The following is a 54,938-nucleotide window of genomic DNA, read 5'->3' as shown; positions in this document are numbered from 1 at the left end:
GCAGTTGCTCATCGACAGCTCCGAGGCCCGCTCGTCGCCCTCGACGGCGACGACCCGGCCCGACTCCCCCACGGCGTCGAGGAGGAAGCGGGCGAAGAGACCGACGCCGGCGTACAGGTCCAGTGCGTGCTCCCCCGGCGCGGGGCGGAGCGCGTCGAGCACGGTCTCCACCAGCACTGCCGGGGCGCCCGGGTGGACCTGCCAGAACCCGTCGTCGGCCACCTCGAACGAGTGCGGTCCCACGACGTACGACGGGCGGGTCGGTGCCTCGATCAGGCACTCGTCGATCTCGACGACCTCGTGGGAGCGGTGCTTGCGCATGCCCCGGGCGCCGCCCGGCAGCGGGACGTAGCGCTGGCGGGTGCGCCAGTGCAGGCCGTCGTCGTCGCCGGGCACCGCCTCGACGGTCACCTCCACGTCAAGCTTGGCGAGACGGGCCAGCTGCTCGCGGACGACGTCGGCCTTGAGCGCGCGCTGGCGCTCGAGCGCGACATGCTGGAAGTCGCAGCCGCCGCAGAGACCGGGGCCGGCGAAGCGACAGGGTGGCACGACCCGGTCCGCCGAGGGCTCGAGCACCTCGACCGCGTCCCCACGCCAGAACCGATCCCCCTCCGTGCCCTCGGTGATCTCCAGGACGACCCGCTCGCCGGGCAGCGCGTGCCGCACGAACACCACGCGGGACTCGGGCTCGGGCAGGCGGACGATGCAGTGGCCACCGTGCGCGACCGGGCCGACCTCGGCCTCGAACCTCTCGCCGACCCGGGACCTGCCGCGAGGTGCCCGCTGGCGGGGATGACGCTTCATCGCGGGATCTGGCGGTCGTCGCGCTCCGCGACGCGGCCGCGCCGCAGGTCGCCGGGCCGCACCCGGGCGTCGTCGCGCTCCTCGCGCTCGCGGGCGATCTGGGAGGAGCGCAGCTGGTAGGGCACCGAGGTGACCATGACGCCGGGGGTGAAGAGCAGCCGGCCCTTGAGCCGCAGCGCGGTCTGGTTGTGCAGCAGCTGCTCCCACCAGCGCCCGACGACATACTCGGGGATGTAGACGGCCACGACGCCGCGCGGGTTGGCCTTCCGGATCTCGGAGGCGTACTGGACGATCGGACGCACCAGCTCGCGGTAGGGCGAGTGCAGCACCTTCAGCGGCACGTCCATCCGGCGCTCGTCCCACTCCTCGAGGAGCTTGTTGGTGGCGGCGTCGTCGGTGGCGACGTAGACGCCCTCGAGCACGTTGGGCCGAGACGCCTTGGCGAAGGCCAGCGCGCGCAGCGTCGGCTTGTGCAGCTTGGAGACCAGCACGATCGCGTGCACCCGCGTCGGGAGCACCTTGTCCTCCTCGTCGGCCGCGAGCTCGAGGTTGACCTCGTCGTAGTGGGACTTGATCGCGTTCATGATCACGTAGAAGAAGACCATCGCGAGGATCGTGATCCAGGCGCCCTCGAGGAACTTCGTGATCAGCACGACGACCAGGACCACCGCGGTGAAGACCAGACCGATCGCGTTGATGGCGCGAGAGCGCATCATCTTGCGGCGCTCCGCCGGGTCGCGCTCCGTGGCGAGGTGGCGGGTCCAGTGGCGGATCATCCCGAGCTGGCTGAGGTTGAACGACACGAAGACGCCGACGATGTAGAGCTGGATCAGCCGGGTGGTCTGGGCGTCGAAGGCCCAGATCAGCAAGATTGCCAGCGCGGCGAGGGACAGGATGCCGTTGCTGTAGGCGAGCCGGTCGCCGCGAGAGTCGAGCGCGCGGGGGGCGAAGCCGTCGCGGGCCAGGATCGAGCCCAGCACGGGGAAGCCGTTGAAGGCGGTGTTGGCGGCGAGCACCAGGATGATGCCGGTGACCGACACGACCAGGTAGAAGCCCGGCGAGAAGTCCTGGAAGACCGCGCGGGCGATCTGGGCGATGACCGCGTGCTGGTCGTAGCCGCTCGGCAGCGGCTCGCCGTCGCGGGTGAGCCGGTCCAGGTCGTGCGGGTCGACGTAGCGCAGGCCCATCTGCCGGGCCAGCACGATGACGCTGATCATCATGGTGATCGCGATCGCGCCGAGCAGGAGCAGGGTCGTGGCAGCGTTCTGGCTCTTGGGCCGCCGGAAGGCCGGCACGCCGTTGGAGATCGCCTCGACCCCGGTCAGCGCCGCGCAGCCCGACGAGAAGGCGCGCGCCAACAGGAAGAGGAGCCCCATCGTCGTCAGCGCGCCCTCGTACTCCGAGTCGGGCTTGATGACGAGGTCGGCCGACTCGACGTCGGGCAGGTTGCCGGTCGCCATCTGGAGGAAGCCGAAGGCGCACATGCCCAGGACCGCGACCATGAACGCGTAGGTCGGAACCGCGAAGAGCGTCCCGGACTCCCGGATGCCGCGCAGGTTGAGGGCCGTGAGCAGGGCCACCAGCACGACGCCCACCGTCGCCTCGTGGTGCTGCAGTGCGGGGATCGCGGCCGCGGCGTACTGCGATCCCGACGAGATCGACACCGCCACGGTGAGGACGTAGTCGACGATCAGGGCGCTCGCCACGGTCGCGCCCGCCCGACGCCCCAGGTTGACCGTGGCGACCTCGTAGTCGCCGCCGCCGCTGGGGTAGGCGTGCACCGTCTGGCGGTACGACGCGATGACGGCCGCCATGACCAGCGCGACGGCGATGGCGACCTTCCAGGACCACACGTACGCGCTGGCCCCGGCCAACGACAGCATGATGAACACCTCGTCCGGCGCGTAGGCCACCGAGGAGAGAGCGTCGCTGGCGAAGACGGGCAGCGCGACGCGTTTGGGGAGCAGTGTCTCCCCCAGCTGGGAGCTTCTCAGCTTGCGCCCCAGCAGGATTCGTTTGGAGACGTCGCCGACACCCACGACCGGCAAGGGTACGGCACCCCTGCCGGGGCAGTACGGTTGCCGCGTGCACGTAGTGATCATGGGCTGTGGCCGGGTCGGCTCGACCCTTGCGCGCAGCCTCGAGGACCGCAACCATACCGTCGCCGTCATCGACAGCGAGCCCGACGCCTTCCGGCGCCTCGGGCCCGGCTTCAACGGCGACAAGGTGACCGGCTACGGCTTCGACCAGGAGGTCCTCGAGAAGGCCGGCATCCGCCGTGCCGATGCGTTCGCCGCAGTCTCCAGCGGCGACAACTCCAACATCATCGCCGCGCGGGTCGCCCGCGAGACGTTCGGGATCCAGCAGGTCGTCGCCCGCATCTACGACCCCGGCCGCGCCGAGGTCTACCAGCGCCTCGGCATCACCACGGTCGCGACGGTGAAGTGGACCGCCGACCAGGTGCTGCGCCGGATCCTGCCGGCCGGCGCCGAGCCGGACTTCCGCGACCCGTCTGGCACCATCCGCCTCGACCAGGTGCCCATCGGCGAGCCCTGGATCGGTCACCGCACGGTGGCCTTCCAGGAGCAGTCGCGCAGCCGGATCGCCTGGATCGACCGGCTGGGCGAGGGCATGCTGCCCGCCCGTGACACCGTGATCCAGGAGGGCGACCTGCTCCACCTGGTCATGCGCGAGGAGAACGCGGCGCAGGCCTACCAGGTCATCGAGCGCGGACCCGAGGAGAGCTGATGCGAGTCGCCATTGCCGGAGCCGGCGCCGTCGGGCGCTCGATCGCCCGCGAGCTGATCCAGAACGGCCACGAGGTCCTGCTCATCGACAAGAACCCCGGCTCCATCCACCCCGAGCGGGTGCCGGACGCCGAGTGGCTGCTCGCCGACTCCTGCGAGCTCTCCTCCCTCGAGGAGGCACGCCTGGACAAGTGCGACGTCGTCATCGCCGCCACCGGCGACGACAAAGCCAACCTGGTCACCTCGCTGCTGGCCAAGACCGAGTTCGGGGTGCCCCGCACCGTCGGGCGGGTCAACCACCCCAACAACGAGTGGCTGTTCACCGAGGCGTGGGGCGTCGACGTCAACGTCTCCACCCCGCGCATCATGTCGGCCCTCGTCGAGGAGGCCGTCACCGTCGGCGACCTGGTGCGGCTGTTCACCTTCCGCAAGGGCAACGCCAACCTGGTCGAGATGGTGCTGCCCGCCGACTCGCCGTACGTCGGCAAGCCCTCCGGCCTGATCCCGCTTCCGGAGAACTGCGCCCTCGTCACCATCCTGCGCGACGGCCAGGTCTACGTCCCCGACGGCGAGCAGCCGGTCGAGGCCGGCGACGAGCTGCTCTTCGTCATCCCGGACACCGGCGAGGACGAGCTCGAGCACCTCCTCGCGCCCCGCGCCCACAGCTGAGCGACCCGAGCGGCCGCGCTCCGCGCCCCGTCCTCCGGTGGTCTCGGAGCGGCCTACGTTCGGTGGTCGAGGTGCGAGGAGCGCCAGCGACGAGCCTCGAGACCCAGCGACCCAACAAGCAGCCTGGGGTACGACGGTCAGGTCGCGGAGGTCTCGAGGCTCAGGCGCCAGGGCGCCTTCACACCTCGACCACCGAGGGGTCGGGAAGGTTCTCAGAGCCCTGTGGACAAAGGACATTCTCGGCCCTTCGAGTGTCGGTGCCGGGTGCTTGAGTAGTCCCATGACCAGCACTCCCGCCGACCTCCTCGAGGTCATGCGGACTGCCACCAAGACCGCGGCGGCGGCCGAGGTGGATCGCCTGCACGCGGCGCTGGACTGGTGCGAGATCCACACCACCAACGACCAGGACGACGCCGCGTTCGGCGACCACGGCATCCCCCTCGCGGGACCCGGCGCCCCCATGGTGAGCGAGTTCGCGGTGATGGAGCTCGGCGCCGCCTTGGGGATGTCCACCGACTCCGCCAAGCGCTACGTCGGCGCCGCCCTCGAGATCCGATACCGCCTCCCCAGGATCTGGGCCCGCGTCGAGGCCGGTCAGCTCGGGTTCTGGAAGGCACGCTGGATCGCCGAGCACACCATGTGCCTACCGATGGCGGGTGCGGCGTTCGTGGACCACCAGGTCGGCTACTGCGCGCACAAGGTCTCCTACGCCGAGGTCGAACGACAGATCACCACCGCGATGGCCAGGTTCGACCCCGAGCAGGCCGAGAAGCTACGCCGCCAGGCCGCCGACGGACGCAGGCTCGACGTGCACAAGGACGACATGTCCCTCGAGGGCACGATCGAGGTGTCCGGGACTTTGGACGCCCAAGACGCATTGGACTTCGATGCCGCGATCAGCCGCCTCGCCGCCGACCGGAAGGCGGCCGGGTCGACCGAGTCGTTGGACGTACGACGCGCCCAGGCCGCCGGTGACCTCGCCCGCGGGCAAGACACGCTGCCCTTCGAGCCGGACGCCCAGGACGCCCAGGAGCGTGAGGGTGGTTTCGAGACAGGACTTCGTCCTTCCTCAACCACCGAGGGCATCAAGATCACCCGAGTCATCGACCTGCACGTCCACCAGGCCGGCGTGTTCGGAGACCCGAACGCCACCGTCGGACGAGCCGGGCGCAAACCGGTGCTCCTCGAGACCATCCGCGAGTGGTGCGGCGCACCCGACACCGTCATCAACCTCAAGCCCGTCAGAGACCTCGCCGAGCACCTCCACGTCGCCGGCTACGAGCACCCCGACCGGCTCATCGAGCAGGACGACCTCATCGACCACCACTGCGTGTTCCCCTGGTGCACCAGAGCGGCCGAGAGGTGCGACCACGACCACGTCACCCCCTACCAACGCGGCGGACCGACCTGCTCGTGCAACTCCGCACCCCTGTGCCGAGGACACCACCGCCTGAAGACCCACGGCCGCTGGACCTACGACGTCCTCGACCGCGGCACCTACCTGTGGCACTCACCCCACGGCCACATCTACCGCCGCGACCACACCGGCACCGAACCCCTCCCACCACCAAGCAGCCAGAGACCCTGACCGCCCCCCACCCCGCCACCCGCGGGGGCCACCGGCACGTCCGGAGGGCTACGTGGTGCCGCGCGCTGTTGCCACACCGGCTGGTGGATGGTGGCGGGGTCTCGAGGCTCGTCGCTGGCGCTCCTCACACCTCGACCACCGAGGGGCGCAGGGTCAGGCGAGCTCGACGGGGTCGACGGGGTCGACGGGGGTGGCGTTGCGGGAGAGGACCCAGACCATGGAGCCGAGGGCGGCGAGCTGGAGGGGCCAGCCGAGGGCGATCTTGAGGACGCCGAGGACGGCGACGGCGGTGTCGGCGTCGAGGGCGCCGGAGTTGCCGGCGAACCAGACGGGGGCCTGGGCGACGACCCGGACGATGCAGGGGACGGCGAGCAGCCAGGTGAGCAGCGTGGACAGGCGCACGATCTGTCGGCTGGCGTGCCAGGCGGTGGGGTCGCCGGTGACGCTGCCGACCATGAAGCCGACGAGCGGCCAGCCGATCAGGCAGGAGGAGGCGAGCGCCACGGAGTAGCCGCTGTTGTAGATCAGGCCGGGCAGGAAGTACGCGAGCGCCTGCTCGTCCTCGCTGCCACCCCGGCTCGCGGCCAGGCGCACGAAGAGCCAGCCGATGCCGATCCCGAAGATCGCGTTGAGCGCGAACTGCGGGGACGTGCGCTGCGCCAGGCGGACCAGCAGGGTCAGCACAGCGGCACCGATGCTGACGCCGAGCGCGATCGGCAGCTCGCGGGTGGTGAGCCACAGGATCGTGAAGAGCACCGTGGGCACGGCGGCCTCGAGCATGCCGCGCCGGCCACCCAGCGCCTTCGACAACTGCGCGCGCACGACCTCCTCGACGGTGGCGACGCTCGGCGGGGGCGGGTGGTGGGAGGCGGGCTCGCTCACGGCATCAGCTCGTAACGCGGGTTGTAGATGATCCGGACGCCGTCGTGGGTGCCGATGCGGCCCTGCACCTCGATCGAGCGGCCCGGGGAGATGCCGGCGATCCGCCGGCGACCGAGCCACACGACGGTGAGCACCCCGGAGCCGTCGAACAGCTCGGCCTCGAGGGCGGGGACGCCGCCACGCGGGCGGAGGGTGACGGTGCGCAGCGTCCCCCGCAGGCGGACCAGCTCGCGGTCGGGGGCCTCGGCGATCATGGCGACGCCGGAGTCGGCGTAGGTGCGCCGCAGGTCGCGGGCGTGCTGGTCGGAGCTGTTGGCCCACCGGCTGATCGTGCGTCGCAGCTTGCTCATGGCCGGCTCATCATGGGGTTGGCGGGTCGACGCGGCGGGCGTTCTCCGGCATGACGAGCGGGAGCGCCTCCCCGACGGGCAGCGCGTGCGCGCCGCGGCGTACGGCGACCCGACGAAGGGCCTCGATCCAGGCCCCGGCCGCCTCGGGCTCCAGGGCCGGGCGCCCGAGCAGGGTGGCGCGCAGCAGCCAGCGCGGTCCGTTGACGCCGATGATCCGCGAGGGCTGGGTCCCGGTGGTGCCGTCGGGACGCTTCACCGTGATCTGGCAGACCAGCTCGGGACCGAACTCACCCTCGCGCTCGGTGGCCGTGCCGCCGCGGCGCGACATGTCGGCCGCGATCTGGGGCCGCACCTCGCCCCACAGGTCTCCACCCCGCGGCGCGGCGAACGCCCGCAGCTCGAGGGCCCCGTCGGGGCCGGCCAGCACCACGGCCTGAACGTTGCCGGACTTCTCGTCGACCTGCAGCCGAAGCTCGCGGTCGGCCTCGGGCGCGATCACCAGCGAGCCCAGGTCGACCCGCTCGACGCCGTCGTCGGGCAGGTCGTCCACGTCGTAGGGGCCGGTGGGTCCGCTCTCGGTGTCCGGCGAGCCGCTCTCGTCCACCGCCTCGGGGGCGGCGTCGACGTCGGACTTGCGGCGGAACTTCACGTACTACTCCTCGCGGTCAGGGTGGGCCGAAGCCCCCGGTAGAACCGTAGCCCCCGGCGCCACGGACGCTGTCGGGCAGTTGCCCCACCTCGGCGAAGTGCGCCCTCTCGAACCGCTGGACGACCAGCTGTGCGACCCGGTCGCCGCGGCGCAGCTCGATCGGTGTGGTGAGGTCGTGGTTGATGAGCAGCACCTTGATCTCGCCGCGGTACCCGGCGTCGATGGTGCCCGGGGTGTTGACGATGGAGAGACCGTGGCGCGCGGCCAGTCCCGAGCGCGGGTGCACGAGGGCGACGTAGCCCTCCGGCAGTGCGATCGCGACTCCGGTGGGCACCAGCGCCCGCTCCCCCGGCGCCAGCGTCACGTCGACCGTCGTCACCAGGTCGGCGCCCGCGTCGCCGGGATGGGCGTACGACGGCAGCGGCAGGTCGGGGTCCAGGCGGACCACCTCGATGGTCACCCCGCTCGTGGCTGGGGCGGGGTCGGGCGTGGGCACGGACGGACCCTAGTGCACCGGGCACGACGGCAGGGATGCGAGGCTTAGCCCGTGACGAGCACCGCCGAGACCGTGTACGCCGAGCGGCTGACGGTCCCCCTGCGCTGGTGGGTCCAGGGCACCATGCTCGTGGCGACGCTCTGGCTGGCCCTCGTCGTGGCCGTGCCGGGCCCGGTCGCCTGGGTCACCACGGCCCTCGCGTTGGGACTGTTGGCCGCGGCGCTGCTCACCTACGGCTCGGCCCGCGTCGAGCTGCGCGGCGGCGAGCTGCGCGCCGGACCGGCGCACATCGAGGTCGCCCATCTCGGGGCGGCCGTCGCGCTCGACGCCGACCAGACCCGACGCGCGGCCGGCGTGGACGCAGACGCGCGCGCGTTCCTCGTGCTGCGGCCCTACCTCAAGCGCGCCGTCAAGGTCACGGTCACCGACCCGGCCGACCCCACGCCGTACTGGCTGGTGAGCACGCGCCATCCCGAGCGCCTGGTCGAGGCACTGCGCGCCGCGACTAGTCTCTGAGCATGGCCTCCGACACCTCCAAGATCTGGACCGTCTTCTCGCTCGGCGCTGCGATCGGCGCCGCCGCGATCGCCAAGAAGGTGCTCAACACCTCGTGGAAGGCGGCGACCGGCAAGAACCCGCCCGCCAACCCGGCCGACCCCGACGTGGACGTCTGGGAGGCGGTGGCGTGGGCGGCCGTCAGCGGCACGTTCATCGCCCTGGCCCGGATGCTGGCGGCGCGCAAGGCGGCCGACTACTACTCCAAGTCCACGGGTCACCTGCCCCCGGGCCTGCACAAGGACGACCAAGACGCCTCCGCCCCGACGCCGGTGACCTGAGCACAGGTCCCGACCCCGGGGCGGATGGTGTGACGGACGTCCTCAGACGCAGTCGCGGCAGATCATCTTCTTGCTGTCCGCCAGCTGGCTGCGGTGGTGGACCAGGAAGCAGCTCATGCAGGTGAACTCGTCCTCCTGCTTGGGCTTCACCTCGACGGCGAGCTCCTCGTGGGAAAGATCGGCGCCGGGAAGCTCGAACGCCTCAGCGGCCTCCGCCTCGTCCTCGTCGACCTTGCCGGAGTTCTTGTCGTGGCGACGCGCCTTGAGCTCTTCGATGCTCTCCTCGGACTGGTCTTCCTCGTTCTTACGCGGTGCGTCGTAGTCAGTAGCCATGCGTCGCTCACTCCCTTCGGCTGTATGTGGCGGGCCAGATTGTGCACTATCGCCTCGGTCTGGCAAACACCGGCTCGGCGACCCGTTGGTGAACGTAGACCCAGGGCTCGGCTATTCCCCGTTGCCCGCGATGGTGACAGGTGCCATGAAACCGGCCTGCCGGGTGGCCTCCCGAAACTCCTCGAATCCGTGAGCCGGAGCACACAGCATCAAGGTCAGGCCCCCGGCGCCCTGGGCCAGCTCGGTGCGCGCGCCGGCCGCGCGCGCGATCAGCCCGGCGGCGGCGTGGTCCCACAGGTGGACCCCCTCCTCGATGTAGCCGTCGAGCTGGCCGTCGGCGACGGCGCACATGTCGAGGGCCGCCGACCCCAGCCGTCGTACGTCGCGGATGTGGGGCAGCAGACGGGTGACGGCCTGGGCCTGGACGACGCGCACCTCGCGGTCGTAGGAGAAGCCGGTGCCGATCAGCCGGTGCGACAGCGGCGCCTCCCCGCGTACGGCGATCGCTCGCCCGTCGCGCGTGGCGACGAGGCGTCCGTCGTCCTCGCGGGCGACGTACTCGAGGCCGGTGGCCGCGTTGAGGACCACCCCGGCGACCACCTCGCCGTCCAGCTCGGCCGCGATCGACACGGCGTACTGGGGCAGCCCGTAGAGGAAGTTCACGGTGCCGTCGATCGGGTCGATGATCCACCGCACGCCGGTGGTGCCGGTCTCGGCCTCGCCCTCCTCGCCCAGGAACGCGTCGTCCGGGCGCCGGGCACGGATGGTGTCGCGGATCAGGGCCTCGGCGGCCTGGTCGGCCTCGGTGACGATGTCGACGTCGCTGGACTTGGTGGCGGCCACGCTGACGCCCGCCGCCTGGCGCCCCCGGACCAGCTCGGCGGCGAGGCGGGCGGTCTCCAGCGCGAGGTCGGCCAGCGCGGCCGGGTCGGGACGGGTCGTCACGCGTCGGCCCGCTCGCCGCAGAGCGCCGGGCGATCCGCGCGGGGGTTCGGACAGCAGCCCACCGGGCAGCGGTCCCAGCTGGCGCCCAGGCGGCCGACGGCGTTGCGGGCCACGGCCTCACCCCGCTCGGCGGCGGCGCGCTCGAGGAGCAGGTCGCGGACCATGGCGACGAAGCGCGCATCGGTGCCCGCCGTCGCGGCCCGGCGGGCCGGCAGGCCCAGGTCACGCGCCGTCGCCAGCGCCTCGGTGTCGAGGTCGTAGACGACCTCCATGTGGTCGGAGACGAAGCCGCTGGGCACCAGCACCACAGCCGGCACGCCGTCCTCGTGCAGCGAGCGCAGGTGGTCGTTGACGTCCGGCTCCAGCCAGGGCGTCTCGGGTGCGCCGGAGCGCGAGCAGTAGACGAGCCGCCACGGGTGCGCGGTGCCGGTGGTCTCGGCCACCTGCCGCGCGACCTCCTCCGCGGCGCTGAGGTGCTGGTCGACGTACGCGCCCCCGTCGGGGCCGCTGGTGTCGCTCATGCTGTCGGGGATCGAGTGCGTGACGAACGCGAGGTGGGCGCCGGCGCGCACGTTCTCGGGCAGCTCCGCGAGCGCGGCGAGCGTGGCGTCGACCATGGGCTCCACGAAGCCCGGGTGGTTGAAGTAGTGACGCAACTTGTCGAGCGCGGGTGCGCCCTCGAGGCCGTCGACGGCGTCGTAGAGGTTCTCGCGGTACTGCCGGCAGCTGGACCACGACGAGTAGGTGCTGGTCACGAAGCAGGCGGCACGGGTCACCCCGTCGGCCGCCATCTGCGCCAGTGTGTCGCGCAGGTAGGGGTCCCAGTTGCGGTTGCCCCAGTAGACCGGCAGGTCGATGCCGGCGCCGCGGAGGTCGGCCTCGATGGCGGCCAGCAGCTCGCGGTTGAGGTCGTTGATCGGCGAGCGCCCACCGAACAGGAAGTAGTGCTCCCCCACGGCCTCCAGCCGCTGACGCGGGATCCCGCGTCCCCGGGTCACGTTCTCCAGGAACGGCACGACCTCGTCCGGCGCCTCGGGGCCGCCGAACGAGACGAGGAGCAGGGCGTCGTACGGGGAGGCATCTGGATTGGGCACTCCCCCATCGTATGGATCTATCGTTCACTGGCCATGCTCAGCACCTACCGCCGGATCCTCTCCAAGCCGGGCAGCGCCCTGTTCAGCGCCACCGGCCTGGTCGCTCGGCTGCCGATCTCGATGGTCGGGCTCGGCATCGTCCTGCTCGTCGAGGACGCCTCGGGCTCCTACGGCGTCGCCGGCGCGGTCTCGGCCGCGCACCTGCTCGCCAACGCGCTCTTCGCGGTCCTCCAGGGCAAGCTGGTGGACCGCCTGGGGCAGTCGCACGTGCTGCCCGTGGTCGTCAGCGTCTGGGGGGTGGCGCTGGCGCTGCTGATGTGGTCGGTGGAGTCGGACTGGCCGGCGGGGCTGACCTATGCCTTCGCGGTCCTCGCCGGGGCCGCGCTGCCGTCGGTCGGCAGCTGCGTGCGGGCCCGGTGGTCCTACGTCACCCGCGACCCCCAGGAGCTGCAGACCGCCTTCGCGCTGGAGGCCGTCGCCGACGAGGCGGTGTTCATCGTCGGGCCGATCCTGGTCACCGTGCTGGCCACCGCGATCCACCCCGCCGCCGGGCTCACGACGGCGCTCGTCGTCGGGGTCGTGGGCACCTACGCGTTCGCCGCGCAGCGGCGCACGGAGCCGCCGCCGCACCTGCCCACCGCGGATCGCTCCGCGCGGCCCCGGATGCCGTGGCGGGTGCTGGCGCCGCTGAGCGTGGTCTCCACGATGCTCGGGCTGCTCTTCGGCGCCGCCGAGGTCGCCACGGTCGCCTTCGCCGAGGAGCAGGGTGCCAAGGCCTACGCCGGCGCGCTGCTCGCCCTCTGGGCGGCGGGCAGCCTGATCGCGGGCGTCCTCAGCGGCGCCGTCGCCTGGCGGCGCGGACCGGCGTACCGGCTGCGCTGGGGCACCCTCGCGATGACCCTGGCGATGGCCCCCCTCACCTTCATCGACTCGCTGGTCGTCATGGGGGCGGTGCTGTTCGTCGCGGGGTTCGCGGTCGCGCCCACGCTCATCTCCACGATGTCGCTGTGCGAGCAGGTGGTGCCGGCGTCGCGGATCACCGAGGGCATGGCCCTGCTGCAGACCGGCCTCGTGGCCGGCGTCGCCCCCGGAGCCGCCCTCGCGGGGGTGCTCATCGACAGCCGTGGCGCCGCCGCGGCCTACCTGGTGCCCGTCGTCGGCGGCGTGCTTGCCGTCCTCGCCGCCCAGGCCATCCGCACCAGCGAGCGCACTACGGTGAGCCCCGTGATGTCCCATGACTGAATGGCAGAACTGGTCCGGCCTCGTGACCGCGCGCCCCGAGCGCGAGGCGACCCCGGCCGACGTGGGGTCCGTCGTCGCCGCCGTCGAGCGGGCGCGCGCGGAGGGCACGACCGTGAAGATGGTCGGCACCGGCCACAGCTTCACCGCGATCGCCGCCCCCGAGCACACGATGCTGCGCCCGCAGGCACTGACCGGGATCGTCGGGGTCGACCGGGACGCCATGACCGTGACCGCCCTGGCCGGCACCCGGCTCAAGCACCTCAACGCCGGCCTCGAGGCCCTGGGGCTGAGCCTGCACAACATGGGCGACGTCGCCGAGCAGACGCTGGCCGGCGCCATCTCCACAGGCACCCACGGCACCGGCGGCGTCGCCGCCGGCCTGGCCGCTCAGGTCGTCGGCCTGGAGCTGGTGACCGGCACCGGCGAGGTGCTGCGCGCCACCGAGAGGGAGAACCCCGACGTCCTCGCCGTCGCGCGGGTCGGGCTCGGCGCCCTCGGCATCCTCACGACGGTGACCTTCCGGGTCGAGCCGCTCTTCCTGCTGGAGGCGACCGAGCAGCCGATGCGCTGGGACGAGGCGCTCGCCGGCTTCGACCAGATGACCGCCGAGAGCCACCACGTGGACATGTACTGGTTCCCCCACAGCGACCGGATGCTCACCAAGCGCAACGACCGCCTCGACGCCGACCTCTCCGAGGCCCAGCCGCTGCCGCGCCTGCGCGCCTGGTTCGACGACGACCTGCTCGCCAACAAGGCGTTCGGCGCCCTCACCGCCGCGGCCAACCTGGTCCCGCGGGTGATCCCGCCGATGAACCGCGTCAACGCCCGCCTCCTCGGCGCGCGCACCTACTCCGACGTCGCCCACCGGGTCTTCATCGCCGAGCGCGACGTGGTCTTCCGGGAGATGGAGTACGCCGTGCCGCGCGAGGCCGGCCTGTCGGCGCTGCGCGAGGCGCGGGCCGCGCTGGACGCCTCCGACCTGACCGTGAGCTTCCCTGTGGAGATCCGGGTCGCCCCCGCCGACGACATCCCGCTGTCGACCGCGAGCGGGCGCAACTCGTTCTACCTGGCCTTCCACACCCACCGGCGCGCCGACCACACGGCGTACTTCGCGCTGATGGAGCAGGTCATGCGCGCCCACGGCGGCCGCCCCCACTGGGGCAAGGTCCACACCCGGCAGGCCGACGGGCTGGCGCCGCTGTACCCGCGCTTCGAGGAGTTCCTCGCGATGCGCGACCGGCTGGACCCGGACCGGGTCTTCGCCAACGGCTACCTGCGGCGCGTGCTCGGGCCCTGACCGGCCTCTCGTCCCGCTCGAGCTACACGCTGGCAGGCCCCGAGGGCATCGGGGCCCGCCAGCCGCGCCACATCGCCAGCAGCCGCCAGGTCAGGCACACCCCGGCGCCGGCGAGGGCCACGGCCAGCACCGGCAGGTCGGCGCGGGTGCCGACCACGGCGATCGCGGCGCCGGCGAGGGCGGGCGTGGCGTAGATCTCCCCCCGGAACACGACCGGCACCCGACCGGCGAGGAGGTCGCGCAACATCCCGCCGCCGATGCCGGTCAGCATGCCCATGAGCGCGGCGGGCAGGGGTCCGAGCCCGTGCTCCAGGGCCTTCGTCGCGCCGGTGACGCAGAACAGCGCCAGGCCGAAGGCGTCGAAGACGTTGATCATGTTCTCCATCCGCCCGATCAGGGGGTGGTAGGCGAAGGTGAGGAGGCCGGCGGCGACGGGGACCATCAGATAACGCCAGTCGGCCAGGGCGGCGGGCGGCACGGCGTCGATGAGGACGTCGCGCAGGAACCCGCCGCCGAGGCCGGTCGTCCCGGCCAGCACGAGGACCCCGAACACGTCGAGCTCCTTGCGGACCCCGACCAGGGCCCCGGAGATCGCGAAGACGAAGATCCCCACCAGGTCGATGCTCACGAGGGTGCCGGGCACTCCTGCAGCCTACTGGTCGCATCCCTCACATTTTTTGCGTCCGGGCACGCCGAGGGATGACCGGGCCGACCACCTTCGCTGGCGTAGGCTCGGCCCAACCGAAGGCTCGTCCCCACCCACCCGCAGGACCCCAGGAAGCTGATCCCATGGCGCACCTCACGCTCGCTGGAGTGAGCGACGACGGGAAGCGCCTCCTGTTGGTCAGCGACGAGGGTGCGGAGTTCACGCTCGACATCGACCAGAGCCTCCGGGCCGCACTCCGCGGCGACGCCTCTCGCCTCGGCCAGTTGGAGATTCAGATGGACTCATCCCTCCGTCCCCGCGACATCCAGGCCCGGATCCGCGCCGGCGAGTCACCCGAGGCGGTCGCGCAGTCCGCCCAGACGAGCGTCGAGCGGGTCATGGTCTACGCCGGCCCGGTGCTCGCCGAGCGGGAGCACGTCGCCCAGCGTGCCCAGCGATCCTCGGTGCGCCGCGGGTCCGGGGAGGGCGGCGCCCGCATCCTCGGCGACGCCGTCGAGGCCCACCTGCACTCGCTCAACGTCGACCCCGAGACCGTCGAGTGGGACGCCTGGCGCCGAGAGGACGGTCGCTGGGCGCTGCGGGCGACCTTCACGACGCTGCGCCGCAGCGGCACCGCCGAGCTCACCTACGACGCTCCCGGCAGCTACGTGCTCCTGGACAACGAGGACGCACGCTGGCTCGTCGGCGAGGCGGTCGCGGAGAGGCCCGCCGCCGCGGAGCCACGCGACGACCTGCGGCAGGCCCGCTCGCGCCGCCTGAGCGCCGTACCCGCCGACGAGCTGCCGCTCGGCGACGACGTGCTCGAGCTGCTCAAGGACGACGACCCGGCCCCGCTCGGCTCCGGGGCACCGGTCGAGGCGTTCCTCGACGACTCCCCCGCCTCCGACGACCCCGAGCTGCGCGAGGAGGCCACCGAGGCCGCCGTCGCCAACGAGCCGGAGGCGGGCCCCGCCGCCGACGAGCCCCCTAGCCGCAAGCCCAAGAAGCGCGGCCGCGCCTCGGTCCCGAGCTGGGACGAGATCATGTTCGGCGGCAGCGACCAGTAGCCCCGGCCCACCGCTGACCCGTCACATACTTTGGGACGGGTCAGCGGTTGATGAGCACGAGAATCAGGAACAGCACGGCGCTGAGGGCGAGCGACACCAGCAGCGAGCCGGCGCAGCCCAGGCGGTTGTTGAAGAACAAGAACATCGTGGGCTCCTAGGGGGTCAGGCAGCGAACGGCCCCGGCCCCTCGCGAACGAGGGGCCGGGGCCGCAGAGCGACGGTCAGTGGTCGCGCTGGTTGTCGTCGTAGAAGTCGCGGCTGCCGGACTTGGCCAGGCCGCGGCTCACCATGTAGCCGATGGTGAGCAGGGTGACGTAGAACCACGCCTCCTGCGCCCCGAAGTCGGTGACGTCGACGACGGCGGAGGCGATGAGGACCCCGAGGACGGCCGCGACGTAGGCGATCAGCTCGGTCGTCTTGAACGACGCCTTGGTCTCGGTGCTGACCCGGCGCGTGCCCGTGCTGCGCTCTGCCTGGTGCACGTGGTTGCTGGTGGTGGTCGACATGTGTTCCCCTTCAAAGGAACGGCGAAGCGCCTGACAGTGCCCGTCTTCGACGGGTCGGTGGCCCCCCATGCGCTGCTCGCCGTGGTGCTTCTCCGGTGCCCCGCCACCCTCGCCGGGACCTCGCCCAAATAGGTGGCCGCCCCGTGAGCCCGCTCACGTCCCCAGCTACCGGGAGGCCGAGCGCTCGACCGGACGCGTGGGGTCGGTGATCCAGCCGCTCCAGCTCCCGGGGTAGAGGGCGGCGCGGACGCCGGCGACCTCCATCGCCATCAGGTCGTGGGCGGCGGTGACGCCGGAGCCGCAGTACGCCGCCACGTCGGCGCCCGGCACCGCACCGACCTCCGCGTAGAGCGCCCGCAGCTCCTCGGGGCTGCGGAAGAGGCCGTCCTCGGTGAGGTTGCGCGACGTCGGCACGTTGACGGCCCCGGGGATGTGCCCGGCGACCGGGTCGATCGGCTCCACCTCGCCGCGGTAGCGCTCGGCCGCCCGGGCGTCGACCAGGACGTCGACGCCGAGCACCGCGTCGGCGGCCACCGCCGCCATCGCGGGCTGCTCCGAGCGGGTGAAGTCGCCGGGGACCGGCGACACGGGGCCGGTCTCCACCTCTCCCCCGCGGGCGACCCAGGCCGCCAGCCCGCCGTCGAGCACCCGCACGTCCGGGTGCCCGTGGAACCTCAGCAGCCACCAGGCCCGCCCCGCGGCGTGCGCCGACCAGTCGTCGTAGACGACGACGGGTCGGTCGTCGCGGACGCCGAGGCCGCGCATGGCCGCCTCGAAGGCGTCCGGGTCCGGCAGCGGGTGCCGCCCGCCGCTGCCCGCCGGCGACGCGAGGACGGTGTCGAGGTCGACGTAGACGGCGCCGGGCAGGTGGCCGGCGGCGTACTCCTCGGGCCCGGAGGGCCCGCCCAGGCGGTAGCGGACGTCGAGCAGGCTCAGGTCCCCGGGCCTGTCGCCCAGCCGGTCCTGCAGCTCCGCGGTCGAGATCAGCGGGGAGGTCATGGGCCTATCGTGCCGGGTCCGATGACTCGGGGCGCCACCGACGGTCCGGTCTCCATGAGCACCTACCGAGTCACCCTGTCCGTGCCCACCGAGGACCGTCCGCGGGCACACGCCTTCTTCACCGCTCTCGGGTTCGCCACCCCGGGCGAGCCCGCCGACGACGGCGTCCCTGAGCCGCTGCAGGTGGCCGTGAACGACGGGATGCACGTCATGCTCATCCCGACCGGGGGGTTCGGCTGGGTCACAGGAGGCCGGACGACGGCACCGCGCGGCACCGTGGAGTGCCTCGTGAGCCTGGCCGTGGACTCGCAGGCCGCCGTCGACGCCCTCCTCACGGACGTCGCGGCCGCCGGCGGCGAGGTGGTGAGCACCGCCGCGCAGCAGCCCTGGGGCTACACCGGGACGTTCGCGGACCCCGATGGGCACCTGTGGGAGATCACCGCCCCGCCCGCGTGACAGGATGCGCCGCGTGGCGGAACTGCACTTCTTCACCGGGACCATGGACTCGGGCAAGAGCACCTTGGCGCTCCAGACCAACCACAACCATGCGGTCCGTGGTCGGCAGGGCCGGATCTTCACCACCCTCGACCGCGCCGGCACGGCCACGCTCTCCAGCCGGCTCGGCCTGGCCCACGAGGCCATCGAGGTGGCGCGTGACTTCGACTTCTGGCGCTATGTCGTCGATGCGCTCACCCAGGGCGGCCGGATCGACTACCTGATCTGCGACGAGGCCCAGTTCTACACCCGGTCGCAGGTCGACCAGCTCGCCAAGATCGTCGACGAGCTGCAGATCGACGTCTTCGCGTTCGGGATCCTCACCGACTTCCGCACTTCGCTGTTCGAGGGCAGCGCCCGCCTCGTCGAGCTGGCCGACCGGATGAACGTGCTCCAGGTGGAGACCCTGTGCTGGTGCGGCAAGCGCGCCACCCACAACGCCCGGACCGAGGACGGAGTCATGGTCGTCGAGGGCGACGTCATCGTCGTCGGCGACGTCGAGCAGCCCGAGGAGGCCGTCGCCGGCGAGCCGGCCGAGGTCTCCTACGAGGTCCTGTGCCGCCAGCACCACCGGCGCCGGCTGACGGCCGCCCGCGCGCACGCGGTGAGCCTGGCGGCGGAGCCGCTGCCCTTCGGCTGAGCAGCGGCTACCACTCGAGCCCCTGCGCCGCCCAGCCCGGCGAGTCGAGGCGGACCGTCTGGGTGCCCAGCAGCTGACGCAGCGCGCGCTCGACCTCGCCGAGCGTGCCGGCGCCGACCTGCGCCTCCCACCGCGCGCGGAGCTCGTCGAAGACGGCCTCGCCCTCGCGCAGCATGGCCAGGCCGCGCTCGGTGACGTGCAGGCTCAGGCGCCGCCGGTCGGCCGGGTCGGGCTCCCGTACGACGTACCCACGCTCCTCCAGGACCGCGAGCGTCTTGGCCGCCGCCTGCTTGGTGACCGACATCCGCCGGCCGAGCTCGGAGGCGGTGCCGGCGCCGGACAGGATCGCCTGGAGGGCGAAGTCGTGGACGGGGCGGACGTCCTCGTAGCCCCGGGCGGCCAGCTCCACGGTCGCCTGGTCGGCCAGCGCCCGGAAGCCGCCCAGCAGGAGCAGCGCGAGGTCGGCGCCGGATCGGGACATGCGGCAGAGCATACGATCGCCTTGAATAAGACAACCATGTTGTCTACCTTGAAGGACAACCACGTTGTCTAGTCCCTTCTGGAGTCCCCATGGCCCTCACCGCCGCTCCCGGCGCGACCATCCCCGAGGTGACCCACCACCTCACCGACCTCAACGGGACGCGCCTGCACCACGTCTCCGCCGGGTCCAGCGGATCGCCGATCCTGCTGGTGCACGGCTGGCCGGAGACCTGGTGGGCGTTCCACCGGCTGATCCCGATGCTGGCCCACGCGCACCGCGTGATCGCCGTCGACCTGCGTGGGTTCGGCGACTCGGGCAACGCCGATGGGAGCTATGAGGAGGCGGAGTTCGTCGAAGACCTCCACCAGCTCGTGCGGCACCTCGGGGTCGGCCCGGTCCACCTCCTGGTCCAAGACATCAGCGGCGGGGTCGGATTCCAGCTCGCGGCCCGGCACCCGGACGACGTTTCCAGCCTGGTGGCGGTCGAGACCACCCTGGCCGGCTTCGGGCTCGAGTCGCTCGCCGACGTCAACCACGGGGGATCGTGGCACGTCGGGATGCTCGGGGCACCGGGCATCGCCGAGATGCTGCTCCCGGGCCACGAGCGTGAGGTCCTCGACTGGGCCTGGTCGGTCATGACCGTCCCCGGCGTCGTGACCGAGGCCGACGCCGCCGAGTACCTCCGGACCTACACGCGCCCCAACGCCTGGCGCGGAACCGCCGGGCTCTACCGGTCGCTGTTCGTCGACGCCGGTCGCACCAGGGCGCTGGCCGAGGCCGCCCCGCTCACCGTGCCGGTCCTGGCCGTCGACGCCGTCAACGGTCCCTTCACCGAGGCCACGTTCCGGCAGGTCCGCGCGGCTGGGCTCACCTCGGCGCACCTCCAGGGAGTCGGGCACCTGGTCGCCCAGGAGGCGCCCCAGGCGCTCGCCGGTGCTCTGCTCGACTTCACCGCACAAGTGGACGCGAGCGGGGCCTGAGCGGCGCGGCGGTTCAGTCGAGGAGGAGCGGGATCAGCATCTCGTCCTCGGTCAGGGAGCCGTGCAGACCGACCAGCGTGGTCTCGTAGGAGAAGTCCACCGACGACATGACGGCGTGCTCGCCGCGGCTGGCGACGACGACGTCGCCGAGGCGGGGCAGCACCAGCGGGGCGACCGGCCCGAACCAGCCGCGGGCGATGGCGCTGTCGCGGGTCAGCACCTCGGCGCGGTCGCCGAGGTGCTCGCTCCAGGTGGCGACCACGTCGGCGACGGCGCCGCGCTGGCAGTAGAGGTGCCGGAAGCGCGCCTCTCCGCCCAGCATGGCCACCCCGTCCCGCAGCTCGGGGTGCTCGTCGACGTCGGTGCGGTCCTCCGTCGGCGAGTCCACCATGCCGTGGTCGGCCAGGACCAGCAGGCGGGTGTGGCCGGGCAGCGCCTCCCGCAGCTGCTCGGCCTCGGCGTCGATCATCGACAGCTGCATCAGCCACTGGCTCGATCGCACGCCCCAGCGGTGCCCGGTCCAGTCGAGATCGCCGTCGTAGAGGTAGGTCAACGACGGCCGGACCGCGCAGGCCGCGACCGCCGCTGCGATCCGCTCCCCCACTTTGTCGGCGCCGACGTAGTCCGAGCCCCGGTGGGCGGCGACGGTCAGCCCGCTGTCGCGGAACTCGCGTTTGTTGACGGTCGTGACCGGCACGCCGGCCGCCTGCAGCCGCCCGAACGCCGTCTGGTGCGGCTGCCACTCGCGCGGGTCGACGTCCTGGTCCCAGGCCAGCGCGTTGAGCAGGCGATCGGTGCCAGGCACCCGCGAGGTGAACCCCACCAGGCCGTGCGCCCCCGGACCGAGGCCGGTGCCGAGCGAGGTGAGGCTCGTGGCCGTCGTCGAGGGGACGCCCGCGGTCGCCGGTTCCTGGCCGGCCAGCAGGCTCGAGAGGTACGGCGCGGCATGCGCGTAGCGCTCGAGCAGGCGGGCTCCGAGGCCGTCGATCAGGAACACCACGTACGACGCGGCGTCGGGCAGCACCAGCCCGGTCGGCTCCGCGGCGTGCGGCACGCCGAGCGCGGCCGCCACGGCCGGGACGACGTCGCCCAGCGAGCGCTGGCCGTAGGCCGGCTCGTGGAACGTGCTCACCCGGCGTGGGTGCGCGCGGACAGGGACTCGGCGAAGGAGAGCAGACCGGCGACCGCCTCGCCGCCGTCGGCGGCGGCGCTGACGCGCAGCGAGAAGTCGTCGGAGGCCAGGACGCCGGTGTAGCCGTGGTCGGCGTCGCAGTCGGGGTCCGCGCAGCCGGCCGGCTCCAGGTCGATGCGGCTGACGCCGCCCCAGCCGATGGTCATGACGGCCTCGGCCGGAGGCGTCGGGCCCGAGGTCGGGTTGGCCGTCATCCGGGTGACCACGACGGACTTCACCGCCGAGAGCGCGATCGCCTCGGTGGAGGTGGACGTGTAGGGCTCGGGCAGCAGGTCGTCGCCGGCGTGCTCGTCGGTGTGGGCGAGGATCAGCCGCGACGGCGTCAGCACGATCACGCTCTGGTGGCGACGTACCTCGTCGCGCTCGAACGTCGGCTCGTGGTGGACGTAGAAGGACACCACGTGCTCGCCTGCGACCGCCGCCTCGACGCCGTCGGCCACGACCTCGGGGTAGTAACCCGTGCGGTCGATGGCCTCGCGGAGTTCCAGGGTGTGGTCGCGGTCTTCGGTGCGGGTGCTGCGCATGTGGTCAGTCTGTCACGAGGGGTCAGCTGGGCACGGTGTCGCCGGGCAGCTCGGGCATCCGCCGGACGAAGAGGTCCGAGCGCGGGTCGGTCACCGGGTCCACCCGCGCGGTGGCGGTGAGCACGCTGGCACCCGACGTGCCGACCAGGACCAGGGCCAGCTCCAACGCGCTGACCTGCGGCAGGTCGTTCTGCAGCTGGGCGACGCGCGAGATCAGCCGCTCGATCTCCTCGACATCGACCACGTCGGCACCGCGGTAGCCGAACAGCATCGGCGAGCTCTTGATCTCGCGCACCATCGAGGCGGCATCGCGCACGCCCAGAGGCGGGATCCGGTACGACTTGTCGGCCAGCAGCTCGATGATCGGGCCCGAGATGCCGAACGACACGACCGGACCGAACAGCGGGTCCTCGATGCTGCGGATGGACACCGGGACGCCGGGAGGGGCGTTCCTCTGCACCACGAAGCCGGCCGACGCCGGGTCGCCGACCAGCTCGGTGAGTGTGGTCCAGGCATCCAGCATCTCGTCAGGGTTGTCGATGTTGCGCCACACGTGCGCGAGGTCGGGTCGCTCGCGCAGCGGGTGCGCGGTGGCCTTGAGCACGACGTCCCAGCCGAGCTCGTGCCCCGCGGCCTGCGCCTCGCTCAGGGTGGCGACCCGGCGGCACTCCCACAGGTCGATGCCGTAGGCCGCCAGCAGCTCGGCGGTCTGCTCCGGCTCGAGGGCCACCCCCTCGGGGTGCGCGGCGAGCGCCTCGGTGACCAGGCGGCGGGCGCCGGCCAGGTCGACCTCGGCGGGGTCGGGCACGGACCCGTCGGGGGTGCGCAGCCACACGGCGTAGTCGACGACCCGGGCGAGGGCACGCACCGCCGCCTCGACCGCGGGGTACGACGGCACCGAGCCGCGCCCGGCGGTGGAGCCGGCGACGTCGGGCACCCGCAGCAGCTCCGGCACGCCCTCGGCCCCCAGGAACGAGGACACGAGCGGCTTGTCGGACTGCTCGCCCACGGCGGCCAGCACGTTGGCGACGTCCTCGCCGGAGACGTTGAGCGGCGGGATGTAGACCGCGATCACCGAGTCGATGTCCGGGTCGTCGATGGCCGCGTCGAGGGCGTCCTCGAAGTCGTCGGCGGTCGCCTCCGCGCCCAGGGCGACCGACTTGTTGACCACCAGGCCCACGGAGACCGCGGCGTCGACTGCCAGCAGCCCGAGCGCGTCGGAGTTGCCGACCACCGCGACCCGGCGACCGCGCGGCAGCGGCTGGTGGGCCAGCAGCTGGGCGACGTCGAACATCTCCTCGAGCGTGTCCACCTGGATCACCCCGGCCTGGCGGAACATCGCGTCCACCGCCTGGGGCGGCGCGGCGATCCGGCGTACGGAGTGCCCCATCGGGACGCCCTGGGTGGTGCGGCCCGAGCGCACCGCGATGATGGGCTTGCGCAGCGAGACCCGACGAGCGATCCGAGAGAACTTGCGCGGGTTTCCGATCGACTCCAGGTAGAGCAGGACGACCTCGGTGGAGTCGTCCTCCTCCCAGTACTGCAGCAGGTCGTTGCCGGACACGTCGGCGCGGTTGCCGGCGCTGACGAACGTGGAGAGCCCCAGGCCGCGGTTCTTCACCTTCTCCAGGATCGCCGACCCGAGCGCACCGGACTGGCAGAAGAAGCCCGCGCGGCCGCGCGCCGGCATCACCGACGACAGCGAGGCGTTGACCGACACCGTCGGGTCGGTGTTGATGACGCCCAGGCAGTTGGGCCCGATCAGGCGCAGCCCGTAGGAGCGGGACAGACCGACGAGGCGGCGCTGGCGCTTGCGGCCCTCGTCGCCGGTCTCCGCGAAGCCCGAGGACACGACGATCAGCCCGTGCACGCCCTTGGCGGCACAGTCCAGGACGACGTCCTCGACGGCGTCGGCCGGCACGGCGACGATCGCGACGTCCACGTCGTCGGGGATCTCCCCCACCGACTTGTACGCCGGCATCCCGGAGACCGCCGAGGCGCTCTGGTTGACGACGTACACGCGGCCGGTGAAGTCGCCGGTCACGAGGTTGCGCACCAGCGTCTGGCCGATCGTGTCCTGGCGGCGGCTGGCGCCGATGACCGCGACGGAGCGCGGGTTGAAGAACCGCTCGATCGAGGCCGCCTCCGCGCGATGCTCGCGCCCGCGCATGACCCCGATGGCGGTCTCGGTGGGGTCGATGGAGAACTCCAGCATGAGGACGCCCTCCTCGTACTCGCTGGCGATGCGGTACCCGGCGTCGCGGAAGGTCTGGATCATGCGGTGGTTGTCGGGCAGCACCTCGGCGGTGAACCGCTCGACGCCGCGCTCGCGCCCAGCCTGCGCGAGGTGCTCGAGGAGCAGCTGGGCGATCCCGCGGCCGTGGTGGCGGTCCTCGACCAGGAACGCCACCTCCGCCTCGCCGGGAGCGACGACGTCGAAGCGTCCCACCGCGATCATCTGGCCCTGCAGCATGAGCACCAGGGCCACCCGCTTCTGGTGGTCGACGCGGGTGAAGCGCTTCACGTCGCGCTCCGACAGCGTCGGCATCGGGCTGAAGAAGCGGTAGTACTTCGACTGGTCCGAGACCCGCGAGTAGAACTCGACCAGCAGGTCGGCGTCCTCCGGCTGGATGGGCCGGATGTGCGCGGTCCGCCCGTCGCGCAGGAGGACGTCGGCCTCCCAGTGACGAGGCGCGCTCGGCACGATCGTCTCCTCGGTCGTCTCGGCGCTCACGGTGGGCAATCTATCCCGTCGCGGGTGTACGGCGTGCCACCTCGAGGTGGCCGCGAGACGCGGGGGACAATGCCCGCATGGCACGTCGTAGTCCCCAGCCCCCGCTCCCCGACGACTTCGAGGAGCACATCCTCGACATCGACGTCGGGGACGAGATGCGCTCCTCGTTCCTCGAGTACGCCTACTCCGTCATCTACTCCCGGGCCCTGCCCGACGCGCGCGACGGCCTCAAGCCGGTGCAACGCCGGATCCTGTACACGATGAACGAGATGGGGCTGCGCCCCGACCGGGGGCACGTCAAGAGCGCCCGTGTGGTCGGCGAGGTGATGGGTCGCCTGCACCCCCACGGCGACGGTGCCATCTACGACGCGCTGGTGCGCATGACCCAGCCGTTCTCGCTGCGCCTGCCCACGGTCGACGGCCACGGCAACTTCGGCTCCCCGGACGACTCCCCCGCAGCCATGCGCTACACCGAGTGCCGCATGGCGCCCGCCGCCGTCGCGATGACCGCCTCCATCGACGAGGACACCGTCGACTTCAAGCCCAACTACGACTCCCGCGAGATGGAGCCGTCGGTCCTGCCGGCCGCGATCCCGCACCTAGTCGTCAACGGCACCACCGGCATCGCCGTCGGCATGGCCACCAACTGCGCCCCGCACAACCTGGTCGAGGTCGTACAGGCGCTGCGGCACCTGATCACCCACCCCAAGGCCACCATCGACGACCTGATGCGGTTCATCCCCGGTCCCGACCTGCCCACCGGCGGCAAGATCGTCGGTCTCGACGGCATCCGCGACGCCTACGAGACCGGCCGGGGCACGTTCAAGATGCGCGCCAGCGCGCGCGTCGAGACCATCGGGCGCCGCAAGGGGATCGTGGTGACCGAGCTGCCCTACGGCGTCGGCACCGAGAAGGTCGTCGAGCGGATCAAGGCGCTGGTGCAGGGCAAGAAGCTGCAGGGCATCTCCGACATGAAGGACCTCACCGACCGCGAGCACGGGCTGCGCCTGGTGATCGAGATCAAGAACGGCTTCGTGCCGGAGGCGCTGCTCGAGCAGCTCTACCGCCAGACCCCGATGGAGGACTCCTTCGGCATCAACAACGTCGCGCTCGTCGACGGCCAGCCCCGCACGCTCGGCCTCAAGGAGATGCTCGAGGTCTTCCTGCACCACCGCTACGACGTCGTACGCCGTCGCTCGCAGTTCCGCCGCAACAAGCGCGCCGAGCGCCTGCACCTCGTGGACGGCCTGCTGGTCGCGCTGCTCGACATCGACGAGGTCATCCAGGTGATCCGCACCAGCGACGACACCGCCACGGCCCGGGAGCGGCTGATGTCGGTCTTCGACCTGACCGTGGCGCAGACCGACTACATCCTGGAGATGCAGCTGCGCCGGCTCACCCGCTTCAGCCGGATCGAGCTGGAGGAGCAGCAGGAGGAGCTGCGCCGCGAGATCGAGGAGCTCGACGCGATCCTCGGCGACGAGAAGCTGCTGCGCAAGGTCGTCGGCGACGAGTTGGCCGAGGTCGCCAAGACCTACGGCACCCCGCGCCGCACCGTCCTGCTCGAGTCGGCCGGGACGACCGTCACGGCCGCCTCTGTCTCCCTCGAGGTGCCAGACGACCCGTGCTTCGCGCTGATGTCGGCCAGCGGCCTGCTCGCCCGTACCTCGAGCGCCGAGCCGGTCGGCTCCGGCGGCGCGCGCACCAACCACGACGTGGTGGTCTCGGCGGTGGCGACGACGGCCCGCGGGGAGATCGGCGTGCTGACCTCCGCGGGCCGCGTGCTGCGCCTGGGCGTCCTCGACCTGCCCGCCATCCCCGCCTCCGCCAACGACCCCAACCTGCAGGGTGGCCTGCCGCTGAGCGAGGTGCTGCCCCTCGGCACAGGCGAGCGCGCGCTGGGGCTGTGCACGCTGGTGGCCGATGGTCCGGGCCTGGCGCTCGGCACCCGCAAGGGCATCGTCAAGCGGGTCAACCCCGAGGTCCTGGGCAAGGACGAGTGGGAGGTCATCCGCCTCGAGGAGGGCGACGAGGTCGTGGGCGCGGTGCAGCTGCGCACCGGAGCCGAGACGCTGTGCTTCATCACCACCGCCGCCCAGCTTCTGCACTTCGGTGCCGACGCCGTCCGGCCCCAGGGGCGGGGCGGCGGCGGGATCGCCGGCGTCCGCCTGGCCGGGGACGAGGCGGTCGCGTGGTTCGGTGTCGTCGACGACCCCGAGCACTCGGTCGTGGTCACCGCCTCCGGCTCCTCCACGGCGCTGCCCGGCACGGAGCCGGGGCTGGTGAAGGTCACGCCGTTCACCGAGTACCCCGCCAAGGGCCGCGCCACCGGCGGGGTGCGCTGCCACCGCTTCCTCAAGGGCGAGGACACCCTGGTCTTCGCGTGGGCCGGCGTCGCCCCGGCCCGCGCCGCCGCCGCCAGCGGTGCGCCCGTGGAGCTGCCGGAGGCCAACGGTCGCCGCGACGGGTCCGGTCTGCCCGGCTCCCAGCCGATCGCCGCCTGCGCGGGTCCGCTGTCCGCGCGGATCGGCGTGCCGGCCGACACCGATGTGGAAGGCTGACCGCATGCGTTCCCGCCTGGCCGCGCTGGCCGTCCCCGCTCTCCTGCTCGCCCTCTCCGCCTGCGGCGCTGACAGCGACGAGGGCGGCTCCGAGGACCGCCCCCCGGAGGAGGTCCTGGCCTCGGCCAAGGCGGAGCTCGACGACACCGCCGGCGTCATGATCACCCTCGAGACCAGCGACCTGCCCGACGGCGTGACCGGCATCCTGGCCGCCGAGGGCGTCGGCACGCACGCGCCGGCCTTCGACGGCACCATCGACGTCTCGATCTCCGCCGGCCAGTTCCAGGTGCCGGTGATCGCCGTCGACGGCAAGGTCTACGCCGAGATCCCGCTCAGCCCGGGCATGCAGGAGGTTGACCCCGGCGAGTACGGCGCGCCCGACCCGGCGCAGCTGATGAGCCCCGACAAGGGCTTCTCCTCGCTGCTGCCCGCGACCGAGGCGCTCGAGAAGGGCGAGTCCATCCGCGGGGGCGAGGGCAACAAGGAGATCTTCACCGAGTACTCCGGCACGGTCCCGGGGACCGTCGTGAAGAACGTCATCCCGGGCTCCACCGGCGACTTCGACGTCACCTACACCGTCTCCGACTCCGGTGAGCTGCGCTCGGCCGTGCTGACCGGCGCTTTCTACCAGGGCGCGGACTCGATGACCTACACCCTCACGTTCGACGACTACGGCACCGAGAAGGACATCACCGCGCCGTGACTCGCTCCCCGCGGTGGTTGCTCGGCCTGGCCGCGGTAGCCGTGGCGTTCGCCGCCGCCGACACCTACGTCGTCGTGCTGGCGCTGCCCGAGATGGTCGGCGCCGTCGGCGTCTCCACCGAGGAGCTGCAGCGGGCCGCCCCGATCATCTCGGGGTTCCTGCTGGGCTACGTCGCGATGCTGCCGCTGATCGGGCGGATCGCGGACCTCCGCGGCCGGGTGCCGGTGCTGGTCGCCGCCCTGGTGCTCTTCGCGCTGGGCTCGCTGGTGACGACGCTCGCCTACGACATGCCGAGCATGGTCGCCGGCCGGTTCCTGCAAGGACTCGGCGGCGGCGGGCTGGTCCCCGCCACCCTGGCGCTGGTCGCCGACCTGTACCCCCGCGAGCGCCGCGGCGTACCGCTCGGCGTGGTCTCCGCCGTCCAGGAGATCGGCAGCGTCATCGGACCGCTGTTCGGTGCCGCCGTCCTCGCCGTCGCCGACTGGCGGATGATCTTCGTGATCAACCTGGTCGTCGGGCTGGTCCTCGCCGCGGCCATCCGGACCCTGCGAGACCCCTCGGTGGTCGAGGTGCGAGCGGAGCGAGCCTCGAGACCCCCCGACCTGGTCGGCGCCCTCTTCCTCCTGACCTGTCTCGGCTCCGGGGCGCTGGTGTTCCTGCAGCCGTCGGAGCTTCAGCGCGACCTGACCTGGGGACAGATCTTCATCCCGTTCGCCGGCGACGGGCGGTGGCTGACCCCGGTCGGGGCGACCGCGATGGTGGCCGGCCTGCTCTTCGTCGTCCGCTGCTTCACCGCCCGGCGCCCCCTCGTCGACGGACCGAGCTGGGTGCGCAGCATGCGGGACGCCGACCTCGGTGGCGCGCTGTTCTTGGCGGTGGCCCTCGGCGGGGTGATCCTCGCCTTCGCGACGGCCGATCCCAAGATCCAGCTCTTCGCCGACCAGGGCTACTGGTACCTCACCGGCTCCGCGATCGCCACGCTCGCCCTCGTCGTGCACCTGCGCCGTACGCCGTCCCCCCTCGTCCCCCGCGGGGCCTTGCGCCGTACTCCGGCGTGGGGCGCCATCCTGGTCAGCTTCTTCGTCGGCGCGGCGCTGATCGCGGCCCTGATCGACATCCCGCTCTTCGCGCGCACCACCGTGCACCGCGACTCCCAGCTGATGGCGGCCCTGGAGCTCGTGCGGTTCCTCGTCGCCCTGCCCGTCGGGGCGGTCGTCGGCGGCTACCTGACGCGTCGCTCCAGCGCCGGGCTCATCACCGCGGCGGGGATGGTCATGGCGGCGGTGGGCTTCGTGCTGATGACCCGCTGGGACATCACCAGCCTGGAGTCGTTCCACTCCGACCTGACCCTGGTCCTGTGCGGCTTCGGGTTCGGCCTCGCGCTCGCGCCGGTCAACGCCGCGATCCTGGCCAGCACCGACGACGACGTGCACGGCGTGGCGAGCGCCATGGTCGTCGTGGCCCGGATGGTGGGCATGCTCGTGGGGATCTCGGCGCTGACCGCGATCGGGCTGCGCCGCTACTACACCTACCTGGAGGACCATCCGATGCCGCCGGCGCGCGAGGTGTGCGACGGCAAGACCCGCTGCCAGGCGTTCAGCGATCTGCTCGCCGGCGCCGGCATCCCCCAGGAGCACGCCGTCTTCGCCGGGGCAGCGGTGTGCGCCGTGCTGGCGGCGGCCTGCGCCCTCGTGGTCTTCCGGGGCGCGCCGACCCGCTCCCTCAGCCCCGCCGACGTGTTGCGCGCCGGCGGGTGAGCAACACCACCGTCCACATGCTCGTCCGCCACTGACCTGTCCTCGCGGCGTCCGATAGGTTCGCGCTCGTGGCCGACTTCGACGATCTTCTTGCCGCCAACCGCGACTTCGCCTCCGACTTCTCCCTCAGCGGGTTCGACGGCGTCGCCCATGCGGGCGTCGCGATCGTGACCTGCATGGACTCGCGCATCGACCCGCTGGGCATGGTCGGGCTCAAGCCCGGCGACGCCAAGATCTTCCGCAACCCGGGCGGACGGGTGACGCCCCAGGCCCTGGAGGCGCTGGTGCTCGGCACCCACCTCCTCGGGGTGGAGCGGATCCTGGTGGTCCCGCACACCCGCTGCGCCATGGCCAGCCACACCGAGGAGGAGATCCGCGAGCGGGTCTCGGCCTCCTCCGGCCAGGACGCCTCCTGGCAGAGCTTCGGTGTCATCACCGACCAGCTGCAGGCCCTGCGCGAGGACATCGCCAAGATCCGGACCCACCCGCTCATCCCGGCCGACACCGTCGTCGGCGGGTTCGTCTACGACGTCGACACCGGTCTGCTCGAGCGGCACCTCTGAGGCGGGCAGCGCTCGAAGCGCCCGCGAAGTACCGGCTGCCGTCGGCTTCGCCGGTGCACCGGGGCGGGCGCATCGCAGCCCACTCCCCCACCCGCCGCATGCCTCCGGCGCGGCGGGCAGGGCCGGCCGGTCGGGACCCGGAAGGTGCCCTCGGCCGGTGCGGCAGCGGGGTCAGGTCTGCCCCGGCGCCGCGGACCTCACGTTCTCGGCCGAGGACCGGCCCTCCTCCTGGACCCGGCCGGCGGACTCCTGGGCGGTCTGGGTCACCTGCTGGGCGGCGTCGGTGGCCGACTCCTTGAGGTGGTCGCCGACCTCCTGCCCCACCGACTTGGCCTGCTCGACCAGCGGCTGGCCGTGCTCCTTGGCGGCGTCCACCACCTGCTGCGAGACACGCGTCTCAGCCCTGCTGGCGGGGATCAGGCCGGCGATGACCAGCCCCGCCCCGAAGGCGACGAGGCCGGCCGCGAGCGGGCTGCCCTCGACGGAGTCGCCCGCGCTGCTGACGGCGCTCTTGGCGCCCTCCTTAGCGCTGCCGGCGGCGCCCTTGACGCTGTCGGCGGCGCCGGTCATCGACGACTGCGCCGACCCGGCAGCCGACTGGGAGCTGCCCATGATGCGGTCCCTGACCCCGAGCACGCGGTTGCGGGCGGCGGTCTTGCGGCGCTCTACGATGGCGGCCGGACTGACCCGGTCCTGCAGCGCGTCCAGGTCGTTCGCGAGACTCTCGCGAGTGCCTGCGATCTCGGTGTTCAGCTCTTCTGTGCTTTGGCCCATTGGACATCCTCCTTGAGGGACTGCTGCGTCTGCGGCAGTTGCGGGTTGCTCTTGTCGAGCGACTTCTTGCCGACGAGGGCGAGTACGACGGCCACCACGGCCCAGACCACCATCACGATCAGCGCGGCCAGCCAGGCGTCCATCGCCTCGTCCAGGGCGAACAACGCGGCCAGGGAGAGGAACAGCAGCACGAAGTAGCCGGCCACCCCCGCGCCGCCGAGCAGGCCGGCACCCTTGCCCGCCTTGCTCACCTCCTGCTTCATCTCGGTCTTGGCCAGGTCCATCTCCTGCCGGATCAGGGTCGTGAGGTCCTGGGTGACGTCGCTGACGATCTGCCCCAGGCTGCGCTGTTCCTCGACACCTCCATCTGCGGCCGACCCGCCGTCGTACGGCGGGGTCGTGGAGGTCACGGTGTGTACCCCTGCCGCGGCGTGGAGAGCGGTCCGGAGTCCGCCGGCTCCGACAGCGGTGTCGCGCCCAGCGGGTCGCTGGAGACGGGGGCCGTCGACTGCGGCTGCCCCACCGTGGGCTGGCCGGTGCCCGCGACGGGGTCGTCTACGGGAGGCGGGGGCGCGGGCGACGTCGGCGGCACGACGGTCGTGGGCGCGGGCGTCGCGGCTGTCACCGGCATCACGCCGGTGCCCGAACCGGTGCCCGAGCCGGTGCCCGAGTCGGTGCCCGAGCCGGCGTCCTTCGCGTCCTTGGCACCCCGCGCCAGACGTCCGGCCACAACGCCCGCGGTCAGCGCGCCCAGGAGGAACACCCCGGGGCGGCGGCGGGCGAACGAGCGGACGTCGTCGAGCAGGTCCGCAGGCTCCCGGCCGTCCAGGTGGTCGCCGAGGCTGCGGGCCCGGTCGGCGACCTGGCGCGCGACGTCGGAGGCGAGGCCAGGGCTCGTCGACTGCTCAGCCATCTGGTGCAGGTCGTCGCTGAAGCTGCTCAGGGTGTCGACCAGGCGGTCGCGCTGCGTGCGCGACTGCTCGTCCACCTGGGCGAGCGCCTCGTCGAGGAGACCGCGGGCGTGGTCCTTGGCCTCGCTCGCGATCTTGGCGGCCTCCTCGCCGGCGACGCTCGCGACGTGCGACGCCTCGTCGGCGGCGGTGGAGGCGGTCTGGCTGGCCGCGTGCTTGGCGTCTTGCGCCTTCTCCGCGACTCCCGACGACGACTCGTCGGTCGTCGATGGCGTGCTCGGTGTGGTGCTCATGGCGGCTCCTCATCGTTGCTGGAGGAGCCGAGTACCCACCGGGTCGCGACCTAGCCCGGATCTGGCGGGTTCCACCCATTCGGGTGACCCGCAGCACGCTCAGGCGTCGAGCGCCTCCACGTCCACCTCGTAGGCGCCCTGCACGATGAACTCCTTGCGCGGGGCGACGTCGGAGCCCATGAGCAGCTCGAAGACCTGGGCTGCGGCGTCGGCGTCGTCGACGGTGATCCGGCGCAGCGTACGGCGGCGGGGGTCCATGGTGGTCTCGGCCAGCTGATCGGCGTCCATCTCACCGAGCCCCTTGTAGCGCTGGACCGGGTCCTTCCACTTCACGTTCTTCTTCTTCAGCTCGGCGAGCTTGCGCTGCAGCTCGTCGTCGGAGTACGTGTAGACGTACTTCTCCTGGCCCTTCTTCGGCGCCGAGATCTCGATGCGGTGCAGCGGCGGCACCGCGGAGTAGACGCGGCCCTCGGCGATCAGGTCGGGCATGTACTTGAAGAACAGCGTCGCCAGCAGGCAGCGGATGTGCGCGCCGTCGGAGTCGGCGTCGGCCATGAAGATGATCCGGCCGTAGCGGCGCGCCTCGAGCTCGAAGGTCCGCCCGGAGCCTGCTCCGACGACCTGGATGATCGAGGCGCACTCGGCGTTCTTGAGCATGTCGCCCACGGAGGCCTTCTGGACGTTGAGGATCTTGCCGCGGATCGGCAGCAGGGCCTGGAACTCCGAGTTGCGCGCGAGCTTCGCGGTGCCGAGCGCGGAGTCACCCTCGACGATGAACAGCTCGGTGCGGTCGTTGTCGTTGGCGCGGCAGTCGGCGAGCTTGGAGGGCAGCGCCGAGGACTCCAGCGCGTTCTTGCGGCGCTGGGTCTCCTTGTGCTGACGCGCGGCCAGGCGGGTCTTGGAGGCGGCCACCACCTTCTCCATGAGGAGCTTGGCCTGCGCCTTCTCGGCCCGCTTGGAGGAGGTGAGGAAGTTCTTCAGCTCCGCCGACACCACCCGGCGTACGACGGAGCGCACCGCGGGCGTACCGAGGATCTCCTTGGTCTGGCCCTCGAACTGCGGCTCGGCCAGTCGCACGGTCACCACCGCGGTGAGTCCCTCGAGGACGTCGTCCTTGATGACGTCGTCGTCGTTGACCTTGAGCGCCTTGGTGGCCCGCATCGCGTCGTTGAAGGTCTTGGTGAGCGCTGACTCGAAGCCGCTCACGTGCGTGCCGCCCTTCGGGGTGGCGATCACGTTGACGAACGAGCGCAGCTCGGTGTCGTAGCCGGTCCCCCAGCGCGCCGCGATGTCCACGGTCAGCTCGCGCTCGACCTCCTGGGGCGTCATGTGCCCCTGGGCGTCGAGCATCGGCACCGTCTCGGTGAAGGTGTCCATGCCCTGGAGTCGCAGGATGTCGGTGACCGGCTCGTCGCTGGCGAGGTACTCGGCGAACTCCGCGATGCCTCCGTCGTGGCGGAACTTCTCCTCGACCGGCACCTCGCCGCGCAGGTCGCGGATGACCAGCTCGAGGCCGGGCACGATGAACGAGGTCTGCCGGGCCCGGCCCAGCAGCCCCTCGAACTCGAAGGTGGCGTCCTTGGTGAAGATCTGGCGGTCCGGCCAGAACCGGATCCGGGTGCCGCTCTTGCCCTTGGCGACCTTCTTGCCCTTGCGGGTCAGGCCCGAGCGCGGCGTGAAGGGCGCCGCGGGGCCCTCGCCGTCGAAGACGCCGGGGTTGCCCCGGCTGAAGCTCAGCCCCTGCTGGGCGGGCGCCCGGTCGACGTCGATGTCCATGCGCGAGGACAGGGCGTTGACCACCGAGAGGCCGACGCCGTGCAGGCCACCGGTCGCGACGTAGGACCCGCCGCCGAACTTGCCGCCGGCGTGGAGCTTGGTGGCCACGACCTCGACGCCGGGCAGTCCGGTCTTGGGCTCCTTGTCGGTGGGGATGCCGCGGCCGTCGTCGTGGACCTCCACCGAGTCGTCGGCGTGCAGCGTGACCTCGACCCGGTGCGCGGAGCCGGCCAGCGCCTCGTCGACGCCGTTGTCGATGATCTCCCACAGGCAGTGCATGAGGCCGCGGGTGTCGGTCGAGCCGATGTACATCCCCGGTCGTTTGCGCACCGCCTCCAGTCCCTCGAGGACGAGGAGGTGCGCGGCGTTGTAGGTGTTGTCGGCGATCGTGGGGCTCCTGGCAGGTGTGACACGTACGGGCTCTCTTCGTCCTCGAATCTACCCGCGACACGCCGTACGCCGGTGAAGGCTCGCCTGCTCGCCCCGCCCTACGGTGGGCGGACAGCCTGCTCGTGGGGCCGACGTCACGATGTGGACACGATCGGTGCTCGGAAGGACCGTTCGACAGCACTCCCACCACCCGAACGTCACACTCAAGAGCAGATCAGCAAGCCGTCTCCTCCCCAGGTCGCCGTTCCAGGGCGTGGGAACCGGGGAAACGGGGAATGACCAGCCGTGATTGGATCGAGGTGTCCCAGGACACCTGGCGCAGGGACCGGCGCAGGGAATGTTGTCTCCCCTCGCTAGGTTTGAAAGAGACACCACCCGAGAAATGAGGCCGACGTGACAACTGCTGTTGCCCCTAGTGCTCCTCTGACTGCCGAGGACCGCTGCGACCGTTGCGGTGCGCAGGCCTACCTGCGTGTCGAGCTCCAGACCGGCGGCGAGCTCCTCTTCTGTGCCCACCACGCGCGTGAGCACGGCGACAAGCTCAAGGAGGTCGCCATCAACCTGATCGACGAGACCCACAAGCTCACCACCCCGGCAACGACGCCGCGAGACGAGCACTGACCCTCGCACCGACGACTTCTCGATGGCCCCTGACGCGAGTCGGGGGCCATCGGCCATTTCGGGGCACCCCGGCATGACAGGGTGTGCCGCGTGAGCCTCCTCGATGTCCTGGTCGCCGTGGCGATCGCCGTCGGCCTGGCCGGCATCCTGGTCCCGGTCCTGCCCGGGTCGATCCTGATCCTGGCCGCGGTCCTCGTCTGGTCGGTCGACGTGGGCAGTGCGCTGGCGTGGACGGTGTTCGCCGTGGTCACCCTGCTGCTCGTGCTGGGCGGGATCGTGAAGTACGTCGTGCCGGGCCGACGGCTGAAGACCGCGGGCGTCCCGGCCTCGACCCAGTGGGCGGGAGCCGGGCTCGCCGTCGTGGGCTTCTTCGTGGTGCCCGTCGTCGGCATCTTCCTGGGCTTCGTGCTCGGCATCTACCTGGCCGAGCTCCGACGTGTGGGCTCCGCCCAGGCCTGGCCCTCGACGACGCACGCCCTGCGCGCCGTCGGGCTGAGCGTGCTGATCGAGCTGACCGCCGGGGTGCTGGCGGCCGGCACCTGGGTCGTCGGAGCGGTGCTGGCCTGAAATGGCGCTGCTGCTCTCGCTGGCCGCCGCCGCGTCGTACGGCCTCTCGGACTTCATCGGCGGGGTCGCCTCCAAGCGGGTGACACCCTGGACGATCGCGCTCGTCGGCCAGGTCGCCGGCTCGCTGCCGTTCCTCGTGGCCGGGCTCCTCGGCGACGGGTCGTTCGGCCCCGCGGTTCTGGGCTGGAGCGTGCTCGCGGGCCTCGGCAACGGGCTCGGCACGGCGTTCCTCTACCGAGGGCTGTCGTCGGGGCGCATGGGCGTCGTGGCCCCAGTGTCGGGGGTAGGGGCGGCACTGCTCCCGATCTCCGTGGGCCTGGTCACCGGGGAGCGGCCCTCCACCCTGGTCTGGCTCGGCATCGTGGCGGCGATCCCGGCGATCTGGCTGGTCGCCCGGGAGCCGGTCACCGGCTCCTCCACGGGGGGCACCGGCCTCATCGACGGTGTCCTGGCCGGCGTCGGCTTCGGCGTCCTGTTCTCCGCCCTCGCGCAGATCCCCGAGGATGCCGGGCTGGTCCCGTTGGCGCTCAACCAGCTGGTCGCCGCCGTTGTGATCGTCCTGGTCGCCGCCCTGCTGCGGGCGCCGTGGGTCCCCCGCCGCCCTGCCGCGCTGCTGGGAGTCGTCAGCGGCTGTCTCGGTGCCGCCGCCACGGCACTGTTCCTCGTGTCCTCACGCGACGGCAGCCTCACCGTCGCGGCCGTCATCACCTCGCTCTACCCCGCGTTCACCGTGCTGCTCGCGCTGTCGGTGCTGCGCGAGCGCGTGCATCGAGCTCAGGCCGTGGGGCTGTCACTGTGCGCGGTGACGGTGGTGCTGGTGGCATTGGGGTGACCGGGTCAGCGAGACCTGCGTCCGCTCGCCGAGACGAAGACAGCGACGATCGGCTCATGGGGTCTCCTCCACTCGGGGTCTTCGCGGTCCCTACCCAGCTGGCGCGGCGCCCCACCGCACGCCCGGCGACTGACGGGGCCGGACTCTGGGTACCGTCACCGCGTGACCCAGACCCCCGACGAGGCACGTGACCCGCTGCTCGGCCAGCCCGAGGAGCCACCGCGCGCGGTGCCCCCTCCCGAGCAGCCGGCGCGCGCGGAGCCGCCCCGTCGCGACGTCGACGACCCGCTGCGCGGCTCCCGGACCAGCGGCTTCTGGGTCGCCGTCGTCGGGCTCGGCCTGGTGCTCCTGCTGCTGATCATCTTCATCGCGCAGAACACGCGGAGCACGACCGTGTCGTTCCTGGCGTGGGACGGGCAGGTCCCGGTGGCCGTCGCCATCCTCATCGCCGCCGTGGCGGGGCTGTTCCTGGCGGGCCTCGCCGGGACGATGCGGATCCTGCAGCTGCGCCGTCGGGTGCGGCGCACCCGGGGCTGAGCGCCGCTGACGCACGACGAAGGCCCGGCCGCTGAGCGGCCGGGCCTTCGTGCGTGCTCGGTGCGGGTGCCGCCTCAGTCCAGGTAGTCGCGCAGGACCTGGGAGCGGCTCGGGTGGCGCAGCTTGGACATGGTCTTCGACTCGATCTGCCGGATCCGCTCGCGGGTCACGCCGTAGACCTTGCCGATCTCGTCGAGGGTCTTGGGCTGGCCGTCGGTGAGGCCGAAGCGCATCGAGACGACGCCGGCCTCGCGCTCCGAGAGGGTGTCGAGCACCGCGTGCAGCTGCTCCTGCAGGAGGGTGAAGCTGACCGCGTCGGCCGGGACGATGGCCTCGGAGTCCTCGATCAGGTCACCGAACTCGGAGTCGCCGTCCTCGCCCAGCGGCGTGTGCAGGGAGATGGGCTCGCGGCCGTACTTCTGGACCTCGATGACCTTCTCCGGGGTCATGTCGAGCTCCTTGGCCAGCTCCTCCGGGGTGGGCTCGCGGCCCAGGTCCTGGAGCATCTGGCGCTGGACGCGCGCGAGCTTGTTGATGACCTCGACCATGTGCACCGGGATGCGGATGGTGCGGGCCTGGTCGGCCATGGCGCGGGTGATCGCCTGGCGGATCCACCAGGTCGCGTAGGTCGAGAACTTGTAGCCCTTGGTGTAGTCGAACTTCTCGACCGCGCGGATCAGACCGAGGTTGCCCTCCTGGATCAGGTCCAGGAACAGCATCCCGCGGCCGGTGTAGCGCTTGGCCAGGGAGACCACGAGACGCAGGTTGGCCTCGAGCAGGTGGTTCTTGGCGCGACGGCCGTCCTCCGAGATCCACTCGAGCTCCTCGAGGAGCTTGGGCGAGATCTTGCCGCCCTTGGCGAGCTTCTCCTCGGAGAAGAGGCCGGCCTCGATGCGCTTGGCGAGCTCGACCTCCATCTCGGCGTTGAGGAGCGGCACCTTGCCGATCTGCTTGAGGTAGTCCTTGACCGGGTCGGCGGTCGCGCCCGCGACCATGACCTGCTGCTCCGGCTCGTCGGTGTCGTCGGCCGCGGACACGACGAAGGTGGCCGACTTCTCGTCCTCGACGATGGTCGGGTCCGCCTTGACGTCCTTCTCGAACTCCTCGTCGGGGATGTCGGGGAGGATCTTCTTGCCGTCGGCGTCGACCACCACGATCGGCTCCGCCGTCGGGGCCGTCTGGGCCGCGTCGGTCGCCGCACCCTTCTTGGCGGTCGTCTCGGCCGGCTGCTCGGCGGCGGCCTTCTTCTTGGCCGGGGCCTTCTTCGCAGGCGCCGTCGCCGTGGTGGTCTTGCGGGGGCTCCCGGCGGCCGCGACGCGGGCGCCGCCGGCCGGCATGGCCACCGAGATGCCCTCCGAGCTCAGGTGCGCGAGCAGGGCCTTGAGATGGCGCGGTTCGACCGCGGCCGCCTCACTCGCCTGCCTGACCTGCTCCGGGGTCACGCTGGCGGTCGGGGCTGCCTGCTGGATCAGCGCCTCGACAGCGGGGTGGGACAGGACGTCGGCAGGGATCTTGCGCGCGCTCGAAGACACGAACACCTCTCGTCAAGCTGGCATTGGGCGCGGCAAGACCCGGTGTCGTCAAGAGCCGCTGATTCATTCTGCCACGGGCCGGGTGAGGTCCTCACATGGACCCGCGAACCCGTGGAGATCACTCGGACGCGGTGGCCGCCTTGGCCGCCGCCTTCTGCTGCTTCTTGTGCTCGCGCACCTTCTGCAGCGAGGCCGCGTCGACGACGTCGGCCACCGACCGGTAGCCGTCCAGGGCGTAGTCCCCCACGGCCTCCTCCCAGCCCGCCGGCCGTACGTCGAGCTGCTTGGCCAGCAGCGCGGTGAAGATCCGCGCCTTCTGCTTGCCGAAGCCGGGCAGCTCCATGACCCGCTTGAGCAGGTCCTTGCCGTCGGCGGCCTCGGTCCACATCCGCTCGGCGTGACCGTCGTACCGCTCCGACACGAGCCGCGCGAGCTCCTGCAGCCGCGCCGCCATCGAGCCCGGGAAGCGGTGCACCGCCGGAGGCGTGGCGCACAGCGCCGCGAACTCCTCCGGGTCGGCCGCGGCGATCGCCTCCGGGTCGAGGGTGCCGAAGCGCTCCAGCACCTTCGCCGGACCGCGGAAGGCGTGCTCCATCGGGTACTGCTGGTCGAGCATCATCCCCACCAGCAGGGCGAACGGGTCGTCGGTGAGGACCTGGTCGGCGTCGTCGTCGCCGGTGATGCGGATCGAGGGCATGCGCCCATCCTGCCCCAGCCCGGCTAGCGGGTGGGGCGGTCCCGCCAGGCGCCGGTGGCCCACAGCGCCCAGGCCACGAGCAGCGGCTGGAAGAACAGCCGCACGAAGCGCTTGCGGTCCGTGTCCAGCCCGAAGGCGTCGGTGTGCTCGAGGTACTGCGCGATGTTGCCCGGGAAGATCGCGACGAAGAACGCCGCCACGAGCAGCCCGACCCCGATCCGGCCGCGACCGAAGGCGACGAGGGCGGCGCCGAGGCTGATCTCCATGACGCCGGACACCAGGACGACCGGGTCGTCGGAGACGGGGAACCAGTCGGGCACCTGCGCGACGAACTCCTCGCGGGCGAAGGTCAGGTGGCTGACGCCCGCGAAGACCAGGATCGCGCCCAGCAGCATCCGGGCAGCGGTGCGCGGGCGCGACGTGGGCGGCGCTTGCCAGAGGCTCATGCCTCGACCCTAGGGCTAGGACCACCGTGCGGCGCTGCGTCGGAGGCCGGGCCGGCGGCGTACGCACGCTGAACGCCCAGGAGATGGGGCCCCGCACGTGGGACCGGAGCCGGGCCGGCGCAGCTCGCACCCTTCGACCCGCCGAGGTAGCCGTCGGCCCGGGCCGGGACAATGACAGGGCGCCCCGACCTCCGGGGCACGACGAGGACGAGGAGCAGAACCGGTGCCGGGACTGGACGAGAAGCTGGTGGACGTCTACGACGAGGTGCTGCGACGCAACCCGGGCGAGACGGAGTTCCACCAGGCCGTGCACGAGGTGCTGGACAGTCTGGGCCCGGTCGTGGCCAAACACCCTCACTACGCCGACGCGGCGATCATCCGGCGGCTGTGCGAGCCGGAGCGCCAGATCATCTTCCGCGTCCCTTGGGTCGACGACGCCGGCCGGATCCAGCTCAACCGCGGCTTCCGCGTCGAGTTCAACTCGGCCCTGGGTCCGTACAAGGGCGGTCTGCGCTTCCACCCCAGCGTCAACCTGGGCATCGTGAAGTTCCTGGGCTATGAGCAGATCTTCAAGAACTCCCTGAGCGGCATGCCGATCGGCGGCGGCAAGGGCGGCTCCGACTTCGACCCCAAGGGGCGCAGCGAGGGCGAGGTGATGCGCTTCTGCCAGGCGTTCATGACCGAGCTGTACCGCCACATCGGGGAGTACACCGACGTCCCGGCGGGCGACATCGGGGTCGGCGGCCGGGAGATCGGCTACCTGTTCGGCCAGTACAAGCGGATCACCAACCGCTACGAGTCCGGCGTGCTGACCGGCAAGGGCCTGGCGTGGGGCGGCTCCCGGGTGCGCACGGAGGCGACCGGCTACGGCACCGTCTTCTTCGTCCAGGAGATCCTCAAGACCCGCGGGGAGTCGCTGGACGGCAAGCGCGTGGTGGTGTCCGGCTCCGGCAACGTGGCGACGTATGCGATCGCCAAGGTCCAGGAGCTCGGCGGCACCGTCGTCGCCTGCTCCGACTCCGGCGGGTACGTCGTCGACGAGCAGGGCATCGACCTGGCCACCGTGCAGGAGATCAAGGAGGAGCGACGGGCCCGGATCTCGACCTACCTCGAGCACCACCCCCACGCCCAGTACGTCGAGAACCACTCGGTGTGGCAGGTCCCCTGCGACATCGCGTTGCCCTGCGCCACGCAGAACGAGCTCAACGGCACCGACGCCGCCGCCCTCATCGCCCACGGCTGCTCGGTCGTCGCCGAGGGCGCCAACATGCCGTGCACCCCCGAGGCGGTGCGGGCGTTCGCCGAGGCGGGCGTGACCTTCGCGCCCGGCAAGGCCGCCAACGCCGGCGGGGTCGCGACGAGCGCCCTGGAGATGCAGCAGAACGCCTCACGCGACTCCTGGACCTTCGAGCACACCGAAGAGCGGCTCGCCGGGATCATGCGCGGGATCCACGACCGCTGCCTGAGCACCGCCGACGAGTACGGCAGCCCCGGCAACTACGTCGCCGGCGCCAACATCGCCGGCTTCACGCAGGTCGCCGACGCCATGGTGGCCCTCGGCGTCATCTGAGGACCGGGTCGGTCGACTCAGTCGGCCTTGACCGCCAACACCGGGCAGTGGGCGTCGAGCAGGACCCGCTGGGCGTTCGAGCCCAGGATCAGCTTGCCGACCGGGGTGCGCCGGCGCAGGCCGATGACGACCAGCTCGGCGGAGTTGGCCTCGGCGATGCTGAGCAGGTCCTCAGCCGGCTCGAAGCCGCGCACCAGCTGGCGCAGCTCGTAGGTCACGCCCGCCGCGTCGAGCGTGGCGCGGACCGCGGCCATGTCGCTGTCGAGCTGCGCCGCCGCGGACTCGTCGTAGGCCGCGCCGCCGCGATGGGAGTTGACGACCACGAGGCTCGCGCCCCTCAGCTTGGCCTCGGAGATCGCCTGCGCGAGTGCAGCCTCACCCTCGGGCTTGGGCACGTAACCGACCACGACTTTTCCCATGGCGGGCAGGCTACCGGGTCCCGAGGCTCGCGCGGGACCCTGTGGAGGAAGGCGGCGCCGGCGCGTCGCTTCGGGCACGCTGCCCCCATGGCCGAGGGACTGCACCAGCCGCTGTCGCCCGCGCTGCACCGGGTGCTGCGCCGCGCCGTGCTCGACCACGCCACTGCGGAGCACCGCAAGGCGTTCCTGCCGCTGGTCCACGTGGGGATCCCGGGCCGTCGGGAGGCGGTCTTCGCCGTGCGCCCCGATGAGCCGACCGACCACGCACTGCGCACCGACATCGTGTCCGCCATGGTGCGCCGCGTGCGGCAGCCCGGTCCGGCGCCCATGGTCTGGCTGACCCGACGCGACCCGCTCGACGCGCAGGACGTCGACCTGGCCTGGCTGGCCTCGACGCGCTCGGCCTACGGCGAGCTCGGCCTGCCGCTGGTCATGGTCGTCGTCAACCGCCACGGCTGGCGCGACCCACGCAGCGGACTCAGCAGGTCCTGGCACCGTCTGCGGGCGCCGGCAGGCCGCTGACCTACCAGGCGTGCACCGGCTCGTTGGTGTGCATGCGCTCGCGATAGTCGAGCAAGGTCGCGCGCAGTGCGTCGGAGCGGTCGTCACCGGCGCGCTCGCGCATCTGCCGCACGAACCACTCCGCCCCGTTGCGCCCCGTGAGGCAGCGTTGCTCGACGATGCCGAGGAGGCGGTCGATCTCGGCGCCAGACGCTCCCCACGCCTCCAGCCCCTGCTGCGCCATCGGCAGCAGCCGCCGCAGGACCAGCTCGGTCGCCTGCACCTGCCCGACGCCCGGCCAGTAGATCTGCGCGTCGATCCCCTGCTGGGCGGCCACGTGGAAGTTCTCCTCGGCGGCGCTGAACGACATCTGGGACCACAGCGGCCGCTCGCTCTCGGCGAGCGCGCGCACGAGGCCGAAGTAGAACGCCGCGTTGGCGATGGTGTCGGCCACCGTGGGGCCGGCGGAGAGCACCCGGTTCTCCACGCGCAGGTGCGGCACCCCGTCGTTGATGTCGTAGACCGGACGGTTCCAGCGGTAGATCGTGCCGTTGTGCAGCCGCAGCTCGGACAGCACGGGGGTCCCGCCGGCCTGCAGGACCGCCAGCGGATCCTCCTCGTCGGTGATCGGCAGCAGCGCCGGGAAGTAGCGGACGTTCTCCTCGAACAGGTCGAACACCGAGGTCACCCACCGCTCGCCGAACCAGACCCGCGGGCGGACGCCCTGCGCCTTCAGCTCCTCGCTACGGGTGTCGGTGGCCTGCTCGAACAGCGGGATCCGGGTCTCGCGCCACAGCTCCTTGCCCAGGAGGTACGGCGAGTTGGCCCCGACCGCGAGCTGGACCGCCGAGATCGCCTGCGAGGCGTTCCAGTACTGAGCGAACTGGTCGGGCGAGGTCTGCACGTGGAACTGGGTGCTGGTGCACGCGGCCTCGGGCACGATCGAGTCGGCGGAGGTACGCAGCCGCTCCGATCCGGTGACCGCGATCGTGATGTCCTCCCCGCGGGCGTTCAGGATCTGCTCGCTCAGCAGCCGGTAGCGAGGGTTGCCGCTCAGCGAGGCCACCGACATGTGGCCCTCGGCGAGGGTGGGCAGGATCCCGATCATGACCAGGTGGGCCCCGACCTCGGAGGACTTGCGCTCGGCGTCGTTGAGGCTGCGCCGCAGGCTGTCCTCGAAGACGGTCAACCCGGACTCGCGCAGCCTGGCGGGTGGCACGTTGATCTCGATGTTGAACTGGCCGAGCTCGGTCTGGAAGTCCGGGTCGGCGATCGCCTCCAGCGCCTCGCTGTTCTTCAGCGCCGGGTCGCCGAACTCGTCGACGAGGTTGAGCTCCACCTCGAGGCCGGTCATCGGGTCGTCGGTGTCGAACCGCGCCTCGCGCAGCATCCGGGCGAACACGTCGAGGCAGCGACGGACCTTCTCGCGGTGCCGCGTGCGGTCGGCCCCGGTGAACTCCTGTGCGTCGACCTCTTCGCCCATAGCCGCACCCTAGTGCGACGAGCGCCGCCCAGACCCTCACCCGCACAGGCGTGGCCCTCATGCCGGCCTGCCGCGCGGCGGTCGCAGCCCGTCGGCCCAGTCGAGGTCGGGCTCCCAGGCGTCCGGCGGCACGGCGTGCGTCAGCAGCAGCGCGAGCTCCGCGGCCGGCGGGTAGCCCGGGTCGGCATCGGCGACCCGGTCCAGCGCACACCACGCGAGCGCGCCGTGGCCGGCGCGCCAAGCGGACCAGCCCAGCAGGAACGCCGGTGCCGCGAGCAGCTCGCGAGGGCAGCGCCGCACCAGATCTGACCAGAGCTCGACGTGGGCGGCCGCGGCATCCCCGGCGACGAGGTCCCACGCGGCATCGCGCAGGCGCGGGGTCCGCAGCGCGCTCAGGAGCCGGGCGGCGGCGTGGTCGCCGGGGCGGGAGTCCTCGACCACGTGCCCCCGCACCGTGCTGCGCACCCAGTCACCCTCCGCGAGCAGCGCGGCGGGTCCGGTCGGCGGCCCCCCGGCCGGCAGCGCCGCCTCCACCGCGGCCACCCGCCCCGGGTGGGGGTCCAAGGTGGCGTCGAGGGCGTCGCGCGAGGCATGGGTGACCCGGCCCCGCAGCACCGCGTCGACCAGGAAGGGGTGCGCGGTGACGTCGTAGGCCACGCCGATCTCCCGGATGAGCCGATCCCCGCGCAGCAGGGGGTACCACCGGCGGCCGTCGGCACGCAGCGCCTCCACCACCGAGATCGCGGCCTGCCGACAGCGCTCGCGCAGGCCGCGCCACACCTGGCGGGCCAGCACCTCGTCGTCGGTGTAGACGACGAAGACGACCTGGCGCACGCGGTGGGCGGTGGCGGGGCCGAGCAGGGACTCGACCGTCTCCGGCAGCTCCGCTCGGCACCGCGGCAGGTCGACGCGGGCCTGGAAGGCGCGCGGGCCGCCGAAGGTGAGCATGGCCACGGACTCGTCGGGGTCGAAGCCGAGCGTCACGCAGACCATCGCGAGGACGTCCTCGGGGCAGCGCGCGACCATCGTCATGGGTTCGGTGGGGGTCATGCAGGCAACGTCCCCGCGCACGCCGACAGCCACGCCCGCCGGTGCCGGAGCTGGGGACGGTCGGTGTCGATGGGTCTGCCTGTGGACGACAACCGGCCTTCTCTCCCCCGGGGTCGGCCACCGACGGTGGCCGCGGGTAGTTTGCGGGCGTGCGCGCCCAGGCCTCGGTCCTCCACCTGGACCTCGATGCCTTCTTCGCGGCGGTCGAGCAGCGCGACAAGCCGTCGCTGCGGGGCAAGCCGGTCGTCGTGGGCGGCGTCGGTGGGCGCGGCGTGGTGGCGACGGCGTCCTACGAGGCCCGCAAGTACGGCGTGCGGTCGGCGATGTCGACCCGGGAGGCCCGCTCCCGGTGTCCTCACGCGGCCTTCCTCAGCGGCCGCTTCCACGCCTACCGCGCCTCCAGCAACGCGGTGATGGGGCTGCTGCGCTCGGTCTCCCCCCTGGTCGAGCCGCTCTCGCTGGACGAGGCGTTCGTGGACCTCGAGCGCGCCGACCTGCCCGACCTGGAGCTGCCCACCCTGACGGCCTTCGCGGAGCACCTGCGCGCGCGGGTCGCCGAGGTGACCGACGGCCTGACCGCCTCGGTCGGGCTCGGCTCGTCGAAGTTCATCGCCAAGGTCGCCAGCGAGCTGGACAAGCCCGACGGCCTGACCGTCGTCGCGCCGGGCACCGAGGTGGAGCTGCTGCGCCCCATGCACGTGAGCGTGATCCCCGGCGTCGGGCCGGCCACGGCCGAGCGGCTGCGCCGCGCCGGCATCCACACGGTCGCCGACCTGGAGTCGGTGGGCCTCGAGGAGCTGGTGCGGCTGGTGGGCAAGGCCCACGGCACCGGCCTGTGGCACCTCGCGCGCGCAGACGACGACCGTCCGGTCCTGGCCGAGCGGGAGACCAAGTCGGTCAGCGTCGAGGGCACCTACGAGACCGACCTGACCGACCGCAAGCTGATGGAGGGCCTGCTGGCTCGCCAGGCCGGCGAGGTCGCCGCCCGCCTGCGCAAGCACGGCCTCTCGGGGCGCACGGTCACCATCAAGGTGCGACTGCACGACTTCACGACGCTGAGCCGCTCCTCCACGCTGGCCTCCCCCACGGACGCCACCGCCACCATCGCCCGGCTGGCGCGCGCCCTGCTCGCCGACCTCGACACCTCCGGCGGCGTCCGGCTGCTCGGGGTGGGCGTCTCGGGCCTGGCCGACTGGATCCAGGACGACCTGTTCGGGGAGTCCGACCCCGAGGTGGTCGAGCAGGAGCCGGAGCCGGTCCAGGCCCCGACCAGCCGCCACCCCACCTGGGCGCCCGGCGCGGACGTCGTCCACGCCGACCTCGGCCGGGGGTGGGTGTGGGGCTCCGGGCGGGGGGTGGTGACGGTGCGCTTCGAGACCGCCGAGACACCCGCCGGTCCGGTCCGCTCCTTCCCGATCGACGACCCCGACCTCGCTCCGTGGCTCCCGGCGGAGGCCGAAAACTCGCTCGCGGAGGGCGTCGAGGAGACCTAGCCTCGAAGGCATGGACCTGCGGCGGATCGACATCCACGACGACGCCGTCATGCGCGACCTGCACCGGGTGGTCGACGCCGCCCGCCACGTCGACCGTCCCGACGCCCCCCGCGTCACGTGCGAGGAGTACGTCGCCGCGGTGCGGGCGCCCGACAGCGGCGAGCGCGCCGAGTACGTCGCGGCGTACGACGGCGACACCATGGTCGGTGCGGCGATCGGGTTCCTGTTCCTGCTCGACAACACCGACAAGGCCTGGCTCGACGTGTGCGTGGACCCCCCGCACCGAGGCCGCGGCGTCGGCACCGCCCTGCTGGACCGGATCACCGACGTGGCGCTCGCCGACGGCCGCACCGAGCTCCTCGCCGACGCCAAGATCCCCTTCGACCGGCTCGACGAGCATCCCTACCGCACCTTCGCCGAGCACCGCGGCTACACCCAGTCCAACATCGAGGTGGTGCGCCACCTCGATCTCCCGGTGGACCAGGAGCGGCTGGCGCAGTGGTCGGCGCTCGCGCGCGAGAGGGCCGACGGCTACCGCATCGAGACCTTCGTCGGCCCGTTCCCCGACGAGTACGCCGAGTCGCTGTGCGTCCTGCTCGGCCAGCTCGCCGTGGACGCCCCGACCGGGGACGTCGACTTCGAGGAGGAGGTCATGACGCCCGAGCGACTGACCGAGCGCTACCAGATGTCGCTCGCCATGGGCCGCGAGATCCTCGAGAGTGTCGCGCTGACCCCCGATGGGGTGGTCGCCGCGCAGTCGACCCTGGTCGCGCCCGTCGAGGGCTCGCGCTACGCCTACCAGTGGGGCACCTTCGTCCACCGCGAGCACCGCGGCCACCGCCTCGGCCTGGCGGTCAAGACCGCCAACCTGCGGGCGGTCCAGGAGCGCCACCCGCACCTCGAGCGCGTCACGACCCAGAACGGCGAGACCAACGACCACATGATCTCGATCAACGAGCTCCTCGGCTTCCGCCCGGTGGAGGCCTCGGTGGAGTTCGTCAGGCGCGTCTGAAGCGCACCTCGTCGCCGGGCCTCAGCTGCGCGCACTGCCACAGGTCCGCCTCCTCCACGACGGCCAGGACCGGGTAGCCCCCGGTGGGCGGGTGGTCGGCCAAGAGGACCACCGGCTGCCCGCTCGGCGGCACCTGCACCGCGCCGAGCACCATGCCCTCGCTCGGCAGCTCCTCGGCGCGCACGCGCTGCGGCACCGGCCCCACCAGGCGCATCCCCACCCGGTCCGACGCCTCCCCCACGACGTACGGCGCACGGCACAGCGCCGCGAGGGCCCCCGCCGCGAACCAGTCGGCGCGCGGTCCCGCGTGCACCCGCAGCGGTCCCGGCTCGGGCGGGCGGGGCGTGTCGTGCGGGGCCGGGCGCCCCGCCGCGAGGCCGACCGGCAGCGTCGTGCCGGCCACCAGCCTCGGCGGGCCGACCCAGGCCAGGGTGTCGGTCGAGCGCGAGCCCAGCACCGGCGCGACGTCGACTCCGCCCGCGACCGCCACGTAGCAGCGCACGCCGGCCGTAGGCACCCCGAGGCGCAGGGTCGCTCCCGCGGGCAGCCACTGCGCGCAGGCGTGGCCGCGCGGGCTGCCGTCCACCGCCACCGGGACCGGCGCGCCGGTGACCGCCACCCACGCCCCGGCGTCCGTGCGGAGCTCCAGGCCGCCGAAGGTGGCCTCGACGAGCGCGGCGCCCGGGTCGTTGCCGACCAGTCGGTTGGCGAGGTCCGCCGCCGGAGCATCCAGCGGGCCGGCCCGGGGCACTCCGAGGTGCGCCAGCCCCGGCCGCCCGCGGTCCTGGAGAGTGGCCAGCGGACCGGGCCGCACCACGTGCAGGCTCATGCGCGAACGAACCGCACCGGTGTGCCCGGCGCCAGCAGCGCGGGCTCGTCCAGGGCCGGGTCCCACAGCGGGATCGACGTACGGCCCAGGAGGCGCCAGCCGCCCGGCGAGGCCGTGGGGTAGACCCCGCACCAGGCGCCGGCGAGGCCGACCGCGCCGGCGGGCACGCGCGAGCGCGGCGCGTCGAGCCGCGGCACGGACCCGCCCAGGCCCGCCAGGTAGGCGAACCCTGGCGCGAAGCCGCAGAACGCAGAGACGAACGCCGTCGACGTGTGCCTCTCGACGACGCCGTCGACGTCGGTGCCCCACAGCTCGGCCACGAAGGCCAGGTCCTGCCCGTCGTAGGTCACCGGCACCTCCACCGGAGCCCGCTCCAGGGTCGGCGCGGAGCCGTCCCACGCGGCCAGGGACGCCCGCAGCGACTCCGGATCCCGGACCCCGTCGAAGAGCACCGTCTGCGCCGCCGGCACCACCTCGGCCACCGGCAGCCGGGCGCCGCGCGCCCACGCCGCCAGCGCGAGCGCGGCGTGGGCATCGCCCAGCTCGACCAGCACCGCCCGGGGACCGAACGCGCGCAGCTGCATGGCGGCAGTCTGCCCCGACGTTCGCGCGGGCGTCAGATCGCCAACGGGAAAAGGGTGAGGGCCTCTCGACGGTATGAGCATCAAGAGGCCCTCGGCTTGGCCGGAAACGGTGACGCCCGGCCGATCATGACTGGTGCTCCGACCCCGCCGTCCCCGTCACCGGGCCGACGCCTCGAGTTGCCTCGCGGTGTGGGTCTTCGATCCTGTCCGATCACCAGGTCTCGGTCTTCCTCGCGGTCCGCCTCGATCTGGTAGGAGAGTTCTACGGGTCAGCGAGCACCGCCCGCAAGGGGTGGCGGGAAAGAACTCCCACAAACTTCCGGTCCCACAGGCTCCTCCACAGAAGTGCCCGCTCCATCCACAGATCCCGGAGCGTTTCCACAGGTCTGGCCCCTACCTGTGGAGCGTCAGGCGAAGGGGCGCAGCGCCCAGCCGCCGGCCTCCAGCACTCGCCGTACGGCGCTCGCGTGCGCGACCGCCCCGGGCTCGTCGCCGTGCAGGCACAGCGAGTCCACCCGGGGAGCCAGGGCGAGCGCCTGCGCGGTGATCTCCGTGGCCCCGCCGAGCACCGCACCGGGCCGCTCGCGCGAGACCAGCCGGCCCGCCCCGTCGTAGGCGCGGTCCGGGAAGCCCTCGTGCCACACCGCGCGGCCGGCCGCGAGCGCCTGGCGCAACAGTGCGCCGCCCGCCATCCCGAGCACCGGCAGGTCACCGGAGCCCGCCAGCACCGCGGCCGCCTGCTGCTCGTCGTCGATCACCCGGTGGTAGAGCGCGCCGTGCGGTTTGAGGTAGCGCACGTCGGTGCCTTCCTCACGGGCCAGGGACCGCAGCAGCCCGACCTGGTCGGCGACCTGCTCGCGCAGGACGTCGGCGGCGACGTCGGTGCGCCGGCGGCCGAAGCCCTCGCGGTCGGCGTAGGAGACCTGGGCGCCGACCACGACGCCGCGCCGGGCCGCCTCGGCGCACACCGCGCGCATGATCGCCGGCGAGCCCGCGTGGTAGCCGCACGCGACGTTGGCGCTGGTGACCACCGCCAGCAGCGCCGCGTCGTCGGTCACCTCCTCCCCCAGGTCGGCGTTGAGGTCGATGCTCGTCTGCTCACCCACCCGCCGAGCCTCTCACCCAGCGGCTGGATAGCGTGCATGGCATGACCGCCCCCGTCCCTCCAGTCGCCCCCGCGCGCCCCGTCACCACCGAGCACCACGGGCGCACCCGCGTCGACGCCTACGAGTGGCTGCGCGACAAGGAGTCGCCCGAGGTGGTGGCACACCTCGAGGCGGAGAACGCCTACACCGAGGCGCGCACCGAGCACCTGGCCGGGCTGCGGCAGACGATCTTCGAGGAGATCAAGGCCCGCACCCGCGAGACCGACCTGTCGGTGCCGACGCGAAACCGGGGCCACTGGTACTACGCCCGCTCCTTCGAGGGCCGCGAGTACGGCGCGAGCTGTCGGGTGCCCGTGATCGACCCCGAGGACTGGAGCCCGCCGGTCCCGGCCGAGGACGCGTCGGTCGACGAGCCGGCCCTGCCCGGCGAGGAGCTGCTGCTCGACCTGAACCAGCTGGCCGAGGGCCACGACTTCTTCTCGCTCGGCGGCTCCAGCATCAGCCCGGATGAGACTCTGCTGGCCTACTCCACCGACGTGAAGGGCGACGAGCGCTACACCGTCCGGATCCTCGATCTGGGCACCCGCGAGCTGTTGCCCGACGTCATCGAGGGCGTCCTGGGCGGGGTCACCTGGGACCGAGCAGGCGAGAACGTCTACTACTCCACCGTCGACGAGAGCTGGCGCTCGGATAAGATCTGGCGCCACGCGCTCGGCACCAGCCAGGACGATGACGAGCTGGTGCACCACGAGACCGACGGGCGGTTCTTCGTCGGCCTCGGCCGCACCCGCAGCGACCGGTTCCTCGTCATCGCCTCGGGCTCGAAGACCACCTCGGAGTACCGCTTCCTCGACGCCGACGAGCCGGACGCGGGCTTCCGCCTGTTCTGCAAGCGCCAGGAGGGGGTCGAGTACTCCCTCGAGCACGCCGTGATCGCCGGTCAGGACCGGTTCCTGGTCCTGCACAACGCCACCGGCCCCGACTTCGAGCTGGCCGCCGCCCCGATCGCGCCGACGCCGTCGTCGCAGTGGCAGCCGCTCATCGCCCACGACCCGGCGACCCGGCTCGAGGACGTCGACGCGTTCGCCGGCCACCTGGTCGTCCACCAGCGCAGCCAGGGCCTGACCCAGTTGCGGATCCTGGAGCTGGGCGAGGCGGGCGTGTCCGACGACTACCTCGTGGAGTTCGACGCACCCGTCTACACCGTGGGGTCCGGTGGCAACCCCTCCTTCATCCAGCCGACCGTCCGCCTGGGCTACACCACGATGGCGGTCCCGGCCTCGATCTACGACTACGACGTCCGCACCCGCGAGCTGGTGCTGCGGCGGCGCACCCCGGTCCTGGGCGGCTACGACCCGGCCGACTACGAGGAGCACCGGCTCTGGGCGAGCGCCGACGACGGCGAGCAGGTCCCGATCTCGATCGTGGCGCGCCGCGGCTCCCGCGAGGGCGTCGGCGGCGGCACCGGGCCGGTGCCGGTCCTCCTCTACGGTTACGGGGCCTACGAGGCGTCGATCGACCCGTACTTCTCCGTGGCCCGCCTCTCCCTGCTCGACCGCGGCGCCGCCTTCGCGATCGCGCACGTGCGCGGCGGCGGCGAGCTCGGCCGTCGGTGGTACGACGACGGCAAGATGATGCACAAGCAGAACACCTTCTCCGACTTCATCGCCTGCGCGCGTCACCTGGTCGACACCGGCTGGGCCACGCCGGAGACCCTCGTCGCCGAGGGCGCGAGCGCCGGCGGGCTGCTGATGGGGGCCGTGGCCAACCAGGCGCCGGAGCTCTTCGGGGGCATCGTGGCCGGAGTCCCGTTCGTGGACAACCTCACCACCATGCTGGACGCCACGCTGCCGCTGACCGTCACGGAGTACGACGAGTGGGGCAACCCGGAGGCGGACCCGGAGGTCTACGACTACATCGCCGGCTACGCGCCGTACGACAACGTGGCGGCGGTGCGCTACCCGCCGATCCTGGCCGAGACGTCGTTCAACGACACCCGGGTGCTGTACGTGGAGCCGGCCAAGTGGGTGGCCCGACTGCGGGCCACGGCGGTCGAGCCGGACGTGCTCCTGCGCATCGAGATGGCCGCCGGCCACGGCGGCGTCTCGGGTCGCTACAAGGCCTGGCACGACCGCGCTTTCTCGCTCGCCTGGATTCTGGACCGGATGCGGCTTGCCTGACTCCGCGTCTGGGTACCCCTGAGAAGTCCCTGAGAGTTCGACACCGTGGCAACTCTGGGGCAATCCGCTTCGTCATTCATGACGAAGGCTCTTATGGGGGACCGGGAATCCTCGTTCCACCGGGAGCGTTGGGTTATCGCAGGGTGAAGGGTCACCTTGCAGTGAGGAGGGACCCCATGGCGGCACGGACTGCAACGGCCACGCGCGAGATCGAGGGGCGCGACAGCGTCGGCCTGTACCTCGACGAGATCGCGCGCACCCCCCTTCTCGACGCGGCGACCGAGGTGGAGCTCTCCAAGACGATCGAGGCCGGCCTCATGGCGGAGGCGCTGCTCGCGGAGGGCCGCGTCGGCCGGCGCAAGGGCGGCGCCCCCGGCCACGCCACGGCCCAGGAGCTCGAGTGGCTCGCCGAGGAGGGCCGCAAGGCCGTCGACCTGTTCATCTCGGCCAACCTGCGCCTCGTCGTCTCCATCGCGCGCAAGTATGGCCGCGCCCAGATGCCGATGCTCGACCTGATCCAGGAGGGCAACACCGGTCTGATCCGCGCGGTCGAGAAGTTCGACTACACCAAGGGCTACAAGTTCTCCACGTACGCCACCTGGTGGGTGCGCCAGGCCATCACCCGTGGCATCGCCCAGCAGGCCCGCGTCGTGCGGCTCCCCGTCCACGTCGTGGAGGAGCTCAACCAGGTGGGCGGCGCGCGTCGCACGCTCGAGCGCCAGCTGGGCCGCGACCCGGACCCGAGGGAGATCGCCGAGGAGCTGGGCATGGACGTCGACCGGGTCCTCGACCTGATGTCGTGGGGCCGCGAGCACGTCAGCCTCGACTCCCCCGTCGACGCCGACGGCGACACCTCCCTCGGTGACCTGATGGCCCAGGAGACGGCCCCCGGGCCCGATCTCACCGTCGTGGACGTCGAGTCCCGCGAGCGCCTCAACCGCCTGGTCGGACAGCTCGACGACCGCGCCGCCGACATCATCCGGTCGCGCTACGGCCTGGTCGACGGGCGGCAGCACAAGCTGGCCGACATCGGCGTCAAGCACGGCATCTCCGCCGAGCGGGTCCGCCAGCTCGAGCGGGAGGCGCTTCAGAAGCTGCGCCGCCTCGGCGACCCCGATCTGGCCGCCTGAGCTCCTGAGCATGCGCATCCAGCGCGACGACCTCCGCAGCGCGGAGGTCGTCGCGTTCCTGTCCGAGCACGTGGCCGAGCTGCGAGCCGTCAGCCCCCCGGGCAGCAGCCACGCCCTCGACCTGGACGGGCTGCGCGCCCCCGGGGTCTGCTTCTGGACGGCGGTGGCCGAGGACGGCGAGCTGCTCGGCTGCGCCGCTCTCAAGGAGCTCACGAGCGGGCACGCCGAGCTCAAGTCGATGCGCACCGCCACGACGCGCACCCGGCAGGGCGTGGCGACCGCGCTCCTGACGAGGGTCCTGGAGGAGGCGCGGGCGGCGGGCTACGAGCGGGTCAGCCTCGAGACCGGGTCCTTCGCCTTCTTCGCACCGGCCCGGGCGCTCTACGCGCGCCACGGGTTCGCCGAGTGCGGGCCATTCGCCGGCTACGGCCCCGACCCGGCCAGCACGTTCATGACGCTCGCGCTGCGTCCGTGAGCCCGGCGTAGACCTCCTCGACCCGCAGGCGCAGGTCCTCCAGCGAGCCGGTGTTGTCGATGACGTGCGTCGCCACCGCCAGGCGCTCCTCACGGGTCGCCTGGGACGAGATCCGCGCCTGCGCGTCCTCGCGGGTCCAGCCCCGGTCGCGCAGCATCCGCTCGACCTGCGTCTCGGGAGGCACATCCACGACAAGGACGGCGTCGAAGGTGTCCCCGCGACCCGACTCGGCGAGCAGGGGGATGTCGTGGACCACCACGGCGCCCTCGGGCGCCGCCTCCTCGAGCGCGACGATCCGCTCGAAGACCAGCGGGTGGACGATCTGCTCCAGCGTCCGGCGCTTGGCCTCATCGCCGAAGACGAGGGTCCCCATGGCCGGGCGGTCGAGGTCGCCGTCCGGGGTCAGCAGCGCCTCGCCGAAGGCCTCCACGACCGCCGTGAGCCCGGGCGTACCGCGCTCCACCACCTCCCGCGCCAGCTTGTCGGCGTCGATGACGACCGCGCCGAGCTGGGCCAGGATCGCCGCTACCGTGCTCTTGCCCGAGGCGATGCCGCCCGTGAGTCCCACCCGCATGGCGTCACCGTATCCCTGGCCGCACTCACTGCCCGCGGGGGTCGCCGACCACGGACCTGCCTCAGCAGGCGAACTGGCGGCGGTACTGCTGAGGGCTGACCCCCCGCACCCGGGTGAAGTGGTGGCGCAGCGTGGCGGCGTTGCCGAAGCCGACCTCGGCCGCGATCCGGTCCACCGAGGCGTCGCTGCGCTCGAGCAGCTCCTCGGCGGCCTGCACCCGCTGGGCGGTGACCCAGCTGTGCGGGGTGGTGCCGGTCTCGTCGCGGAAGCGCCGGGCGAAGGTCCGCGAGGACATGTGGGCGCGCCGGGCCAGCGCGTCCACGCCGAGGTCGTCGTCGAGGTGCTCGGCGATCCACTGCAGCACGGGGCCCAGCGTCTCGGCCCGGCACTCCGGCACGGCCCGCACGATGTACTGCGCCTGGCCGCCCTCGCGCTGCGGCGGGACGACCATGCGGCGGGCCACGGCGCTCGCCACCGCGGCGCCGTACTCCTGGCGCCACACGTGCAGCGCGGCGTCCAGGCCGGCCGCCGAGCCGGCGCTGGTGACCACGTCGCCGGAGTCGACGTAGAGGACCTCGGGGACGACCCTGGCCAGCGGGAAGCGCCGCGCCAGCTCCTCGGTGTAGCGCCAGTGCGTGGTGCAGTCGCGGCCGTCCAGCAGCCCGGCCGCCCCGAGCGTGAACGCGCCCGAGCACACCGAGAGGATGCGCGCGCCGCGCTCGTGGGCGCGCCGCAGCGCGGTCACGACCCCGTCGGGCACGATGCCGCCGCGCGGCATCGCCGGCACGGCGATCAGGTCCGCCTCCTCCAGGCGGTCCAGCCCACGATCGACGTTGATCGAGAAGCCCATGGTGGTCGGCACCGCGCCCACGACCGGGCCGCAGACGGCGAAGTCCAGGGACGGCACTCCCTCGTCTCGGCGGTCGATCCCGAAGGCCTCGCAGAGCACGCCCAGCTCGAACGGGGCGACCCCGTCGTAGACGAGGGTGGCGACGTTGGTGAGCATGCCGCCATCATGGCAGAGAGTTGGCAGTAAATCGATGGAGTACGGCCTTTCTGCCACTCGTGGCACGAATCAGGTCAGCGCATGATTGCTGCCATGACCACCGTACTGATCCTCCTCGTCCTGATCGCCGGCTTCGCCGCGCTCGTGAGCTACGCGCGCCACGACCACTTCGCCGGTCCCGCCAACACCGCCGAGAAGCACGACGAGCTCGGCTCGCTCGCCCTGCGCGGCCGGGTCACCTGAGCCCGCCCGCCTGCCCACGCCACCGCCCTCCGACAACGCCGAAGGGGGCCCCCCCCCCGGGGGGGGGCCCGCCGGGGGGGGGGGGGGGGGGGGGGGGGGGCCGGCCGGGGCCGCCCCGGGGTTATAG

58 protein-coding genes (1 of these 58 running past the window's edge) are annotated in these 54,938 nt (G+C 72.3%); 27 read left to right on the top strand and 31 right to left on the bottom strand.

Annotated elements, in window-relative coordinates:
- Window positions 1-804 carry the 5' portion of a class I SAM-dependent RNA methyltransferase gene (locus LRP67_RS12445; protein WP_231270490.1) on the bottom strand. The gene continues 312 nt to the left of window position 1, outside the view, so the window shows 804 of its 1,116 coding nt (coding positions 1-804); it begins with the start codon at window positions 802-804; its stop codon lies beyond the left edge, outside the window.
- Window positions 801-2,843 carry an APC family permease gene (locus tag LRP67_RS12440; protein ID WP_231270489.1) on the bottom strand — a complete coding sequence of 681 codons (2,043 nt, stop codon included), beginning with the start codon at window positions 2,841-2,843 and terminating at the stop codon, window positions 801-803. The genes LRP67_RS12445 and LRP67_RS12440 overlap by 4 nt, the downstream gene beginning before the upstream one ends.
- Before the next feature lie 61 nt (window positions 2,844-2,904).
- Between LRP67_RS12440 and LRP67_RS12435 the strand changes: the two genes are divergently transcribed.
- The 3 genes from LRP67_RS12435 to LRP67_RS12425 all read left to right on the top strand — a co-directional run bounded on the left by LRP67_RS12435 (window position 2,905) and on the right by LRP67_RS12425 (window position 5,808).
- Window positions 2,905-3,552 carry a TrkA family potassium uptake protein gene (locus tag LRP67_RS12435; RefSeq protein ID WP_269211538.1) on the top strand — a complete coding sequence of 216 codons (648 nt, stop codon included), beginning with the start codon at window positions 2,905-2,907 and terminating at the stop codon, window positions 3,550-3,552.
- Window positions 3,552-4,220 (top strand): TrkA family potassium uptake protein, encoded by a 669-nt coding sequence (locus LRP67_RS12430; protein ID WP_231243668.1) that lies wholly within the window; start codon window positions 3,552-3,554, stop codon window positions 4,218-4,220. The genes LRP67_RS12435 and LRP67_RS12430 overlap by 1 nt, the downstream gene beginning before the upstream one ends.
- Before the next feature lie 280 nt (window positions 4,221-4,500).
- Window positions 4,501-5,808, top strand: coding sequence for an HNH endonuclease signature motif containing protein (locus LRP67_RS12425; protein ID WP_231270487.1), 1,308 nt, complete (start codon window positions 4,501-4,503; stop codon window positions 5,806-5,808).
- A 153-nt stretch (window positions 5,809-5,961) separates the two neighbouring features.
- Here LRP67_RS12425 and LRP67_RS12420 read toward each other — a convergent pair whose 3' ends face one another.
- Genes LRP67_RS12420 through dut form a run of 4 tightly spaced genes read right to left on the bottom strand, consistent with a single transcriptional unit; the run spans window position 5,962 to window position 8,185 of the window.
- Window positions 5,962-6,690 carry a DUF3159 domain-containing protein gene (locus tag LRP67_RS12420; RefSeq protein ID WP_231270486.1) on the bottom strand — a complete coding sequence of 243 codons (729 nt, stop codon included), beginning with the start codon at window positions 6,688-6,690 and terminating at the stop codon, window positions 5,962-5,964.
- A complete protein-coding gene (locus LRP67_RS12415; protein WP_231270485.1) occupies window positions 6,687-7,040 on the bottom strand; it encodes an OB-fold nucleic acid binding domain-containing protein in 354 nt (117 codons plus the stop codon). Before LRP67_RS12415 ends, LRP67_RS12420 begins: the two co-directional genes overlap by 4 nt.
- Window positions 7,041-7,050: 10 nt before the next feature.
- Entirely contained in the window at window positions 7,051-7,689 is a 639-nt protein-coding gene (locus tag LRP67_RS12410) for a DUF3710 domain-containing protein (protein ID WP_231270484.1), read from the bottom strand.
- 16 nt (window positions 7,690-7,705) lie between these two features.
- Complete coding sequence (gene dut / locus LRP67_RS12405) at window positions 7,706-8,185, bottom strand: dUTP diphosphatase (RefSeq protein ID WP_308189743.1); 480 nt, start codon at window positions 8,183-8,185, stop codon at window positions 7,706-7,708.
- Between the two features lie 51 nt (window positions 8,186-8,236).
- On the opposite strand from dut, the gene LRP67_RS12400 reads away from it, so the two are divergent.
- Together LRP67_RS12400 and LRP67_RS12395 are read left to right on the top strand one after the other, a co-directional pair.
- Window positions 8,237-8,701, top strand: coding sequence for a DUF3093 domain-containing protein (locus tag LRP67_RS12400; RefSeq protein ID WP_231270483.1), 465 nt, complete (start codon window positions 8,237-8,239; stop codon window positions 8,699-8,701).
- A 2-nt stretch (window positions 8,702-8,703) separates the two neighbouring features.
- Entirely contained in the window at window positions 8,704-9,021 is a 318-nt protein-coding gene (locus LRP67_RS12395; RefSeq protein WP_231270482.1) for a DUF4235 domain-containing protein, read from the top strand.
- 42 nt (window positions 9,022-9,063) lie between these two features.
- On the opposite strand, the gene LRP67_RS12390 is transcribed toward LRP67_RS12395, so the two are convergent.
- From LRP67_RS12390 to LRP67_RS12380, 3 genes are all read right to left on the bottom strand, one after another.
- Window positions 9,064-9,354 (bottom strand): DUF4193 domain-containing protein, encoded by a 291-nt coding sequence (locus LRP67_RS12390; protein WP_231245062.1) that lies wholly within the window; start codon window positions 9,352-9,354, stop codon window positions 9,064-9,066.
- 111 nt (window positions 9,355-9,465) lie between these two features.
- The gene (locus LRP67_RS12385; protein ID WP_231270481.1) at window positions 9,466-10,299 is read right to left on the bottom strand and encodes an inositol monophosphatase family protein; all 834 of its coding nucleotides are present in this window, start codon (window positions 10,297-10,299) and stop codon (window positions 9,466-9,468) included.
- Entirely contained in the window at window positions 10,296-11,393 is a 1,098-nt protein-coding gene (locus LRP67_RS12380; RefSeq protein WP_231270480.1) for a ferrochelatase, read from the bottom strand. Before LRP67_RS12380 ends, LRP67_RS12385 begins: the two co-directional genes overlap by 4 nt.
- 33 nt (window positions 11,394-11,426) lie before the next feature.
- Between LRP67_RS12380 and LRP67_RS12375 the strand changes: the two genes are divergently transcribed.
- Window positions 11,427-12,635: an MFS transporter gene (locus LRP67_RS12375; protein WP_231270479.1), complete on the top strand. Its 1,209-nt coding sequence runs from the start codon at window positions 11,427-11,429 to the stop codon at window positions 12,633-12,635.
- Window positions 12,628-13,932 (top strand): D-arabinono-1,4-lactone oxidase, encoded by a 1,305-nt coding sequence (locus LRP67_RS12370; protein WP_231270478.1) that lies wholly within the window; start codon window positions 12,628-12,630, stop codon window positions 13,930-13,932. Before LRP67_RS12375 ends, LRP67_RS12370 begins: the two co-directional genes overlap by 8 nt.
- Before the next feature lie 22 nt (window positions 13,933-13,954).
- Here the strand turns inward: LRP67_RS12370 and LRP67_RS12365 are convergent, their stop codons facing one another.
- Window positions 13,955-14,575 (bottom strand): trimeric intracellular cation channel family protein, encoded by a 621-nt coding sequence (locus tag LRP67_RS12365; protein ID WP_231270477.1) that lies wholly within the window; start codon window positions 14,573-14,575, stop codon window positions 13,955-13,957.
- Window positions 14,576-14,631: 56 nt separating this feature from the next.
- Here LRP67_RS12365 and sepH point away from each other — a divergent pair, with 56 nt between their 5' ends.
- Complete coding sequence (sepH, locus tag LRP67_RS12360; protein WP_308189742.1) at window positions 14,632-15,645, top strand: septation protein SepH; 1,014 nt, start codon at window positions 14,632-14,634, stop codon at window positions 15,643-15,645.
- A gap of 221 nt (window positions 15,646-15,866) precedes the next feature.
- Here the strand turns inward: sepH and LRP67_RS12355 are convergent, their stop codons facing one another.
- Complete coding sequence (locus LRP67_RS12355) at window positions 15,867-16,151, bottom strand: hypothetical protein (RefSeq protein WP_231270475.1); 285 nt, start codon at window positions 16,149-16,151, stop codon at window positions 15,867-15,869.
- Between the two features lie 165 nt (window positions 16,152-16,316).
- A complete protein-coding gene (locus tag LRP67_RS12350) occupies window positions 16,317-17,150 on the bottom strand; it encodes a sulfurtransferase (protein WP_231270474.1) in 834 nt (277 codons plus the stop codon).
- 54 nt (window positions 17,151-17,204) lie between these two features.
- Here LRP67_RS12350 and LRP67_RS12345 point away from each other — a divergent pair, with 54 nt between their 5' ends.
- Both LRP67_RS12345 and LRP67_RS12340 read left to right on the top strand, forming a co-directional pair.
- Window positions 17,205-17,606, top strand: a complete 402-nt coding sequence (locus LRP67_RS12345; RefSeq protein ID WP_231270473.1) for a VOC family protein — start codon at window positions 17,205-17,207, stop codon at window positions 17,604-17,606.
- 13 nt (window positions 17,607-17,619) lie between these two features.
- Complete coding sequence (locus LRP67_RS12340) at window positions 17,620-18,285, top strand: thymidine kinase (RefSeq protein ID WP_231270472.1); 666 nt, start codon at window positions 17,620-17,622, stop codon at window positions 18,283-18,285.
- Window positions 18,286-18,292: 7 nt separating this feature from the next.
- Here LRP67_RS12340 and LRP67_RS12335 read toward each other — a convergent pair whose 3' ends face one another.
- Complete coding sequence (locus LRP67_RS12335; protein WP_231270471.1) at window positions 18,293-18,766, bottom strand: MarR family winged helix-turn-helix transcriptional regulator; 474 nt, start codon at window positions 18,764-18,766, stop codon at window positions 18,293-18,295.
- Window positions 18,767-18,855: 89 nt separating this feature from the next.
- Here LRP67_RS12335 and LRP67_RS12330 point away from each other — a divergent pair, with 89 nt between their 5' ends.
- Window positions 18,856-19,746, top strand: coding sequence for an alpha/beta fold hydrolase (locus LRP67_RS12330; RefSeq protein ID WP_231270470.1), 891 nt, complete (start codon window positions 18,856-18,858; stop codon window positions 19,744-19,746).
- Between the two features lie 13 nt (window positions 19,747-19,759).
- Here LRP67_RS12330 and LRP67_RS12325 read toward each other — a convergent pair whose 3' ends face one another.
- The 3 genes from LRP67_RS12325 to LRP67_RS12315 are packed head-to-tail and all read right to left on the bottom strand — an operon-like array spanning window position 19,760 to window position 24,196.
- Window positions 19,760-20,878, bottom strand: a complete 1,119-nt coding sequence (locus LRP67_RS12325; RefSeq protein WP_231270469.1) for an alkaline phosphatase family protein — start codon at window positions 20,876-20,878, stop codon at window positions 19,760-19,762.
- On the bottom strand, window positions 20,875-21,462 hold the full coding sequence (locus LRP67_RS12320) for a DUF5998 family protein (RefSeq protein ID WP_231245048.1): 588 nt from the start codon (window positions 21,460-21,462) through the stop codon (window positions 20,875-20,877). Before LRP67_RS12320 ends, LRP67_RS12325 begins: the two co-directional genes overlap by 4 nt.
- A 22-nt stretch (window positions 21,463-21,484) precedes the next feature.
- Window positions 21,485-24,196 (bottom strand): bifunctional GNAT family N-acetyltransferase/acetate--CoA ligase family protein, encoded by a 2,712-nt coding sequence (locus LRP67_RS12315; protein WP_231270468.1) that lies wholly within the window; start codon window positions 24,194-24,196, stop codon window positions 21,485-21,487.
- Between the two features lie 77 nt (window positions 24,197-24,273).
- On the opposite strand from LRP67_RS12315, the gene LRP67_RS12310 reads away from it, so the two are divergent.
- From LRP67_RS12310 to LRP67_RS12295, 4 genes are all read left to right on the top strand, one after another.
- Complete coding sequence (locus tag LRP67_RS12310) at window positions 24,274-26,757, top strand: DNA topoisomerase (ATP-hydrolyzing) subunit A (protein ID WP_231270467.1); 2,484 nt, start codon at window positions 24,274-24,276, stop codon at window positions 26,755-26,757.
- Window positions 26,758-26,761: 4 nt separating this feature from the next.
- Complete coding sequence (locus LRP67_RS12305) at window positions 26,762-27,460, top strand: LppX_LprAFG lipoprotein (protein WP_231270466.1); 699 nt, start codon at window positions 26,762-26,764, stop codon at window positions 27,458-27,460.
- Entirely contained in the window at window positions 27,457-29,217 is a 1,761-nt protein-coding gene (locus LRP67_RS12300; protein ID WP_231270465.1) for an MFS transporter, read from the top strand. Before LRP67_RS12305 ends, LRP67_RS12300 begins: the two co-directional genes overlap by 4 nt.
- Window positions 29,218-29,285: 68 nt before the next feature.
- The gene (locus tag LRP67_RS12295) at window positions 29,286-29,780 is read left to right on the top strand and encodes a carbonic anhydrase (protein ID WP_231270464.1); all 495 of its coding nucleotides are present in this window, start codon (window positions 29,286-29,288) and stop codon (window positions 29,778-29,780) included.
- 171 nt (window positions 29,781-29,951) lie between these two features.
- Here LRP67_RS12295 and LRP67_RS12290 read toward each other — a convergent pair whose 3' ends face one another.
- The 4 genes from LRP67_RS12290 to LRP67_RS12275 all read right to left on the bottom strand — a co-directional run bounded on the left by LRP67_RS12290 (window position 29,952) and on the right by LRP67_RS12275 (window position 33,972).
- Entirely contained in the window at window positions 29,952-30,554 is a 603-nt protein-coding gene (locus LRP67_RS12290; protein ID WP_231270463.1) for a DUF3618 domain-containing protein, read from the bottom strand.
- Window positions 30,530-30,964, bottom strand: coding sequence for a phage holin family protein (locus tag LRP67_RS12285; RefSeq protein ID WP_231270462.1), 435 nt, complete (start codon window positions 30,962-30,964; stop codon window positions 30,530-30,532). Before LRP67_RS12285 ends, LRP67_RS12290 begins: the two co-directional genes overlap by 25 nt.
- Window positions 30,961-31,758 carry a hypothetical protein gene (locus tag LRP67_RS12280; RefSeq protein WP_231270461.1) on the bottom strand — a complete coding sequence of 266 codons (798 nt, stop codon included), beginning with the start codon at window positions 31,756-31,758 and terminating at the stop codon, window positions 30,961-30,963. The genes LRP67_RS12285 and LRP67_RS12280 overlap by 4 nt, the downstream gene beginning before the upstream one ends.
- 99 nt (window positions 31,759-31,857) lie before the next feature.
- On the bottom strand, window positions 31,858-33,972 hold the full coding sequence (locus tag LRP67_RS12275) for a type IIA DNA topoisomerase subunit B (protein WP_374107420.1): 2,115 nt from the start codon (window positions 33,970-33,972) through the stop codon (window positions 31,858-31,860).
- Between the two features lie 345 nt (window positions 33,973-34,317).
- Between LRP67_RS12275 and LRP67_RS12270 the strand changes: the two genes are divergently transcribed.
- The 4 genes from LRP67_RS12270 to LRP67_RS21875 all read left to right on the top strand — a co-directional run bounded on the left by LRP67_RS12270 (window position 34,318) and on the right by LRP67_RS21875 (window position 36,481).
- The gene (locus LRP67_RS12270; protein ID WP_231245039.1) at window positions 34,318-34,545 is read left to right on the top strand and encodes a hypothetical protein; all 228 of its coding nucleotides are present in this window, start codon (window positions 34,318-34,320) and stop codon (window positions 34,543-34,545) included.
- A gap of 90 nt (window positions 34,546-34,635) precedes the next feature.
- Window positions 34,636-35,112 (top strand): DUF456 domain-containing protein, encoded by a 477-nt coding sequence (locus LRP67_RS12265; RefSeq protein ID WP_231270460.1) that lies wholly within the window; start codon window positions 34,636-34,638, stop codon window positions 35,110-35,112.
- A 1-nt stretch (window position 35,113) separates the two neighbouring features.
- The gene (locus LRP67_RS12260; RefSeq protein ID WP_231270459.1) at window positions 35,114-35,944 is read left to right on the top strand and encodes a DMT family transporter; all 831 of its coding nucleotides are present in this window, start codon (window positions 35,114-35,116) and stop codon (window positions 35,942-35,944) included.
- Window positions 35,945-36,106: 162 nt separating this feature from the next.
- Window positions 36,107-36,481: a lipopolysaccharide assembly protein LapA domain-containing protein gene (locus tag LRP67_RS21875; protein ID WP_231270458.1), complete on the top strand. Its 375-nt coding sequence runs from the start codon at window positions 36,107-36,109 to the stop codon at window positions 36,479-36,481.
- Between the two features lie 74 nt (window positions 36,482-36,555).
- On the opposite strand, the gene LRP67_RS12250 is transcribed toward LRP67_RS21875, so the two are convergent.
- The 3 genes from LRP67_RS12250 to LRP67_RS12240 all read right to left on the bottom strand — a co-directional run bounded on the left by LRP67_RS12250 (window position 36,556) and on the right by LRP67_RS12240 (window position 39,105).
- Window positions 36,556-38,019 (bottom strand): RNA polymerase sigma factor, encoded by a 1,464-nt coding sequence (locus tag LRP67_RS12250; protein WP_231270457.1) that lies wholly within the window; start codon window positions 38,017-38,019, stop codon window positions 36,556-36,558.
- A 112-nt stretch (window positions 38,020-38,131) separates the two neighbouring features.
- On the bottom strand, window positions 38,132-38,710 hold the full coding sequence (locus LRP67_RS12245) for an HhH-GPD-type base excision DNA repair protein (RefSeq protein WP_231270456.1): 579 nt from the start codon (window positions 38,708-38,710) through the stop codon (window positions 38,132-38,134).
- A gap of 23 nt (window positions 38,711-38,733) precedes the next feature.
- Window positions 38,734-39,105, bottom strand: a complete 372-nt coding sequence (locus LRP67_RS12240; protein WP_374107419.1) for a hypothetical protein — start codon at window positions 39,103-39,105, stop codon at window positions 38,734-38,736.
- Between the two features lie 274 nt (window positions 39,106-39,379).
- On the opposite strand from LRP67_RS12240, the gene gdhA reads away from it, so the two are divergent.
- Window positions 39,380-40,726, top strand: coding sequence for an NADP-specific glutamate dehydrogenase (gdhA, locus tag LRP67_RS12235; RefSeq protein ID WP_374107417.1), 1,347 nt, complete (start codon window positions 39,380-39,382; stop codon window positions 40,724-40,726).
- A gap of 17 nt (window positions 40,727-40,743) precedes the next feature.
- Here the strand turns inward: gdhA and LRP67_RS12230 are convergent, their stop codons facing one another.
- Entirely contained in the window at window positions 40,744-41,145 is a 402-nt protein-coding gene (locus LRP67_RS12230; protein ID WP_231270455.1) for a universal stress protein, read from the bottom strand.
- Between the two features lie 87 nt (window positions 41,146-41,232).
- On the opposite strand from LRP67_RS12230, the gene LRP67_RS12225 reads away from it, so the two are divergent.
- Complete coding sequence (locus tag LRP67_RS12225) at window positions 41,233-41,667, top strand: hypothetical protein (RefSeq protein ID WP_231270454.1); 435 nt, start codon at window positions 41,233-41,235, stop codon at window positions 41,665-41,667.
- Window position 41,668: 1 nt separating this feature from the next.
- On the opposite strand, the gene LRP67_RS12220 is transcribed toward LRP67_RS12225, so the two are convergent.
- Together LRP67_RS12220 and LRP67_RS12215 are read right to left on the bottom strand one after the other, a co-directional pair.
- A complete protein-coding gene (locus tag LRP67_RS12220) occupies window positions 41,669-43,129 on the bottom strand; it encodes a glutamate--cysteine ligase (protein WP_231270453.1) in 1,461 nt (486 codons plus the stop codon).
- 57 nt (window positions 43,130-43,186) lie between these two features.
- Window positions 43,187-44,179, bottom strand: a complete 993-nt coding sequence (locus LRP67_RS12215) for a DUF4192 domain-containing protein (protein WP_231270452.1) — start codon at window positions 44,177-44,179, stop codon at window positions 43,187-43,189.
- Between the two features lie 149 nt (window positions 44,180-44,328).
- Here LRP67_RS12215 and LRP67_RS12210 point away from each other — a divergent pair, with 149 nt between their 5' ends.
- Both LRP67_RS12210 and LRP67_RS12205 read left to right on the top strand, forming a co-directional pair.
- The gene (locus LRP67_RS12210) at window positions 44,329-45,672 is read left to right on the top strand and encodes a DNA polymerase IV (RefSeq protein ID WP_231270451.1); all 1,344 of its coding nucleotides are present in this window, start codon (window positions 44,329-44,331) and stop codon (window positions 45,670-45,672) included.
- 10 nt (window positions 45,673-45,682) lie between these two features.
- Window positions 45,683-46,684, top strand: coding sequence for a GNAT family N-acetyltransferase (locus LRP67_RS12205; RefSeq protein ID WP_231270450.1), 1,002 nt, complete (start codon window positions 45,683-45,685; stop codon window positions 46,682-46,684).
- Here the strand turns inward: LRP67_RS12205 and LRP67_RS12200 are convergent.
- From LRP67_RS12200 to pxpA, 3 genes are all read right to left on the bottom strand, one after another.
- A complete protein-coding gene (locus tag LRP67_RS12200) occupies window positions 46,671-47,513 on the bottom strand; it encodes a biotin-dependent carboxyltransferase family protein (RefSeq protein ID WP_231270449.1) in 843 nt (280 codons plus the stop codon). The two genes, LRP67_RS12205 and LRP67_RS12200, sit on opposite strands and share 14 nt — an antisense overlap.
- Window positions 47,510-48,097 carry an allophanate hydrolase subunit 1 gene (locus LRP67_RS12195; RefSeq protein WP_231270448.1) on the bottom strand — a complete coding sequence of 196 codons (588 nt, stop codon included), beginning with the start codon at window positions 48,095-48,097 and terminating at the stop codon, window positions 47,510-47,512. Before LRP67_RS12195 ends, LRP67_RS12200 begins: the two co-directional genes overlap by 4 nt.
- Before the next feature lie 407 nt (window positions 48,098-48,504).
- Window positions 48,505-49,203, bottom strand: coding sequence for a 5-oxoprolinase subunit PxpA (pxpA, locus tag LRP67_RS12190; protein WP_231270447.1), 699 nt, complete (start codon window positions 49,201-49,203; stop codon window positions 48,505-48,507).
- A 41-nt stretch (window positions 49,204-49,244) separates the two neighbouring features.
- Here pxpA and LRP67_RS12185 point away from each other — a divergent pair, with 41 nt between their 5' ends.
- The 3 genes from LRP67_RS12185 (at window position 49,245) to LRP67_RS12175 (ending at window position 52,988) form a co-directional block, all read left to right on the top strand.
- Window positions 49,245-51,383, top strand: a complete 2,139-nt coding sequence (locus tag LRP67_RS12185; protein ID WP_231270446.1) for a S9 family peptidase — start codon at window positions 49,245-49,247, stop codon at window positions 51,381-51,383.
- Window positions 51,384-51,559: 176 nt separating this feature from the next.
- The gene (locus tag LRP67_RS12180) at window positions 51,560-52,513 is read left to right on the top strand and encodes an RNA polymerase sigma factor RpoD/SigA (RefSeq protein WP_231270445.1); all 954 of its coding nucleotides are present in this window, start codon (window positions 51,560-51,562) and stop codon (window positions 52,511-52,513) included.
- 10 nt (window positions 52,514-52,523) lie between these two features.
- Window positions 52,524-52,988 (top strand): GNAT family N-acetyltransferase, encoded by a 465-nt coding sequence (locus tag LRP67_RS12175; RefSeq protein ID WP_231270444.1) that lies wholly within the window; start codon window positions 52,524-52,526, stop codon window positions 52,986-52,988.
- On the opposite strand, the gene coaE is transcribed toward LRP67_RS12175, so the two are convergent.
- Entirely contained in the window at window positions 52,963-53,562 is a 600-nt protein-coding gene (gene coaE / locus LRP67_RS12170) for a dephospho-CoA kinase (protein ID WP_231270443.1), read from the bottom strand. The two genes, LRP67_RS12175 and coaE, sit on opposite strands and share 26 nt — an antisense overlap.
- A gap of 61 nt (window positions 53,563-53,623) precedes the next feature.
- Window positions 53,624-54,568 (bottom strand): helix-turn-helix domain-containing protein, encoded by a 945-nt coding sequence (locus tag LRP67_RS12165; protein ID WP_231270442.1) that lies wholly within the window; start codon window positions 54,566-54,568, stop codon window positions 53,624-53,626.
- Window positions 54,569-54,661: 93 nt separating this feature from the next.
- On the opposite strand from LRP67_RS12165, the gene LRP67_RS12160 reads away from it, so the two are divergent.
- Entirely contained in the window at window positions 54,662-54,811 is a 150-nt protein-coding gene (locus tag LRP67_RS12160; protein ID WP_231270441.1) for a hypothetical protein, read from the top strand.
- Window positions 54,812-54,938: the final 127 nt, after the last annotated feature.

The organism is Nocardioides sp. cx-169 (genome assembly GCF_021083605.1).
In the GTDB taxonomy this organism is placed as follows: domain Bacteria; phylum Actinomycetota; class Actinomycetes; order Propionibacteriales; family Nocardioidaceae; genus Nocardioides.
Note: the sequence above shows the minus strand (reverse complement) of the source record. Positions and strands in the feature narration are given on the sequence as shown.

Excerpts from the sequence above, each read along its gene's own strand:
- LRP67_RS12435 (WP_269211538.1), top strand. The coding sequence starts at position 2,905 with ATGGGCTGTGGCCGGGTCGGCTCGACCCTTGCGCGCAGCCTCGAGGAC.
- LRP67_RS12430 (WP_231243668.1), top strand. The coding sequence starts at position 3,552 with ATGCGAGTCGCCATTGCCGGAGCCGGCGCCGTCGGGCGCTCGATCGCC.
- LRP67_RS12425 (WP_231270487.1), top strand. The coding sequence starts at position 4,501 with ATGACCAGCACTCCCGCCGACCTCCTCGAGGTCATGCGGACTGCCACC.
- LRP67_RS12415 (WP_231270485.1), bottom strand. The coding sequence starts at position 7,040 with ATGAGCAAGCTGCGACGCACGATCAGCCGGTGGGCCAACAGCTCCGAC.
- LRP67_RS12395 (WP_231270482.1), top strand. The coding sequence starts at position 8,704 with ATGGCCTCCGACACCTCCAAGATCTGGACCGTCTTCTCGCTCGGCGCT.
- LRP67_RS12390 (WP_231245062.1), bottom strand. The coding sequence starts at position 9,354 with ATGGCTACTGACTACGACGCACCGCGTAAGAACGAGGAAGACCAGTCC.
- LRP67_RS12375 (WP_231270479.1), top strand. The coding sequence starts at position 11,427 with ATGCTCAGCACCTACCGCCGGATCCTCTCCAAGCCGGGCAGCGCCCTG.
- LRP67_RS12370 (WP_231270478.1), top strand. The coding sequence starts at position 12,628 with ATGACTGAATGGCAGAACTGGTCCGGCCTCGTGACCGCGCGCCCCGAG.
- sepH (WP_308189742.1), top strand. The coding sequence starts at position 14,632 with ATGACCGGGCCGACCACCTTCGCTGGCGTAGGCTCGGCCCAACCGAAG.
- LRP67_RS12355 (WP_231270475.1), bottom strand. The coding sequence starts at position 16,151 with ATGTCGACCACCACCAGCAACCACGTGCACCAGGCAGAGCGCAGCACG.
- LRP67_RS12350 (WP_231270474.1), bottom strand. The coding sequence starts at position 17,150 with ATGACCTCCCCGCTGATCTCGACCGCGGAGCTGCAGGACCGGCTGGGC.
- LRP67_RS12345 (WP_231270473.1), top strand. The coding sequence starts at position 17,205 with ATGAGCACCTACCGAGTCACCCTGTCCGTGCCCACCGAGGACCGTCCG.
- LRP67_RS12335 (WP_231270471.1), bottom strand. The coding sequence starts at position 18,766 with ATGTCCCGATCCGGCGCCGACCTCGCGCTGCTCCTGCTGGGCGGCTTC.
- LRP67_RS12330 (WP_231270470.1), top strand. The coding sequence starts at position 18,856 with ATGGCCCTCACCGCCGCTCCCGGCGCGACCATCCCCGAGGTGACCCAC.
- LRP67_RS12320 (WP_231245048.1), bottom strand. The coding sequence starts at position 21,462 with ATGCGCAGCACCCGCACCGAAGACCGCGACCACACCCTGGAACTCCGC.
- LRP67_RS12310 (WP_231270467.1), top strand. The coding sequence starts at position 24,274 with ATGGCACGTCGTAGTCCCCAGCCCCCGCTCCCCGACGACTTCGAGGAG.
- LRP67_RS12305 (WP_231270466.1), top strand. The coding sequence starts at position 26,762 with ATGCGTTCCCGCCTGGCCGCGCTGGCCGTCCCCGCTCTCCTGCTCGCC.
- LRP67_RS12290 (WP_231270463.1), bottom strand. The coding sequence starts at position 30,554 with ATGGGCCAAAGCACAGAAGAGCTGAACACCGAGATCGCAGGCACTCGC.
- LRP67_RS12280 (WP_231270461.1), bottom strand. The coding sequence starts at position 31,758 with ATGAGCACCACACCGAGCACGCCATCGACGACCGACGAGTCGTCGTCG.
- LRP67_RS12260 (WP_231270459.1), top strand. The coding sequence starts at position 35,114 with ATGGCGCTGCTGCTCTCGCTGGCCGCCGCCGCGTCGTACGGCCTCTCG.
- LRP67_RS12245 (WP_231270456.1), bottom strand. The coding sequence starts at position 38,710 with ATGCCCTCGATCCGCATCACCGGCGACGACGACGCCGACCAGGTCCTC.
- LRP67_RS12240 (WP_374107419.1), bottom strand. The coding sequence starts at position 39,105 with ATGCTGCTGGGCGCGATCCTGGTCTTCGCGGGCGTCAGCCACCTGACC.
- LRP67_RS12230 (WP_231270455.1), bottom strand. The coding sequence starts at position 41,145 with ATGGGAAAAGTCGTGGTCGGTTACGTGCCCAAGCCCGAGGGTGAGGCT.
- LRP67_RS12225 (WP_231270454.1), top strand. The coding sequence starts at position 41,233 with ATGGCCGAGGGACTGCACCAGCCGCTGTCGCCCGCGCTGCACCGGGTG.
- LRP67_RS12220 (WP_231270453.1), bottom strand. The coding sequence starts at position 43,129 with ATGGGCGAAGAGGTCGACGCACAGGAGTTCACCGGGGCCGACCGCACG.
- LRP67_RS12215 (WP_231270452.1), bottom strand. The coding sequence starts at position 44,179 with ATGACCCCCACCGAACCCATGACGATGGTCGCGCGCTGCCCCGAGGAC.
- LRP67_RS12205 (WP_231270450.1), top strand. The coding sequence starts at position 45,683 with ATGGACCTGCGGCGGATCGACATCCACGACGACGCCGTCATGCGCGAC.
- LRP67_RS12200 (WP_231270449.1), bottom strand. The coding sequence starts at position 47,513 with ATGAGCCTGCACGTGGTGCGGCCCGGTCCGCTGGCCACTCTCCAGGAC.
- LRP67_RS12195 (WP_231270448.1), bottom strand. The coding sequence starts at position 48,097 with ATGCAGCTGCGCGCGTTCGGTCCCCGGGCGGTGCTGGTCGAGCTGGGC.
- LRP67_RS12185 (WP_231270446.1), top strand. The coding sequence starts at position 49,245 with ATGACCGCCCCCGTCCCTCCAGTCGCCCCCGCGCGCCCCGTCACCACC.
- LRP67_RS12180 (WP_231270445.1), top strand. The coding sequence starts at position 51,560 with ATGGCGGCACGGACTGCAACGGCCACGCGCGAGATCGAGGGGCGCGAC.
- LRP67_RS12175 (WP_231270444.1), top strand. The coding sequence starts at position 52,524 with ATGCGCATCCAGCGCGACGACCTCCGCAGCGCGGAGGTCGTCGCGTTC.
- coaE (WP_231270443.1), bottom strand. The coding sequence starts at position 53,562 with ATGCGGGTGGGACTCACGGGCGGCATCGCCTCGGGCAAGAGCACGGTA.
- LRP67_RS12165 (WP_231270442.1), bottom strand. The coding sequence starts at position 54,568 with ATGCTCACCAACGTCGCCACCCTCGTCTACGACGGGGTCGCCCCGTTC.
- LRP67_RS12160 (WP_231270441.1), top strand. The coding sequence starts at position 54,662 with ATGACCACCGTACTGATCCTCCTCGTCCTGATCGCCGGCTTCGCCGCG.